This window comes from Reyranella sp. CPCC 100927 (assembly GCF_007859315.1).
Classification (GTDB): domain Bacteria; phylum Pseudomonadota; class Alphaproteobacteria; order Reyranellales; family Reyranellaceae; genus Vineibacter.
The window spans coordinates 113652-171322 of sequence record NZ_VOHA01000015.1 but is presented as its reverse complement, the minus strand read 5'-3'; the positions used below and the strand labels follow the sequence as shown (position 1 = coordinate 171322).

The following is a 57671-nucleotide window of genomic DNA, read 5'->3' as shown; positions in this document are numbered from 1 at the left end:
CGCAGGCTTTCAGAAACGACCATGCCCAGAACGTATATTGCGGTTCCTTCTTCGCTCGAAGCCAATAGCCGAAAGTGTCCTGATGCATTGCTTCCAGTGACACCCGCGCCTCAGAAATCTCTCCGACATGGCCATAGGCGCGAGCGATGGCTGCATACGAGTCAACTGCCTGTTGGGGTGTCCGGTCTGCCCGTGCTGCAGATCGCGTCGCATCGAGCCGAGTTCGTGCGATGCTAGAGTCACGGTCGACGTCAAAGACCGCAGTGGCGAAATTCAGTCGGAATTCGTCAGATCGCGATAAGTTGTTGTCGCTCTTGTTGAGCATCTCATCGACGAAAGCAATCACGTCGGCAAAACATTGTTCGCCCGCGTCCTTTGCTATTCGGATGATGCGGTGGGCGATACTCCCCAAAGAGGCGAAGAACCTGTATGCTGCGAAATCCCCTGAATCAGGCTTCGCTTGAGCAAAGAAGAGCACGATAGTTCTCAATGCTTGTCTAGTTATGCTCGGATCCTGCCTCTTCGCCAGCGATTGCAGCGCGCCGATCTCGCGCATCCTCACGTGTGCGTTAGCGAGCAATGAGCTCTTTTCGGGCAGTTCTGCCTGGGCTTCCTCCACTATTTCTAGATGCAACTCAGCGGCGAGGAAAGCGGTCTCAATGATCGCTCGGGACAGATCCCCCATGTCGTCTTGCGTCGAACCGTAGCGGTCAAGACGGGGAATAGCTAGCGTGGCCGCGATATGCCGCGCCAAGTCGGTCTTGCCGACCTTGAGTGCGATCGAGGTAGCGGCGCGTCTCCAAGACGAATGGGCTTTGACGAGGCCGTTAGCTGCAGTCGCGCTCTCCAAATAGACGATCGCATCGTCTGTTCTGCCACTTGAGTACGCTACTTCAGCAGCCTGAACCGCCAGACAGGCAACCTCTCCAACGTTTAGGGGCAGCACTTGCTCCAGGGCGTTCAAGTCTGTAAAGCGCCCGTCGATGATGGCGCCCAATGCAAGATGAAACTTTAGGCTGCGACGCGTCCCTGAACCATCATCATCATCATCAGCCACGGCTCGAGTCTTCACGACGATTGAATCGACCAATGCCGACAGCTTTTCGAGTGGCCGAAAGCGCTGCGCTCTTTGAATCCAACCTCGAGCACGCTTCATCTGGTAGGGGTCGAATCCCTCTCCGGCAAAAAGAATCTCCAGCGGCTCATTGGCTTCAAAGATTTGCCGAGCGCGCTCGGGTTCGCCGTTTCTCCAGTAGTAGTCGACCAATGCAAGCCAGCCTTCACTGCTCTCACCCACCTCAAGCGCGTGCCGGGTCGCGAGCTCGACGTCGCCTAAACCCATGAGCAGATCAACGACGTCAAGGTTGCTCACCGCTTCGAGTCGATAGTCGACCTCCTTTTCTATCAAAAGTTTGTTCAGCAAGAGAGTTCGATCGCCCGTTGGGCGAACCGCACCGTAGGTTAGGCGCAAGTCTGAATAAATTTCGCCGGGTGGACGAAACGCCTTGAGTGATTGGCGAAAGTAGGTTGGCTGTCCGAGCGCACGAACGCCGTCGAAATCCCCTGCCCGCGACCGATATCGCAATTGGAACCAATATTGCGGATCGTTGATGGGGGCGTCATGCGCTATAGTAGCCAGCCGAGCGTGGAAATCAGTTTCCACCTCCGCACTCGGTTGGCCGAATTTCCGGCCCGTCTCTTGGGCAACGAACAGGCGAAAGCTGTTATGAAAGATTGACAGGCGACCACTGACATTTCGAGAGAGCAAGAAGCCCGCAGTCGCTAACACATCCTCAACAGCTTCGTCGTTGCTTCCCTTACTAAGCTGTTCGCTCGAGAGAGTGCTCTCAGCACGCGCCAACAGCCCCAGGGCGGCACGTGAGGACCGAGCAGTGTCGAGTTTCTGCCAAACTCTCTCGTATATTTGTTGCAGCGACTGACCAAGTCCTTCCGCGTCGGATAGGATTTTTTCTGCCTCGTCAGCGTCCGACACAAGCTTGAGTGCTTCGATGAAGTAGCGGGCGGTAAGCGGATGACCGCTACATCTTTCAAACAGCGTCTCACGATCGACGAAGCTAGGCACAGTGGCTGCATCCGCCAAAGCGAACACGGCCGCTTTCGTCAGCGGGTCAATGACAATTGTGCGGTTGGCTTCCCTCGTCTGTTGAACGATTGTTGCGTGTAGTCCACGCAGTTCAATGCGTTGAGTCCCGAGCACAAACACCACGCCGTCGGGAATCGCCGCCGAGGCCGGGAGTTCCGCCAGAAAACTAACTACAGGATTCTCTTCCCGAGGAACATGGTCCAAGCCGTCAATAACGATCAGAGTTTTGCGTCCCGACTTGCGGAACCGTTCGCTTGCCGCGTCGAGCTGTTTCGCAAACTCTGCCCTCAATCCCGACAGGTTGTCGTGTGCGAACTTGGACGCGTAGAGACCCTGGCTGCGAAATTCGGCTATCAGATCGTTCAGAAATTCTCCCGCTTCTGCACGACCGAGCCCATGTCGCTGACCGGGATGGAATGCCAGGTAACGAGACACGCTATAGTCAGGCGTGGAATACAGTCCCCGCTGGAGAAGAGTCGACTTTCCTGTACCCGGAGGGCCAACAAGTGCGATGTATCCCTGCGTCGTTTGACGAATGAGATCCACAAGCTTGCGCTCCGTAGACTCATTTTCTTGATAGTCTGACGGAACGGGAAATACGTGAACGTTATGCTGGCTGAGCCGCGAGCGCCAGCCCAGCTTCTCGACCAGATCCTGCTCTGACCATCTCTGCCCAGGGCTCGAAGTCGTGATCAGGATCGGTAGTAGGCTACGAATGGCCTCGACCTTCTCACGTTCTGCGGGCTGGAACGTGGCGATACTGCTGGCTTGAAGTTCGCGTTCATCCTTCAAGTCTAGGTCGCAAAGAAATCGGACAAATGAAGCCCTATCCAGACCGGACCGAACCTGAAGATCGGTCAGCGCATCCCGCCAAATCGAAGTCTCAATCATCTCGCTCGTGAGGTCGTCGCGCGAAACGAACCGCGCGAATTCAGCACTATGCCGAGCGCCCGAAGTGCTCGCGTTCGCTAGAGCTGTGTCTGAGGTACTGAAAAAGCCCGGGAATATGTAACGTAGACGCACGGCGTCAGCATCGTAGCGTTGCTGCAGACCGAGCCACGACTCAGCCATGGCTTTGATGAGCAGACCTTTGAACTCGGTCGCCAAAGAAACATATGTTGCGTCCCGCGCGCTCTTGACTTGCGTGGCGAGGACGCGACCTTGAACGTGGATTACAAGGTCGTCGAATATGCCGGCGGACGGCTCAGAAACAGAGATCGCTTCTAGGGTACCATCTTGCATCAGACGAAAGAGCACACTGGAAGAGTATTCGTACTGCTTCCAGTAGCCAGTTATGGCTGATACTTCGCCAAACGATGATGCTTTATTCTGGCGTTCCACTCTTCGCGCTTATCATGGGCGGGCTGAAACTGAAAGACACCTGGACGAGGTCGCACCGGATTCCACAACCCGCCTTGGAAAGGAGTTGGAACCCATCGCAACTGCCCCCGGTCAAACCTCGCAATAGGGATGACGATACTAGGCCCTGACCAAGCTCAGACGGAATGCCGGGTGACCACCTTCCCCCGCTGCGGTGTCCGGCCGATAAGAAAGGCCAAGATAGGCTTGTGTAATGCATTTGACGTCGAAAATGGCGCCTTCGACATAACGCGCCACCGTGTCAGGCAAGAGGAAAAATTCATCGGTGTGGATCACTAAGATATACTGATCATAGGGGCCACCTTTAAGGTCAGCCTTGTCCTTGCCGTTGATCAGCTCTTGTAGGGCCGCAAGCAAGTCCCCGCGCGCCCATTCAAAATAGGCTACAGGCAGCCGAGACTCCCTTCCTGCGTTACGCTGCCTAATCGCCGTGATTGACTGCTCTAACGTCTCACGATGGACCAGCTCGGTTACCTCAATTCCAGACCATAACCCATCAACCATCCCCTCGCAGTCCGGCGGGTCTTGGCCTTCGCCTCGCGACACCAAGCGGTCCACCCGTAGTCCGGCTGCGCGAAGTATCGTGTCTGCAGCTCCCCTCTCCGCAATGGGCTTATCGCGCCATGCCCAATAGCTGTTCCGTGGCCGGGCGTTGGCCTCAATAGCCCTACGCAGACTTTCGATATCTTCACCCGACACGTCTGGTCCTCTTGGCGTCGAGAAGAGCGCGCCTGTCCCTCTCGCCCTTCGTTTCGAGAAAAGTAATCTTTACCGATCCGTGCTTGTGGCCATCATTCCACGATAGGTCGATCGTGTGGAACGTGCGCCGTGCACGAAGGTGAGCCAGTCGGATCGAGAGACGGCGCGCTCAAACATACCGCCCCGGTCAAGGCCAACCCGAGTCCTTGTACCGTTGCGGATTTTCCCTTTAGAGTCATATACTTGAAGTGCTTCTGGACACTTACGGAAAACTGGCGGAGAGGGTGGGATTCGAACCCACGGTACCCTCGCGGGCACAACGGTTTTCGAGACCGCCCCGATCGACCACTCTGGCACCTCTCCGCGGCTCCGGCGGGGTCCGGGCGCGCGGGTTATATCGAGGGCGCTCCGGTGGGGCAAGCATTGTGACCTTCAGCTTGCAGGTTTCCAGTTTGTTCTTGAAATTTGATCATCGCTAGAGTACAAATTACACCAACGGCAGGCCCCGGGCCGTCGCGGAACCGATCTGCGCCAAATCCCGCGGGGCAGCCGCAAGCCTTTGTTCCAACAGGAGAATCGAATTAGCGCAATTTCGGCAGCGCGTTTTACAACACATGGCTTTTGCCGCTCCGCCCGACCCGAACGTCCGGTGACGGCGGACGTCGGCGAGACCGCCCGACGCGGTTAGCGCAATTTCCGCAACCGCTTTTGACGCAGACCGCGGACGGGATGGTTCCCGGCCCGTCGCAACGATTGGTGGTTCCCACCCTGCGGGGTTGCGTTGACTCCGGGGCGATCGTGCGTATATTGCGCCGCCTTGAGCACGGCGGGCGGTTGGCCCGCTGTTTCGATTTTCGGGCCTTTGGCGCGCCGGACCACGATCGCGGGGCGGCGCCGCAGGTTCCCACGGAGTGGCGACGATGTATGCGGTGATTCGCACAGGCGGCAAGCAGTACCGGGTGGCCGCCAACGAGGTGCTGACCGTCGACCGGCTGACCGGCGACAAGGGTGCTTCGGTGGAGTTCGCCGAGGTGCTGGCGGTCGGCGGCGAGGATGGCGTCAAGGTCGGCGCGCCCGTCGTGGCCGGCGCCAAGGTGACCGCCTCGATCGTCGAGCAGGTCAAGGGTGACACCATCCTGGTCTTCAAGAAGCGGCGCCGCCAGAACTCGCGGCGCAAGAACGGCCATCGTCAGCTGATGACGAAGGTCAAGATCGATCAGATCGTCGCCTGAGCCCGCCTCGGCGCCAGCAGGATTCGGAGTAAGAGCAATGGCACACAAGAAAGCAGGCGGCTCGTCGCGCAACGGGCGCGATTCGGAGAGCAAGCGGCTGGGCGTCAAGCGCTTCGGCGACCAGGCCGTGCTGGCCGGCAACGTGCTGGTGCGCCAGCGCGGCACCAAGATGGCCGCCGGCTCCAACGTCGGCGTCGGCCGCGACCACACGCTGTTCGCCCTGGTCGCCGGCCGCGTGAAGTTCGCCACCAAGTCGGGTGGCAAGGTGTTCGTCAGCGTGGAACCGGCGCCGCAGCAGCCGCCGCTCGCGGCCGAATAGCCGTTCCCCGCACCTTCCAATTCGCCGAGGGGGAATGGCTCGCCATTCCCCCTCTTTGTTTGTCCGGATCACGACGATGAAGTTCCTCGACCAGGCCAAGGTGTTCGTGCAGAGCGGCGCGGGCGGGCCGGGCTGCGTCAGTTTCCGGCGCGAAAAGTTCATCGAGTTCGGCGGGCCGGACGGCGGCGATGGCGGCCGCGGCGGCGACATCGTGCTGGAATGCGTCGATGGCCTGAACACCCTGATCGACTACCGCTACGCCCAGCACTTCAAGGCCGAGCGCGGCCATCACGGCATGGGCAGCGACCGCACCGGCGGGCGCGGCAAGGACACCGTGCTGCGCCTGCCGCGCGGCACCCAGGTGCTGGCCGACGACGGCGAAACCCTGCTGGCCGACCTCACGACCATCGGCCAGCGCGTGGTGCTGCTGGAAGGCGGCGACGGCGGCGCCGGCAACGTGCGCTACAAGTCCTCGACCAACCGCGCGCCGCGCCGCTTCGGCCCCGGCGGCCCCAGCCAGGAGATGTGGATCTGGCTGCGGCTGAAGCTGATCGCCGACGCCGGCCTGATCGGCCTGCCCAACGCCGGCAAGTCGACGTTCCTCGCCGCCGTGTCGCGCGCCAAGCCCAAGATCGCCGACTATCCCTTCACCACCTTGCATCCCGGCCTGGGCGTGGTGCGCAGCGACGACGGCGAGTTCGTGCTGGCCGACATCCCGGGCCTGATCGAGGGCGCCAGCGACGGCGCCGGCCTGGGCACGCGCTTCCTGGGCCACGTCGAGCGCTGCGGCGCGCTGCTGCACCTGATCGACGGCACGCAGGACGACGTGGTCGGCGCCTACAAGACGGTGCGCGCCGAGCTCAAGGCCTACGGCCATGGGCTGGCGCAAAAGAAAGAGATCGTGGCGCTGAACAAGATCGATGCGCTGACGGAAGACGAGATCGAGGCCAAGCGCGCGGCACTGGCCAAGGCCAGCCGCAAGACGGTGCACCCGATCTCCGGCGTCGCCGGCATCGGCCTGCCCCCCGTGCTGCGCCTGCTGCGCAAGGCCGCCGACGCCCGCCGCGAACGCGAAGAGGCCGCGTCGTGAGTGCGGTGATCCTTACCTTCCCCCGCTTGCGGGGGAAGGTGCCCGAAGGGCGGATGGGGGGCGCAGATCACACGCCGGGTACCACGACAGCAGCATCGTCTGCGTGGCCGGTATCCCCCATCCGGCGCTACGCGCCACCTTCCCCCGCAGACGGGGGAAGGTATTCGTCTCACCATGGCTTGCGCTCATGACCGCGCGCGGCGACAAACGGCTGGCGGGTGCCCGACGCGTGGTGCTGAAGATCGGCTCGGCGCTGATCGTCGACGAGACCACGGGCGATCCGCGCCAGCAGTGGCTCGATGCGCTGGCCGGCGACATCGCGCGCCTGCGCCAGGGCGGCGCCCAGGTGGTGGTGGTGTCGTCCGGCGCCATCCGCCTGGGCCGGGCACGTTTGGGCATGATGCGCGGCACGCTGCGCCTGGAGCAGAAGCAGGCCGCCGCCGCGGTGGGCCAGATCGGTCTGGCGCATGCCTGGCAGGAGACCCTGGCGCGTCATGACGTCGTGGTGGCGCAGATCCTGATGACGCTGGAGGACAGCGAGCAGCGCGAGCGCTACCTCAACGCGCGGCAGACCATGACCACCCTGCTGGCGCAGGGCTCGGTGCCGGTGATCAACGAGAACGACACCGTGGCCACCGCCGAGATCCGCTTCGGCGACAACGACCGGCTGGCGGCGCGCGTCGCCGAGATGGTGAGCGCCGATACGCTGGTGCTGTTCTCCGACATCGACGGGCTCTACAGCGCCGACCCGCGGCGCAACCCGCAGGCCGCCTTCATCCCCGAGGTGCGCCGCATCACGCCCGAGATCGAGGCCATGGCCGGCGCCGCCACCAGTGCGCTCAGCAACGGCGGCATGGTCACCAAGCTGATCGCGGCCCGCATCGCCATGGCAGCGGGCTGCCGGATGGCGATCGTCGACGGCACCCGGCTCAACCCGCTCGCCGCCCTGCTCGACGGCCAGGCGCGCTGCACCTGGTTCCTGCCGGCGGCGAAACCCGATGCCGCGCGCAAGCGTTGGATCGGCGGCACGTTGAAGCCGGCCGGCACCCTGGTGGTCGACGACGGCGCCGCCCGTGCGCTGGCGGCCGGCAAGAGCCTACTGCCCGCCGGCGTGGTCACCATCGACGGAATCTTCGAAGCCGGCGCCGCCGTGCTGGTGTGCGATCGCAAGGGCCGCACCCTGGCCCGCGGCCTGGTCGCCTACGGCGCCGACGACGCGCGCCGCATCGCCGGCCGCCGCAGCGCCGATATCGAGACCGTGCTGGGCTGGCGCGGCCGCGAGGAGCTGATCCACCGCGACGACCTGGCGATGGAGTGACGGTATTCACAGTCCGGATGCCGCAATTGCGACACCGATTTGGCTTATGATGTGTGTCGGAAGGGGCTGATATGAACGTGCAGACCAAGCCCGTCGAGACCGAGACTGACGCCGCCGCCATCGTGCGCGATCTCGGCCAGCGCGCGAAGGCGGCCGCCGCGGCGCTGCGCACCGCGTCGAGCGACGCCAAGAACACGGCCCTGCGCGAAGCGGCGCGGCTGATCCGCGCCGAACGCCCGGCGATCCTGGCCGCCAATGCCCGCGACATGGATGCCGCGCGCGCCAACGGGCTCAACGACGCGATGCTGGACCGCCTGCTGCTGAACGATGCCCGCGTCGAGGGCATGGCGGCCGGCCTCGACGACATCGTCGCGCTGCCCGATCCGGTCGGCCAGGTGATCGAGGCATGGACGCGGCCCAACGGGCTGCGCATCAGCCGCGTGCGGGTGCCGATCGGCGTCATCGGCGTGATCTACGAATCGCGCCCCAACGTCACCGCCGATGCCGGCGCGCTGTGCCTGAAGTCGGGCAACGTCGTGATCCTGCGCGGCGGCTCGGAGAGCTTCCATTCATCGCGCGCGATTGCCGCCTGCCTGCGCCGCGGCCTGGCGGCGGCCACGCTGCCCGACGATTGCATCCAGCTGGTCCTCACCACCGACCGCGCTGCCGTCGGCGCGCTGCTGCAGGCCACCGGGTTCCTGAACCTGATCGTGCCGCGCGGCGGCCGGGCGCTGATTGACCGCGTCGCCGCCGAAAGCCGCGTGCCGGTGCTGAAACACTTCGAGGGCCTGTGCCACGTCTATGTCGACGGCGCCGCCGACATCGCCATGGCGCGCGACGTGGTGGCCAACGCCAAGATGCGGCGCGTCGGTGTCTGCGGTGCGGCCGAGACCGTGCTGATCGACCGGTCGGCGCTCGCCACGCACGGCAAGCCCGTGATCGACCGCCTGATCGAGCTGGGCTGCGCGGTGCGCGGCGACGCCGCGGTGCGCGCGATCGATCCGCGCATCGCGGCGGCGACCGACGACGACTGGCGCACCGAATACCTGGCGCCCATCGTCAGCATCGCCACCGTCGACGGCGTCGATGGCGCCATGCACCACATCGCGACCTGGGGCTCGGGCCACACCGACGCCATCATCACCAGCGACGCGGCGATCGCGGCGCGCTTCCTCGACGAGGTCGACAGCGCCATCGTGATGCACAATGCCTCGACCCAGTTCGCCGACGGCGGCGAATTCGGTCTCGGCGCCGAGATCGGCATTTCGACCGATCGCCTGCATGCCCGCGGACCGGTCGGGCTGGTCGAGCTCACGACGTACAAGAACGTCGTGCGCGGCCAAGGCACCGTGCGCCCGTGAGACGCCGCCTGGGCCTCGCCGTTGCGATCGCCGTCGCGGGCATGACGTCCGCGGCGCTGGCCGATCGCGCCCGAGGCACCGGCGGCAACTATCCCTTCGTCGAGGTTCGCGACGAGCACCGCGAGCTGGTCCAGGGGCCGGTGGCAACCAATGTCGTGCCGCTGTGGCCGGTGCGCGCGTGCTTCGGCTGGGTGGTCACGGTGCCGTACCGCAACCGGTACGTCGAGCTGGTCGAGATCCAGAAGATGCCGGCACCGACTCGGTTCGAGGGTGGCGGCTTCTCCGTCAACGAGCACAAGGACACCACCACGGCCCGGCGGCGCGAGTATGTCGGCAACGACGGCCACATGGAGAGCGCGTGGTGCGTCAACGACGCCGACCCCGAGGGCGAGGTGAAGTTCGAGGTCCATGTCGAAGGCCGGCTGGTCGCCGAGTTCAAGTTCTGCGCCGTCCGCGTGCCTGACGACAAACCGTTCCGGCTGGAAGAGCTGGCCTGTCCACAGAAATTCCTGGGATCGTGATCGTGGTACGTACCCTCTTTCCCCAGACGATCGCCTTGCTGGCCGCCGCCATGACCTTCGTGCTGGACCGTGGTCCGGCACAGGCCCAATCGGCATCCGACGTGGTCGACACCTTCACTTACGTCGCCGTCCACGATGCGCACGGCGCCGTCACGCACGGACCGACCCGCGGCGATGCCTTCCCCTTGTGGCCGGTGCGGTCCTGCTACACCTGGGCCGTGATGCTGTCCGGACCGGTGCGCACCGTGGAGCTGACCGAAATCCAGAAGACGCCGGGCCCCACCCGCTTCGACGTCACGTCAGACGTGAAGGTCAACGAAACATCCGACGGTACCGTCTGGCGCCGCACCGTCAGCACGCAGGGCGGCGGCGTCAGCGGCACGTGGTGCGTCAACGATGCCGATCCGCCGGGCGAGTATCTCTACCGCGTGCTGATCGACGGCAAACCGGTGGCGAACTTCCGCTTCTGCGGCATCCGCCTGGCCGAGGGCGAAGCCGTGAAGCTCGACGCACTCTCGTGCAAGGGCCGGTTCCTGGGATCCTGAGCGTGCGTCGCGACCGCATCCGTCCGTACCTGCCGGCGCCTTTCCGCGCCGGTCTGGGTGCCGTGCCACGCCGGGTCGGCCTGCTCGGCGGCTCGTTCAACCCGGCGCATGCCGGCCATCGCCACATCAGCGAGGCGGCGCTGCAGCGGCTGGGCCTGGACGAAGTCTGGTGGCTGGTCTCGCCGCAGAACCCGCTGAAGGCGTCCGACGGCATGGCACCGCTGGCGGCGCGCATGGCGCAGGCCCGGGACCAGGCCGCGCACGCGCCGATCCGGGTCACCGACATCGAGCGGGTGCTGGGCACGCGCTACACCGTCGACACGTTGGCGGCGCTGCGCCTGCTGTTTCCCGCCACCCGCTTCGTGTGGCTGATGGGGGCCGACAACCTGGCCCAGATGGCGCGCTGGAAGCGCTGGCCGGACCTCTGCCGGCTGATGCCGTTCGCGGTGCTCGACCGGCCCGGCAACGCCACGCGCGCGCTGGCCGGCGCCGTGGCCCGGCGGTATCCTGTGCACCGCCTGAACGAACATGCCGTGCGGCAGCTGGTCGATGCGGCGCCGCCGGCCTGGAGCTTCATTCATTCCCGGTTGAGTCCGTTGTCGGCAACGGCACTGCGTGCCCGACATCAACCGGCCTGACGTCCAAGGAGATTCCCCATTCCCGCCCGCCCGAAACGCAGCGCCCAACGGTCCGACGCCCTGCAGAAACTGGTCCTCGCCTCGCTCGCCGACGACAAGGCGGAGGACATCGTCGTCCTCGACCTCGCCGGCAAGAGCACGGTGGCCGACGCCATGGTTGTGTGCAGCGGCCGCTCCTCACGCCAGGTTGCGGCGATCGCCGACCACCTGGCGGAGCGCCTGAAGACGGACGGCCACAAGGGCGTGCGGGTCGAAGGCAAGGCGCAGGGCGACTGGGTGCTGGTCGACGCCGGCGACATCATCGTGCACGTCTTCCGCCCCGAGGTGCGCGAGCTCTACCAGCTCGAGCGGCTGTGGCGCTTCCCCGAAGATCCCGCCGAAGCCAAGCCGGCGCGGGCTGCCACGCGCCGGCGCAAGACGCCATCGCCGTCACCCGAAGACGGCGGCGAGCCTGACGCCGAAAGCTGAACCGGAGCGGCGCCCGTGCGCCTGACCATCGCTGCCGTGGGCCGTCTGAAGGCCGGCCCGGAGAAGACACTCTACGATTCCTACGCCAAGCGCATCGGCTGGCCGCTGACCCTGCGCGAGGTCGAGGAACGCCGCCCGCTGTCGGCGGCCGAGCGGATGGCGCGCGAGGCCGATCTGCTGCTGGCCGCCTGCCCGGCCGGCGCCACGCTGGTGGCGCTCGACCGGCGCGGCAAGACCTTGGACAGCGACAGCTTGGCCGTCTGGATCGGCGGCCGCCGCGATGCCGGCATCGGCGACCTCGCCTTCCTGATCGGCGGCGCCGATGGCCATCCCGACCCGCTGCTTAAACGTTGTGCATTGCAGTTGTCTTTCGGTCCGATGACGTTCCCCCACATGCTGGCGCGCATCCTGCTGATCGAACAACTCTACCGGGCACAGCAGATTCTGGCCGGTCACCCCTACCATCGCGCCTGAATCCGGCGGACTTGCCGCTTTTTTGCCGCGAAAAGAGGGTTACATTGGAGACATGTCCATGAGCCGATCCTTCCGCCTCATCCTCGCCGGTGTCGCCGCCGCGGCGCTGGTCGCCGCCTCCCTGTCCGCCGCCCTGGCGCAGGATCGCAAGGCGCCCAAGGTTCGCAGCATCCCGTTCGTGTCGATCACCAAGAGTGACGGCTCGACGCAATATTACGAGACCAACGCCATCCCGCTGCTGATCAACAAGGCCTGCTTCGGCTGGCGCACCTGGCTGGGTGGCCCCGACCGCACGGTCAGCCTGGTCGAGGTCCTGCAGACCTCGCAGCCGGCCAAGGACGTGATCGCCGGGCCCGAGACCGAGGTGTCGCCGGACAAGACGCGCGCCACCACCCGCATGCGCGAACGCGTGGTCGACGGCTATATGATGCGCTCGTGGTGCATCATCGATGGTGACCCGCCGGGCACCTATTCCTATCACATCACCATCGACGGCGAGCCGCGCGGCGAGTTCGTGTTCTGCGCCATCGAGATGAAGGACCAGGACGAGGAGGTCGATCCGACCGAGCTCTCCTGCCCCAACAAGTTCCAGTCGGTCGAACTGCGCCCGGCCGCGCCGACGGCACCGCCGGGCTGATCCTACGCGTTCCAGTCGCTGCGGTGCAGGCGGTAGAGAACGTGCCGCCGCAGCGCATGGCCCGACGGCAGGTTGGGATGCTCGAAGTCGTCCGCGGGTTTGCGCGTCATCCCCAGGCGCTCCATCACGGCACGTGACGGCAGGTTGGCCGGCGCGGTGAAGGACACGATCTCTTCCAGCCCAACATCGTTGAACCCGAAGGCGAGCGCCGCGCGCGCCGCCTCGGTGGCGTAGCCCCGCCCCCAGTGTTCCGCGGCCAATCGCCAGCCGATCTCCACGCACGGCGTGAAGGGAGCCTGGAAGGACGGCACCGACAGGCCGACGAAACCGATGAAGCGCGCCACTGCGGGAACCTCGACCGCCCACCAGCCGAAGCCGTGACGCGCGAGATGAGCGTGAATGCGCGCGACCATGGCATCGCTCTCCGCCCGATCGAGGCACTTGGGAAAGTGCGCCATGACGCGCGGATCGGCGTTCAGCGCCGCGAACGGCGCGAGGTCATCCTCCGTCCACGCCCGCAGGCGCAGGCGCTCGGTGGCCAGGGTTGCAACGGATGTCATGTCCCGATCATGGCACGGCGTAGACCTGCGCCGTAGCGATCTGGTCCTTGATCTTGATCACGGCCAGCTGCGTGCCGTCCGGCGACCAGCCAAGGCGGTAGCCGACGTCACCGTCGAGCACAATGCGGGACAGCCGCGCCGCCGATCCGGAGCGGCCTTCGGTATCGTAGATCTCGACCAGGGTCCGCCAGTCGCTCCTGGATCGACCGGCGATGTTGTAAGCCACGGCCAGTCGGCGATCACCCGGCGCGAAGGACAGAAATCCCATCTCCGGCCCGTCGAGGATGAGAACGGTCTTCGCCTCGCAGAAGTCGGTTCCCCGCGAAAAGCGGCCCGACGTGGTCATCTTGACCACGAGACTCCGGTCGCGGCTCAGCACCGCATCGATATTGCTCTGGCCGACGACGATGTTGCAGCGCCCGTCCGCCCGAAAGCCTGGCTCCGACGACGGTGACGCGGCAGGATCACTGAGCTTGTAGCGCCGATGATGCGCCACGATCGCATCGCCTTCCGGCGAGAACGACACATCGAAAGCCGAAAAGGTTTCGGTGGTAACGTCGGACAGGACCTTGCCGTCGGGTACGGACATCACCCGCACCGACCGCCCCTTGTCCCACACGGCCACCTGTTTGCTGGACGGTGCGAACACGACACCCTGGGCTTCGGTCGACATCGGTATGGGCAGGCGCCAGAGCTCGCGGCCATCCTGTGTCGAGATCCCCCTCAGCGCGACCGGCTTATTGCGATCGGCATCCAACTGGACGAAGGCGATTGTTCCGTCCGCCGACAGACCGATCGTCGCTGTCACAGGAAGCTTTGCTCCTGGCAGCGTGACAGCCGTCAGGCAGTGCGCGGTGCCGCGATCGGCCTGTGGTGTCGGGCACGGCAGTTCCGCGGGGCCACCCTGGGTGCGCCAGCCGTACCAAGCCGCGGCGCCACCGGCCAGGACAACAACAAGAGCCAGTCCGAGGATACGCCCGCGATAGCGCGGTCTGGTCGAACGCTGTTCCATCTACGCCGTTCCGCCCCGCTCAAGCTCTCAGAGCCAGTCATCCAGCACGTGTTCGGTGAGATCACCGGCCTCCAGCTCGGAGATCACCTTGCCGCGCGCCGAGACGCCGGCGTCGTGCACGGTCTCGGGGTCGCCTGAGACCAGCGGATGCCACCAGAAGAGATCGCGCCCCTGCAGGACCAGGCGATAGGCGCAGGAGTGCGGCAGCCAGTCCATCTCGGCCACCACATCCGGCGACAGCTGGATGCAGTCGGGCACGATCGCCTTGCGGTTCTTGTAGTCGCTGCACTGGCAGGTCTGGGTATCGAGCAGCCGGCAGCAGGTGTTGGTCTGCACGACCTCGCCGGTCTCCTCGTACTCCAGCTTGTTGACGCAACACTTGCCGCAGCCGTCGCACAGCGACTCCCACTCGCGCTTGGTCATCTGCGCCAAGGTCTTGCGCTTCCAGAACGGCAACGCCTCGTCGGCGACCCGGGCTGCAACGACCGCCTTGCCGCGGCCGCCCTTGGGCTTCACGCCGAGCTTGCGCGCCAGCGCCTTGCGCACGGACGCCCCCTTGGCCGTGTTGGTCTTCTTGGCCCGGCCGGACCGGGTGGTGGCGCGCCGGCTCATCGGCTCAGGAACGTCGCCAGAATACGGCGCGCCGCGGCCGAGGGCGCCAACGTGCCCCGCTCGACGTCGCGCTCCAGCGCCGCCAGCTGCTGGCGGACATCGGGATGGCGGCGCAGGGCGGCCATCAGGGTCTCGCCGATCTCGTTCCACAGCCAGGCCCGCGCCTGCTCACCGCGACGCCTGGCGATGCCGGCCTCGCCCTGCGCGACACGGTAGCGCCCGACGGCCGCCCACACCTCGGCGATGCCATGGCCTTCCATGGCCGAGCACGTGCGCACCTCGGGCATCCATTTCGCATTGCTGGGATAGAGCAGGCGCAGTGCATTCAGATAATCGTTGGCCGAGCGCTGCGCCGTCCGGGCCAGATCGCCGTCGGCCTTGTTCACCACCAGCATGTCGGCCAGTTCGACGACACCCTTCTTGATGCCCTGCAGGTCGTCGCCGCCAGAGGGCGGCAGCAGCAGGACGAACATGTCGACCATGTCGGCCACCGCCGTCTCCGACTGCCCGACGCCCACGGTCTCGACGATCACCACGTCATGACCAGCCGCCTCGACCAGCAGCATCGCCTCGCGCGTGCGGCGCGCCACGCCGCCGAGCGTGGTCCCGGCCGGCGACGGACGAATGAACGCGTTGGTGTCGCGCGACAGCAGCTCCATCCGGGTCTTATCGCCCAGGATCGAGCCGCCCGTGCGCTTGGACGACGGATCGATCGCCAGTACCGCGACCTTGTGGCCGGCCTCGATCAGGTGCAGGCCGAAACGCTCGATGAAGGTCGACTTGCCGACGCCCGGCACGCCCGTGATCCCCAGCCGCACGGATCTGCCGGTATCGGGCAGCAGCGACGTCAGCAGCGCGTCGGCGCGTGCGCGATGATCCTCGCGCGTCGACTCGACCAGGGTGATGGCGCGTGCCAGCGCCCGCCGGTCGCCCGCCAGCAGCGGGCCGTAGAGGGGGTCTTCACTGGCTTTGGCCTTTGCAGCAACGGCAGTCATTGCTGTCGGTCTAGCGGATCGCGGCGGCGTTGTCAGCCACAGCGACAGCGCCCGAATCGGCGCTCACTGGGCTGCCGCCAGACGCCCTTCGGCGCGCAGCGACGGCGCTTCCTCGACCTTGCGCTGGGCCTCGTCGGATGCCTCCTGCTGGCGGCGCCACATGTCGGCGTAGACACCGTCGCGCGCCATCAAGGCCGCATGGCTGCCGCGTTCAGCGACCTTGCCCGCCATGAGCACGACGATCTCGTCCGAATCGATGACCGTCGACAGGCGGTGTGCGATCACCACCGTGGTGCGGCCGCGCGACACCTCGCGCAGCGAGGCCAGGATCTCCTGTTCGGTGCGGGTATCGAGCGCCGAGGTTGCCTCGTCGAACAGCAGGATGCGAGGATTCTTGAGAATGGTGCGGGCAATGGCGACACGCTGCTTTTCGCCGCCCGACAGCTTCAACCCACGTTCGCCCACCATGGTCTCGTAGCCCTTGGGCAGCGAGACGATGAAATCGTGGATCCGCGCCAGCCTGGCTGCTTCCTCGACTTCCTCTCGCGTGGCGCTGGGGCGGCCATAGGCGATGTTGTAGTAGACGGTGTCGTTGAACAGCACGGTGTCCTGCGGAACGATGCCGATTGCCGCCCGCAGGCTCTTCTGGGTGACGTCTCGGATATCCTGGCCATCGATACGCACGCGCCCGCCGGCAACGTCGTAGAAGCGATAGAGGATGCGTGAGATCGTCGACTTGCCGGCGCCGGACGGCCCGACGATCGCCACGGTGTGGCCCGACGGCACGGTGAGCGAGACGTCGTGCAGGATCTGGCGGTCTGCCTCGTAGCGGAAATCGACGTTCTCGAAGGTGACGGTGCCCGGACCGGCGGCCAGCGGCGGCGCCCCCGGCTTGTCGGCGATCTCCTGCTCGACGTGCAGCAGATCGAACATCTTCTCCATGTTGACCAGCCCGTCGCGGATTTCGCGGAAGGCAAAACCCAGCATGTTGAGGGGCTGGTAGAGCTGGATCAGGAAAGCATTGACCGCCACGAAATCGCCCAGGGTCATTGTCTTGTCGATCACCCCCTGGGCGGCCATGGCCATGACCACGACAAGCCCCAGCGAAATGATGGCGCCCTGGCCGACATTGAGGACCGACAGCGAGATGCGGCTGCGCACCGCGGCGCGTTCGTAGCGCTGGCGGGCGACGTCGAAACGGGCCGCCTCGTGCGCCTCGTTGCCGAAATACTTCACCGTCTCGTAGTTCAGCAGGCTGTCGATCGCCTTGGCATTGGCGTCGGTATCGCTGTCGTTCATGCGGCGCACCAGCATGCTGCGCCAGGCCGACAGCTTCACGGTGAAGACCACGTAGCCCACGATGGCGGCCAGCGTGGCCACCGAGAACCGCCAGTCGAACAGGAACCACAGCACGCCCGCCACCATCGCGATCTCGAGGATGGTCGGGATGATGTTGAAGGTCATGAAGCTGATGACGAAGCTCATGCCCTGCGTGCCGCGCTCGATCACGCGCGAGAGGCCGCCGGTCTGGCGCTCCAGGTGGTAGCGCAGCGACAGGCGATGCAGATGGTCGAACGTCTGCAATGCCAACTGACGGACGGCGCGCTGCGCCACCTTGGCGAAGATGGCATCGCGCAGCTCGCCGAAGGCCTGGGCCATGACCCGCGAGACGCCATAGGCCGCCAGCAGCAGGATGGGCACGGCCACCGCCTGGGCCAGCGGGTTGGAAAGCGAATCGACGGTGTGCTTGTAGAAAACCGGTACGGCGACGTTGGTCAGCTTGGCGGCCACCAGCAGGACGGCACCGGCAGCGACCCGCAGTCGCAATTCCGGCGCATTCCGCGGCCAGAGATACGGCAGGACAATACGAATCACCTTCCAGGCGTCGGTCGGCTTGATCGGGACTTTCGGGACGTTTCCAGGCGGGTTCATTGAAACGAACATGGCGATCCCGGCACGCGTTGCCAAGGACTTAGGCACTGCTACAGTGAGGGCAGGCCATGCAGGGAGGCCACCGGGATGAAGACCGTGACAACGCTGTCTGCGGCAGGATTTCGGGGTCGCATGACAACGTGCGCCGTTGTCCTGCTGGGCCTGAGTACGGGGACAGCGGCAGCGCCGACGCCACCCGCCCCGACCGGCCGCGTGGTTACCCTGGAATACGAATTCACGGTGAGCGGCTTGCGCGCCTTTCGCGCTGAATCACACTTGCGGATCGACGGCGACCGCTACGTGGTCGATGCCAAATTCAGCAAGGAGGGCATCGTCGCCGCCCTCTCGGCCACCTTCAACGGCAGCAACCGGGCATGGGGCACGGCGGGACCGCAGGGCCTGCAACCCCAGGGCGGCTGGTCGTGGATCCAGTTCCGCAACAATACCCGCACCTGGCAGGTCACCTATCGCGGCGACGGCACCTACAGCGAGGACCACAAGCCGGTGTTCGTCCCCACCGACGATAAAGTAGTGACGCCCGACCAGAAGCGCGGCGCGTTCGATCCCATGACGGCCGCGCTTTCGGGTGCCCTGGGCGGACATGCGCCCTGTGATCGCGTCTACCCGATCTTCGACGGCAAGCGGCGCTTCGATGTGACTCTGCGCCGGGTCGGCATCGACCGGCTGAAGAACGGCGAGGTGAACGGCATCGTCGGCGAAGCCCTGGTCTGCGAGGCGGTGATGAAACGCATTGCCGGCTATGAAGAACAGCGCATGAAGCCGGATGCTTACGAGAAGAGCCCGCCGAAGCTCTGGTTCAGCGCCCTGGAAGGCTTCGAGCGGCCCTTGCCGGTGAAGATGGAAATGCCCACCAGCTTCGGCACGGTGCAGGGCAAGCTGAAGAGCTTTTCGGTGCGGCCGATGACGGCACAAGACCGCCTCGCCATGGAGCCGTAATCAGGCAAGCGAAGGCACGCGCCGGAAACGCGCGCCCCGGCGTCACGCCGCTTGCTGGGCGCCCGCGCGCAGCAGCGTGAGAATCTCGCTCGCGGCCTTGGGAATGTTGGTGCCCGGGCCATAGATGGCGCTGACGCCGGCCGCTTTCAGGAAGTCGTAGTCCTGAGCCGGGATCACCCCGCCGCAGACCACCAGGATGTCGCTGCCGCCCTGGGCGCGCAGCGCCCGGATCAGCTCCGGCACCAGCGTCTTGTGGCCGGCCGCCTGCGAAGAGACACCGACCACGTGGACGTCGTTCTCGATCGCCTGGCGGGCCGCTTCCTCGGGCGTCTGGAACAGCGGGCCGATATCGACGTCGAAGCCGAGATCGGCGAACGCGGTGGCGATCACCTTGGCACCGCGGTCATGGCCGTCCTGGCCCATCTTGCAGACCATCATGCGCGGGCGACGGCCTTCGGTTTCGGCGAAGTCAGCGATTTCGCCCTGGATGCGGCGATAGCCCTCGTCGCCTTCCCAGCCCTGATTGTAGACACCGGCGATGGAGCGAATGACCGCGTTGTGGCGCGTGTAGACCTTTTCCAGCGCCTCGGAAATCTCGCCCACCGTCGCGCGCGCGCGCGTCGCGGCGACCGACAGCTCCAGCAGGTTGCCCGTGCCGTCGGTGGCAGCCTTGGTCAGCGCCGCCAGGGCCGCCGTGACCTTGGCCTCGTCGCGGTTCGCCTTGATCCGCTTCAGCCGCGCCAACTGCGATTCGCGCACCGCGGTGTTGTCGACCTCCAGGATGTCGACCGGATCCTCTTGCTTGAGCTTGTACTTGTTGACGCCGACGATCACTTCCTCGCCGCGGTCGATGCGCGCCTGGCGGCGCGCCGCCGCTTCCTCGATGCGCAGCTTCGGCATGCCCGCTTCGACAGCTTTGGTCATGCCGCCGAGCTCTTCCACTTCCTGGATGAGCTTGCGCGCCTCGGCGACCATGCTGGCGGTCAGGCTTTCGACGTAGTAGCTGCCGGCCAGCGGATCGACGACGTTGGTGACGCCGGTTTCGTGCTGGATGATGAGCTGCGTGTTGCGCGCAATGCGGGCCGACGTCACCGACGGCAACGCAATCGCTTCGTCGAAGGCGTTGGTGTGCAGCGACTGGGTGCCGCCCAGCACGGCGGCCAGCGCCTCGATCGCCGTGCGCACGACGTTGTTGTAGGGATCCTGTTCCGTCAGCGACACGCCCGAGGTCTGGCAGTGCGTGCGCAGCGCCAGGCTGTCGGCCTTCTTGGGATTGAACTGCGCGATCAGCTCGGCCCACAGGAATCGGCCGGCGCGCATCTTGGCGATTTCCATGAAGAAATTCATGCCGATCGCCCAGAAGAAGCTGAGCCGGGGCGCAAACGCGTCGATGTCGAGTCCTTTGCCCAGCGCGGCACGCACGTATTCCAGGCCGTCGGCCAGGGTGAAGGCGAGTTCCTGCACCTGCGTCGCGCCGGCTTCCTGCATGTGGTAGCCGGAGATCGAGATCGAGTTGAACTTCGGCATGTGCTTGGCCGTGAACTCGATGATGTCGGCCACGATGCGCATGCTGGGTCCGGGCGGATAGATGTAGGTGTTCCGGACCATGAACTCCTTGAGGATGTCGTTCTGGATCGTGCCCGCCAGCTGTGCCAGCGGCACGCCCTGTTCCTCGCCGGCGACGATGTATCCGGCCAGCACCGGTAGCACCGCGCCGTTCATCGTCATCGACACGCTCATCTTCTCGAGCGGGATGCCGTCGAACAGGATCTTCATGTCCTCGATGGAGTCGATCGCCACACCGGCCTTGCCGACATCGCCGATGACGCGCGGATGATCGCTGTCATAGCCGCGGTGCGTCGCCAGATCGAAGGCCACGGACACGCCCTGCTGCCCCGCCGCCAGGTTGGCGCGGTAGAACTTGTTGCTCTCCTCGGCCGTCGAAAAGCCGGCGTACTGGCGCACCGTCCACGGCCGGCCGGCATACATGGTCGCCTTGGGACCGCGCAGGAACGGCGCGAAGCCCGGCAGCGTGCCCAGCGTTTCGAGATTCTCGAGGTCGGCGGCCGTGTAGAGCGGCTTGACCTTGATGCCCTCGGGCGTCAGCCAGTCCAGGCTCTCCAGCGGCCGGTCCTTGAGCTCTTTCTGGGCCAGCTTGGCCCAATCGTCGACAGTCTTTTTCGAAAACTCGGCCATGGTCTTGCCCCGGCTCGCGCAATCTGCGCACGATCATCTGCTCATAGCGCATCACCGGGCGGGCGGAAAGGCTGCCCGGCCATGCGCTCCGCTCGCCGAAACAGGAGATCCTGCATGCTCGATGCCGAAGCCGCCTTCGTGCTTGACCTCATGGAGAAGGCGGTGGCCGCCGGCCGCCCGCAATTGCACACCCTGGGCGCAGCCGAGGCGCGGGCACTGGCCGACAAGATGTCGGCTGATGGCGAGGCCGAGCCGCCCGAGGTTGCCAAGGTGATCGACGGCGTCCTGCCCGGGCCACGCGGCACGATCCCCTTCCGGCGCTACTGGCCGGCCGGCGTCAACGAGAACCCGTTGCCCACCCTGGTCTACTACCACGGCGGCGGTTTCGTGATCGGCAACCTGGAAACGCACGACTCGACCTGCCGGCGCATCGCCAACAAGAGCCGGTGCCAGGTGATCGCCATCGACTATCGCATGGCGCCCGAGCATCCGTTCCCGGCGCCGGTCGAGGATTCACTGGCTGCCTTCCAGCATATTCGCGACAACGCTTTGGTTTTCGACACCTTGCCCGACAGGATCGCCGTGGGTGGCGACTCTGCCGGCGGCAACCTCTCGGCGGTCGTCTGTCAGCAGACCAAGCTCGCCGGCGAGAAGATGCCTGCGTTCCAGATGCTGATTTACCCCGCCACCGACAGCACGACGGTCACCGAGTCGCGCCGCACCCTAGGCGAAGGGTATTTCCTGACCCAGGCGCTGATGGACTGGTTCTGGCAGCATTACGTGCCGGCCGGCACGGATCTGAGCGATCTGCGCCTGTCGCCTTTGTTGGCCAAGGACTTCGCCAACCTGCCGCCAGCGTACGTGCTGACTGCCGGTTACGATCCGCTCAAGGACGAAGGCCACGCCTATGCCGAGAAACTGCGTCAGGCCGGCGTCAAGGTCACCTATGCAAATTTCCCTGGCACCCTGCACGGTTTCTTCTCGATGACGCGATTTCTCAAGCAGGGGCTGGTGGCCAACGATGAGGCCGCCGGCGTGCTCGGCGCCTTTTTCGGTCGATAGCAGGGATACCGCGGCATGCCGGTCCGTATGTACCGGCATGCCCCCAGTCGGAAAACTGCACGTACCACCCGAGTATCGTACCGCCCTGGCCGCGATCGCGCTGGGTCTGGTGCTGTTCTGTATTTCGGTTGGCGCTGCCCTACAGGGCTGACCCAAATGCGGCCTACGCGACGATGCGCACAAACGGCACCGGCGCACCAAAGCCCTTGAGCGTAACGGTCTCATCGTGAACCACGGCATCGGCCAGAACCGGCCGCACGGCCGGATCATCCGCGACTGCGCGTGAGAGCACGATATCGCCACCCAGGCTCTGGCCTTGCAGGCGGGCGGCCATGTTCACCGTGGTGCCGAAATAGTCGAGACGGTCGTTGAGGTTGACGGCGATGCTGGGGCCCATGTGCAGGCCGATCTTCACCACCAGCGCACCATCAGCCAAGCCGCGCTCGGCCGACAGGCGCCGGTCGAGTGCCGCCACGTCGCTGCGGATCGCCAGCGCGGCGCGCACGGCATCGGCGGGATCGGCAAAAGCCGCCATCACCGCATCGCCGATGGTCTTGACGACGGCGCCGTTGGCGTCGCGCACGGCCTTGCCCAGCACCGCGAAATGCGCGCGCACCAGGTTGAAGGCAGCAGCGTCACCGATCTGCTCGTAGAGCGCCGTCGAACTGCGCAGGTCGGTGAACAGGATCGTGACCTGGCCGATACCGGCCTCGTCGCCCGGCCGCAACGTGGCGTCGGCAAACAGCTCGCGAAACGCCTGCAGTGTCGTGACCTCGTGCGCGGTCAGCGCCTCGCGCACCCAATCGCGCGTCTCGACCAGCGCCGCCAGCTCGAAGCCCGCTTCGTTGACGAAGACGATCTCACCCGACTTTTCGGCTGCCAGCACGTCGACCCCGTTGGCCGTGATCCGGAGGCCGGGGAATGGCCCGCCAGCGTGGTCGATGTCCACCGCGCGCCCGGGATGCAACGTGCGCAGTCGATAGGGACCTGGCGGCAGGTCCATCGCCACGATGCGCCGCTCGCCCGCCGCCAGCAGCTGTTGCGTCACGACATGCGGCGTCGTGGCCGGCCCGCTCAGGCAGAACATGCCGGTGCCCAGCGCGCGGATCAGCGGCGACGGCGCGAACGTCAGCTCGACGTTGCGCGCGAAGTCACGGTCGTAGTCGATGTTGCACGAAGCACAGTGGGCGCCGCGCGGCAGCTGGTCCAGCGACGACACCGTCATCTTGGCACCGCGGCAGTTGGAGCACAGCAGGTCCCACCTCATATCGAGCATGCGTGCTTTCACGCCGGCGAGACAGAGCTCGATCGCATCACGTGGTGCGATATCGAAGGCGGCAGCCAGCGCCTTGGGACGCACGCGCTGCAGGTCGACCTCCATGGCACTCAGCAGTCGATCGGCGAGGCGACGCGCCTGGCCGTGGGCGTAGCCGGTTGCCTCCGCATCGCGCACCATCGCGTCCAGCCGCTCGCGCACACCGGCCGCGGGCGCCGGCGGCGTGTAGTCGAACATCATCGGCGGCCCGCCGCGCAGGAAGGCGACGCCCTCCTTGACGCGCCGCTCGATCAGCCGGCCCGAACTGCGCGCCAGCCGCAGGCCGGTGAGCCTGCCCAGCCAGTTCATCGGCTCCCAGCGCAGTGCGTAGATGACCGTGCTGCCGCCACCCGTCGGGGTAACATCGAGGGTCGGGCCAAAGACCCGGAAGGGCCCCTTGGAAAAGACGCGGGTCTGGCGGAAGCGCCGGTGCAACACCCACTCGCAGGGCTTCTCGTCCCAGGCTAGGTCGATGCCGGCGACCCGGCCTGTGCCGCGCCGCAACACCGTGCCGTCAGGCTGCGCGACCTCCTCCAGCTGGTAGGACGGCAGGCCCAGGATCTCGTTGAAACGGTTCGTGTCGGCCAGCACCGGCCAGACGGCAGCCGGTGGCAGATCCTCGAAATGCCACGTCCATTCGACCTTGGGCATCGGCCGCTCTTCCTCCGAACAGCCTCACTCTAATCGCATGACGGCAAACGACAAACCACGAAGCCTCACGTGGCGGCGAGCATCCTCACCACTGCAGGCCGGGCCCGATCCAGGTCGGGCGCGCGTGGGCCGTGGCGCAGGCAGCCTCGATACGGGCATGATCGATCCTGCCGTCGGGACCGGTGAATTCCTCGCGATGGATGCCGCCGACCACCAGCAGCGAGTCGAGTCCGGCAGCGTTGGCGCCGGCAATGTCCGTGCGCAGCGAATCGCCGATGCAGAGCACGCGCGCCGGCGCCGCACCGCCCAGCAGGGCGCGCGCCCGGGCGTAGATCGGCGCATGCGGCTTGCCGTGATAGACGACGCGGCCGCCGAGCTCCTCGTACAGCGCCGCGACGGCCCCGGCGCAATATTCCAGCGCCGCGCCATGGACGACCACCAGATCGGGGTTGGCGCAGATCATCGGCTGGCCACGGGCCACGGCCGCACGCAAGGTCGCCGCGTGATCGGCGGGCTTCTCGCCGTAGTCGTAGAGGTTGGTACAGAGGATGAAATCGGCGGTCGCGATATCGTCCACCCGCTCGACATCGATCTGCTCGAACAGGCTGAGATCGCGCGCGGCACCGAACAGGAAGCAGCGCCGGCCCAGGTCGCGATAGAAGGGTGCCGCGTCGGCCCGGCCACGCGTCCGCAGGGCTTCCCACGCGTCCTCGCCTGAGGTCAGCAATTCGTCGAACCGGTCGCGCGTGAGTCCCAGCTCGGCGAGGCGGCCCAGCGCGGCATGAGCGCGCCGCGGTGCGTTGGACAGCAACAGCGTGTGTTTGCCAGCGCGCTTGAGGGCGGCGAAACAGTCGAGCACCCCAGGATAGGGTTGCTTGCCGTCATGTACGACGCCCCACAGGTCGATGATGAAGGCATCGTAGCGGTCGGCGATCGCGGCGAGCCCGTTGATCGCCGTGAAGGAGGTATCAGGCATGACGCGCTTGTCGCATGCAGGCGCGCAAAAGCAAAGCCGCCGCCATTGTCACTCGGCCTTGATGCCAGCGGTCTTCACGATGTCCGCCCACTTGGCGATCTCGGTTCGCAGAAAGGCAGCGAAGGTCTCGGGTGTGCTGCCCACCGGCTCGGCACCGAGCGTCGCCAGGCGGGCTACGACGTCGGGCAGGCGCAGCGCCTTGGCTGCCTCCTGCTGCAGGCGCTCGATCACCGCGGCGGGCGTGCCAGCCGGCGCCAACAGCGCATTCCATTCGTAGACGTCGTAACCCGGCACACCCGACTCGGCGACAGTGGGCACATCGGGCGCCGCCGGCGAACGCTTCGGGCTGGTCACCGCCACGGCACGCACGCGACCGGCCTGGGCCTGCGGCAGCGCCGAGCTCATATTGCCGAACAGCATCTGGACGTGGCCCGCTGCGACGTCGACCAGCGCCGGGCCGCCGCCTTTATAGGGCACGTGCTGGATGTCGCAGCCGGTGCGGGCCTTGAACAGTTCGGCAGCCAGATGCTGGGCCGTGCCGTTGCCGGCAGAGCCATAGGCCAGTTTACCCGGCTGCGCCTTGGCCAGAGCGATCAGTTCCGCAACCGATGTTGCCGGCAACGACGGCGTCACCACCAGCAGGTCGGGAACGACGACCAGCAACGATATCGGCGCAAAGTCGTCGGGCGTGCGAAATGGCATGCGCGGCAGCAGCGACGGATTGACCGCATGAGCGAAGGCGCCGAGCAGCAGCGTGTGTCCATCCGGTGGCGCCTTGGCGACCACATCGTCACCGATCACACCGCCAGCCCCCGGCTTGTTGTCGATCATGACGCTCTGGCCCAGTGCGTCCTGCAACTTGGGCGCCAGCAGCCGCGCGACGGTGTCGGCACCACCGCCCGGCGCATACGGCACGACGATCCGAATGGGCCGGCTCGGAAACGCCCGGGCGCCGACCGGAGCGGGCGCCACCACCGATGCAGCGCTCGCCAGCACCATGCTTCGCCGCGTCAATCGCACGGCAGCCCTCCCTGAGGCAGGCCTTTTACGGCACCATGAACGCAAACGGCGCCGGACAATGCCGGCGCCATGCGTTTGGCGATCCAGATGAGGATCGGTCGCAGCGTCACTGCGCCTGCAGGTTCACGGCCGAGGAACGGCCACGCTCATTGGCGATCTCGTAGGTGACCTTCTGGCCCTCCTGCAGCGAACGCAGGCCGGCGCGCTCGACGGCACTGACATGCACGAACACGTCCTTGCCGCCGCCGTCCGGCTGAATGAACCCATAACCCTTCGTGGTGTTGAACCACTTGACCGTCCCAGTAGCCATCTTTGGTCTCTGTTCTGTTGCGCGGGAACACATGCGCCGCGCGAACATCGCACGGCGGCACAACCTAGTTTGGGGGTAGTCTTGAAACGGCGCCGCTGCCCGCGGCGGAGTGGTCAAGGCGGACCAAAGTCGATTGTGCTGCAACGGAACACCGTCAAACGGGCCGCTGTCAAACGCTATTTGGTGGTGACCGGAGGCCCGGTCGATGCATCCGCTGCGCATGAAAAGCGGCGCCGGACAGGGTCCGGCGCCGCTTCATCGACCGATCGCCGGGCGATCAGCCGCCGAGGTCACACCAGTTCGAGATTGACCGCCGACGTCTTGCCGCGGTCGCTCTGGAGCTCGAAGCTCACCTTCTGGCCTTCGTTCAGCCCGCGGATACCAGCGCGTTCCACCGCGCTGATATGCACGAACACGTCCTTGCTGCCATCCTCCGGCTGGATGAAGCCGTAGCCCTTCTGGGCGTTGAACCACTTGACGGTTCCGATATTGCTCATCGTCTGTCCTTCTTGCGCCGGTGCGCATCGCCACCACGCAACGATTGCGCGGTTTTGACAACCTGATTTTCGGGTAGCGTGTGGAAACGGCGCCGCGGCGCGGCGGGGTTTGGCCAAGCAGACCAAAAGTCGATTGTGCGCGGCACAAGACACATTCGGGTTGCCGTTGTCAAACCCTAAAGCATGGTCGCACCGGTCGATTTGCCCCGCCGCGACGTGATGGCTATCATTTCCGCAACCGGCCCCGTCCCACACCAGGACGCACGCAAAGATCGGCATTCGACCGATGGGCTCGTTGGGAGATACGCCATGAAACGCAGACGAGTGTTGACGACCATTGCCGGGTCCGCCATCGCGACGCTGGGTCCCACCGCAACCAGTCACGCCCAGACGATCACGCTCAACGGTGCGGTGCAGTTCAACGACGACCACGCCTTCACCAAGGCGCTGGTGCGCTTCGAGGAGCTGGTGAAGAAGTACTACGCCAAGCCGATCAACTTCACCCTGCACAAGAACAGCGCGCTGGGCCTGGAGAAGCAGTATTTCGAGTACATGGCACAGGGCAAGGCGGTGGACTACGGCATCGTCTCGCCGGCCCATATGTCGACCTTCTCCAAGGCCGCGCCGTTCATCGACGCGCCGTTCCTGTTCCGCGATCTGGCGCACTGGAACAAGGTGCTCGATGCCGACCTGCTGAAACCGGTCGCCGACGAGATCGCGGCCAAGGCCGACGTCATGCTGATCGGCTACGCCGGCGGTGGCGTGCGCAACATCTTCGCCAACAAGGCGGTGCATAACCTCGCCGAAATGAAGGGCCTCAAGGTCCGCGTCCAGGGGGCGCCGATCTGGAGCCGCACGTTCGCCGCCACCGGCATGTCGCCGACGGTGATCGCCTACAACGAGGTCTACAATGCCATCCAGAACGGCGTCATCCACGCCGGCGAGAACGAGGCAGCCGGCGTCGAGCAGATGAAGTTCTACGAGGTCGGCCCCAACCTCGCGATGACCGAGCACGCCATCACCATCCGGCCGATCTGCTTCTCGGGCAAGACGTTCAAGACCCTGCCCAAGGACCTGCAGGAAGCGGTGACCAAGGCCGGCAAGGAGGCCGGTGCCTACGGCCGCCAGGTCGAGTCGTCGGAAGATGCCGCCAAGCTCGAGGCGCTGGAGAAAGCCGGCAAGCTGAAACGCCTAGCGTTTGCCGACCGCGACGCCATGAAGAAGCTGGTCGACCCGGTGATGGCCGCCTATGCCAAGGACATCGGCGTCGACAAGATCCTCGAACAGATCAACGCCATCAAGTGAGCATCCTGGGAGCGCGGGCGTCCCGCCCGCTTTCGCCCACAGCGCTCAGGGAGCAGACCAATCATGATCGGCGATTCGCACCGTGCGGGCCAGAGGCCCGCGCTCCCGGGCGCATTCGCTTCCAACAATCATGCGAGGACGCATGAGTGAAACGCCGCCCGATGCGCCAGGGCCGTGGCGCCGCACAACCGCGTGGTACCACCGCATCCTGTCGTACTTGCTGATGGTGTCGGTCGCCATCCTGGTCGTACCGGTCACGCTGCAGATCTTCTCGCGCTTCACCGATCTGATCCCGCACTACATCTGGACCGAGGAGATGGCGCGCTTTCTCTTCATCTGGACGATCATGATCGGCGCCATGATCGGCGTGCGCGAGAGCCTGCACTTCGAGGTCGATGTCTGGCCCAGGTTGCGGCCGCGCGCCGAGGCCGCGGTCAAGCTGATGGCCAAGCTCGGCGTGCTTGCTTTGGCGCTGGTCTTCGTCTGGTCGGGAATCGAGTTCACGCAGTTTGCCTGGAACCGAATCTCCGAACTGGCCGAACTGCCGCTGTGGCTGATCCATATCGCCTGGCCGATCACCGGCGTCACGTGGCTGCTGTTCCTGGGTGAGCAGTTCGTCGACGACCTGCGGGTGCTGTTGGGGAGGTCGGCCTGATGGGCACCGCCGTACTGTCGCCCGGCATGGCAGCGCTGATCCTGTTCGGGCTGTTCTTCCTGTTCCTCTTCCTGCGCGTGCCGGTGGCCTTCGCGCTGGGCCTGGCCTGCCTGCCGATCCTGGTGATCGAGCCGCGGCTGTCGGCGATGACGTTGGTGCAGGAGACATTCAACGCCTACAACTCCTTCATCCTGCTGGCGGTGCCGTTCTTCCTGCTGACCGCCAACCTGATGAATGTCGGCGGCATCACCGATCGCCTGATGCGCCTGTCGCGATCGATGGTGGGCCATTTCCCCGGCGGCCTGGCACAGATTAATGTCGTGCTGTCGATCTTCTTCGCCGGCATCTCCGGATCATCGACCGCCGATGCCGCCAGCCAGTCCAAGATCTTCATCGAGGCCCAGCGCAAGGAAGGCTACGACGACAGCTTCTCGGTGGCGATCACGGCGGTCTCCGCCGTGCTGGCCGTGATCATCCCGCCCTCGATCCTGATGATCGTGTGGGGTGGCGTGCTCACGGTGTCGATCGGCGCGCTGTTCCTGGCCGGCATCATTCCCGGCCTGCTGATCGGCCTGGCGCAGATGGCGACCGTGCACGCGTATGCCAAGGCGCGTGGATATCCCACCTACCCGCGCTCGACCTGGCGCGAGTTCCTGTGCGCCAGCTGGGTCTCGATCCCGGCCCTGATGACGCCCGCCATCATCATCGGCGGCAAGATCTTCGGCTGGTTCACCGCCACCGAGTCGGCCTGCATCGCCGTGCTCTACGCCGGCGCGCTGTCGCTGGTCGTCTACCGCGAGATGGATTTCAAGGGCCTGCAGTATGCCCTGCTCGACACCGGCAAGCTGGCCGGTGCCGCCCTGTTCTGCGTCGGCACCGCCAGCGCCTTCGGCTGGCTGCTCGCCTACTACCAGATCCCCAAGGCGATTCTGGAAGGCGTGTCGGCCTGGGGCATGGGTCTGACCGTCACCGGCTTCTTCATCGCCTTCGTGTTCCTGGTGGTCGGCTGCTTCCTCGACGCGATCCCGGCGATCATTATCGTCGGCAGCATCCTGCAGCCGCTGGCCAAGGCGGTCAGCATGGATCCGGTGCACTTCGCCATGATCGGCATCGTGTCGCTCGCGTTCGGCCTGGTGACGCCACCTTACGGCCTGTGCCTGATGATCGCCTGCTCGGTGGCGGGCATCCGCATCGGCGATGCACTCAAGGACACCATGATCATGCTGGTGCCGATGCTGATGGTGCTGGCGCTGGTGATCATATGGCCCGATGTGTCGCTGATCCTGCCGTCGCTGATCTCGCCGGAGTTCCTGCGCTGATCGAGGAGTACCGACGATGGCCTCCATCCGCCCCCTCTCAGATGCCCTGGGCTGCGAGATCACCGGTATCGACCTGGCCCGTGATCTCGATGATCCCACGTTCGGGACCATCGAAGCGGCGCTGCACGAGCATCTCGTGGCGGTGCTGCCCGGCCAGAGACTACAACCCAACGATTTCATGGCCTTCGCGCGCCGCTTCGGCCAGCCCGAACCGCACGTGATCGACCAGTTCCATCATCCGGCCGACGCCAACATCCTGATCCTGTCCAACGTGCTGAAGGACGGCGAGCCGATCGGCCTCGCCGACGCCGGCACTTACTTCCACACCGACTATTCCTATCTTGCCGTACCGGCGCGTTGCACGATGCTCTATGCCATCGACGTGCCGGCCAGGGGCGCCGGCACCACGTTCGCCAACCAGCGCCGGGCCTGGGAGGATCTGCCGGCCGATACCAGGGCACGCATCGATGGCCTTGTGTGCCGGCACCACTACGGCAACCGCGACGATCTCGACGAAGCATCCCGCACGGCCGCCTCGCGACTGAGCGCAGCGCAGCAAGCGCGGATGGACTGGGTGCGCCATCCGCTGGTGCGGCGGCATACCCACACGGAACGGCCGGCGCTCTACGCTGTTTCCGGCAGTTCGTTCGGCATCGAGGGCATGGACGACGTCGAGGCGATCGCCCTGCTCGACGACCTGAAAGCGCACGCCACGCACCCGCGCTATCGCTACACCTACGACTACCGGCCGGGCGATGTCATCATCTGGGACAACGCCGCCCTGCTGCACGCCGCACCGCTGGTCGACATGAGTCGTCCGCGCACCCTGTGGCGCATCACCATCAAGGATCCCGGCCCGACCCTCTGACGACAGGCCGACGGCGCTGGAGACTGGCCTCTGATACAGCTGTCATCCCGAGCGATAGCACCTCACATCAGGAAGACGCCCTTGCCGGTGTTCTGTTTGTCAAACAGGCGATAAGCCTCGTCCGCCTGCCCCAGACGCCAACGGTGCGTGAAGAGGTGATCGACGTCGACCTTGCGTTCGGCCACGAAGCGCGCGCATTCGGCCTGGCCGACGGTCGAGAACGTCCATGAGGCCACGATGGTGACCTGGCGGCGCAGCATGTCCGGACTGACGTCGAGCGTCACCGATCCGCCCTCGCCGACAAAGCACGCCGTGCCCCAGGTCCGGGTGGCGCGCACGGCCTGTGCCCGCGCATCGGCCGCACCGGTCGTGTCCATGGTCAGACCGACGCCTTCGCCGTGCGTCAGATCCTTGATGGCCGCCACGGCATCCGTCTTCGACGGATTGATCACGCTGTCGGCCCCGAATTCAGTCGCGCGCGCCAAGCGCTCAGGGCTGATGTCGAGTGCGATCACGCGGGCGCCCATGGCGGCGGCGAGCTGCGTCGCCGACAGGCCGACCGGCCCCTGACCGAAGATCGCGATGGTATCCCGGCCGGTCAGGTTAATGCGCTGCAGGGCACCGAACGCAGTGCCGGTGCCGCAGGAGATCGCGGCACCGGTTTCATAGGAGAGTGAATCGGGCAGCGGCACCAGGGTGCTGGCCGGCACCTTCATATAGGGCGCATGGCCACCGTGACCTGTGGCGCCGTACACGATCATGCCGCTCTTGCTGCAGAGCTGCGTCCAGCCCACCAGGCAGTGCTTGCAGACGCCGCAGCCCTTGTAGTGGTGCACCATCACCCGCATGCCGGGCCGCGCCATCGCCTCCGGAACGCCGGCGCCGACGGCCGCCACCACGCCGCACGGCTCGTGACCGGCGATCACCGGGCCGGACAGGGCGCCCAGTCCCAGTGCCGCGGCACCGCCGCCGTCCTTCGGCGCGCGATAGTACTTGAGGTCGCTGCCGCACATGCCCGAGGCCTTCATCTCGAGCACGACCTCGCCGACGTCCGGGGCCGGGTCGTCGAAGTCCATGAACGCGAGCTCGCGCTCTCCGAGAAAGACGACGGCTTTCATGGGGTTTCCTCCTTTTTTTACCTCTCCCGCGAGCGGGAGAGGTCGACGAGCGCGTAGCGGTCGGCGGGTGAGGGGTTACACACCTCGTCCTTGGGCCCTCACCCTCCCATTGCGATTCGCGCAATGGGCCCCTCCCTCTCCCGCTTGCGGGAGAGGGCTAACTACGCACCAGCTGGCCCGGCAGTTCACCCGTGTGCTGGTCGGCCTGCAGCGTCTCGACACCGGATACGAAGATGTGGCGATAGCCCTCGGCCTTCTGCACCAGGCGCTTGCCGCCAGCGGGCAGGTCGTAGACCACTTCCGGCGCCAGCAGGCGCAGGCGATCGAAGTCGATGACGTTGATATCGGCCTTGCAGCCCGGCGCCAGCAGACCGCGGTCGGCCATGCCATAGGCCAAGGCGGCTTCGCGCGTCTGCTTGTGCACCAGGAACTCCAGCGCCAGGCGTGGGCCACGGGTGCGATCGCGCGCCCAGTGGGTCAGCAGGTAGGTCGGCGCACCGGCATCGCAGATGACGCCGACATGGGCGCCACCATCAGCAACACCCAGCACGCAGGCATCGTCGGTCAGCATCGTGTGCACGACGTCGAGATTGCCGCCGCAATAATTCTCGAACGGATGCAGCAACAGACCCGTGCCGCCGTCCGCCATCATCAGGTCCAGCGCCAAGGCACGCGGGTCCACGCCACGCGCGGCGGCCTGCGCCGTCACGCTGCTCGAGGGTTCGGGTTCATAGTCGAGCCCACCGGCCGTCAGCGGATAAGCCTTCGACAGCTCGGCGGCGAAGATCGAGGCGGCCCCCTCGGGGGCCGGCGCGATCAGCCGCTGCCGCAGCTCGGCGTCGTGGGCCAGGCGCTGATAGCGCTCCGCCGCCGACAGGTTGCGCAGCGACGCCCACACCGGATGGGCGGAGAACGGATTGACCGTGGTGTCCAGCCCCAGCAGCACGCCGATCGGCCGGCAGCCGACCTGGGCGTTGGCCTCCACGCCGGCGGCGCGCGCGGCGCGGATCTGATCCAGTGTCTGGCGCCACAGGTCGGGCGTCTTGTTGACCTGCACCAGCAGGCACGACAGCGGACGGCGCGCGATCTCGGCCGCCGCACGCAGCGCCTCGAACTCGCCGGGTCCGAAGTCGGAGTTCACCTCCAGCACGCCGCGACCGGCGCGGTTCATGGCGCGGGCCAGCGCGAACAGCTCCGGCTCGCGCGCACTGAGGCTGGGTGTCAGACGGCCATCGCGCGCGCGATGCTTGGTGGTGCGCGACGTGGTGAACCCCAGGGCCCCCGACAGCAGCGACTCCTCCAGAAGCGCCGCCATGCGGGCGAGCTCGTCGTCGGTCGGCATCTGGGCGTGGTCGGCGCCACGCTCGCCCATGACATAGAAGCGCAGCGCCGCGTGCGGGACCTGGGCGCCGATGTCGATGGCGCGCGGCATCGCCGCCAGCGCGTCCATGTATTGCGGAAAGCTCTCCCAGGTGAACGGCACGCCCTCGGACAGCACCGTACCGGGAATATCCTCGACGCCTTCCATCAGGTTGATCAGGTAGTCGGTAGCGCCCGGCCGCACCGGCGCGAAGCCGACCCCGCAGTTGCCGAACACCGCGGTGGTCACGCCGTGCCATGACGACGGCGTGAGATAGGGATCCCACGTCGCCTGGCCGTCATAGTGCGTATGGATGTCGACGAAGCCCGGCGTCACCAGCAGGCCGTCGGCATCGATCTCGCGCCGCGCCGGTCCCAGTTTGCCGCCGACTGCCGCGATACGCCCGTCCGTCACAGCCACGTCAGCGGTCTGTGCCGGTGCCCCACTGCCGTCGATCACCCTGCCGCCGCGGATCACCAGATCGTACATGCCCTGCTCCGTTGGCTGTGCTGCGTTTCCGTGATCACCAGCGTAGCAAAGACCACCGGTGATCGCTGTCCGCTAAACGCATGCCTGAAATTCAGAAGTCCCGCCCTTTGGACCTTTCTCCAGGAAAATTCGATATGCGGTCCACGACCCCTCGACGGTACCGGCCGTATGGTCAACGGTACGTCATGGACCTTGGTACCCTCACCGAACGGCTTCGCCTGCTGATCAGCCGTCATGTCGGCGACGATGTCGAACTCCTCGCGCTCGCGCTGCTGGAAGAAGGCCATGCAGGTTTGACGTTCGGCTTCTCCATCCGTCTGTCCGACGGAACCGTGACGCCCTTCGTACTCAAGCTCGCGCCGTTCGGCGTCAAACGGCAGGGCAACACCGACGTCTATCGACAAGCGCCGCTGCTGCGGGCGCTCCATGCCGCCGGACTGCCGGCGCCGAACGTACCCTGGGCATCCGCGGACGAAAGCGATCTGGGCACGCCCTTCATCGTGATGGAGCGGCTTCCTGGACGGACGTTCATCATCTGGGAGCCGCACGCGTCGTTCGATCTGGCGGAAGATCGCGTCGCGGCGCTGTGGACACAGGCTGCGGCGGCCCTGGCGCGCCTGCACGCCTTCGATTGGCGCGGCTCACTGCGCGACTGGGAGCAGCCCCGGCCGCTGGCGGCGGAGCTGGCGTACTGGGCCCCGATCCTGGCCAAGGCACCGGAGGATCATTGGCTACAGCAGGGACGTGCGCTCGCCGACGCGCTGGCCGCGCGCATCCCGAATGGAGGACCGATCGGGATCGTCCATGGTGACTACCAGCCCGGCAACCTTCTGTTCGACGATGGCCGGCTCACCGGAATCATCGATTGGGAACTGGCGAGCATCGGCGCCCAGGCACTCGATCTCGGCTGGCTCGCCATGATGGCGGACCCGCACTGTTGGGACACCGGCTGGCAGCCCCATGTCGGCATCGAACGCGACGCCCTGATTACCCTCTATGAAGAGGCGCGCGGTGCGCGTGTTGCGGCGATCGACTGGTTCCAGGCTCTGGCCTGCTATCGCATGGGCGCGATCGCCTGTCTGAACGTGCGGCTGCACCGCACCGGCCGCCGGATCGATCCGCTATGGGATCGTTTCGCGCCCAGCATCACGACCTTGTTTAGCCGAGGACGCGACCTCGCCGGGCGGTAAGGTCAGTCGGCCCGGCCGCGGGCTTCAACGGACCACAACGCGACAAGCTGATCGCCCGCCACGACGTGCAGGACGTCGTGCAGGTTGATCGTCGGATCGCAGTGCGGGACCGTGCATTCAACAACGGTCCCGATCGGCAGGGCTGCGTCGCCAGCGTTCGGCAGGATGCGACCGAACTCGTCGCCACACCACTCCACCCTGCCAACAACCTCCTGACCCAGAAGGACGCGCGGCGCGGGGCCATCGAGGGCGAAGCTCTTGCTGCCGCCATCGACGATGGCGAAGCCTGTCGAACTGTGCCCCACCACCGTCACCGCGACCCGCAAGGCTGGCCCGAACCCCGGTCCACCGCGCCCATCGATGTCGACCGGATTGTACGCCTCATCCATGAAGACATAGGAGCCCGGCTGAACCTCGGTGAGCAGGCCGGCCTGTGCATCCAGCTGGTGACTGCCGGTGCCGCCGCCCGACACGATATCCGGCGCCAGCGACGCCTGACGCAATGCCGCGATCATGCCTGCCAGTACGTGGTTTGCCTCGGCGTTGGCAGCCCGGCGTGCCTCGAAATCAGCGATATGCTGCACCCGGCCCTGGTAGGCTTGCACACCGGCATAACGCAGGCTGGCGTGCTGCGTCACCCGGCGCGCGAGGTCGACCGCCGCCTGCGCATCGGCAACGCCGCTGCGATTGAGGCCCGTATCGAGATCGACCAGAACGTCGAAACAGGTGCCATGGCGCGACGCCGCCTGGGCATAGGCGGTGATCAGGTCGGGGCGGTCGACGACGACGCAGATCCGCCCGCCCTCGGCGGCGGCACGTGCCAGCCGATCGATCTTCACGGCGCTGGCGACCGGTGCACTCAGCATCAGATCGCGGATGCCGGCGCCGAACAACGCCATCAACTCGCCCGGCTTGGCGCAGCAGATGCCAAGCGCACCCGCGGCCATCTGGCGGCGCGCGATCTCGGCGCATTTGTGCGACTTCGCATGCGGCCGGAAGCCGATACCGGCCTGCCGGCAGGTCTGCGACATCATCGAGAGGTTATGCTCGAAGATGTCGAGATCGAGCACGGCAGCGGGTGTTTCGAGGCGGGCCCGACTGCCTGGCCGGCCGACCAGCGGCACATTGAGTGCGGCAGCCCCGATCGGCGCCGCCATCATGCCCCGCTTCCCACGCGGTCCCCGCGCGCCCGGGCGGTGGCGGCCGCATCAACCGTGGCGCCATCATCCTGGAAGACCACGCCGTAGTCGCGCAGGGCACCGTCGATCGACACCTTGCCTTCCCGGACATCCTCCGCGACGCGCCAGCATTCGCGTGCCAGCGGCGCGCCATAGCCGCCGCCGCCGGCACCGGTCAGCCGGAAGACGTCACCGCGCCGGGCGTCAAAACTTTCCATCGGCATCGTCGGCAGCGGCTGGCTGCCGCCGTCGACGCGGATGAGGAGATGCGCGGACGGTGCGCCACCGCGGCCGCCGGCAAAACCATAGGGCGGATGATCGCGCCGGTCTCCCCGCAGGGTGAACCGGGCATCGGCCAGAAACCGGAACTCGCGGATGAACGCGAGGCCGCCGCGGAACTCGCCGGGACCACCCGAATCCGGCACGAACCCGTAACGCAACACCTCCACCGGCATGTCGGCCTCGACCATCTCGACCGGCTGGTTGGAAAGATTGGCCGCCGGATTCGAAATGCCCTCGATGCCGTCCTTGCCGGCGCGCGCGCCCCACGTACCGACCACCATCTCGTTGAGGACGAAGGGCCGGCCTTCGCAGGTACCGCCGCCGGCCAGCAAATAGGGACCGCCTTCCGAACCGCCGATGGCGCGCTCCGGAATGACTTGCGCCATCGCCTGCATGATCGCGTCGAAGACGCGGTAGCCGACGACACCGCGCGCACCGCAAGCAGCCGGGTAGCGTGGATTGACCAGGCACCCCTCGGGGGCCCGAACTGTGATGGGCCGCAAATAGCCCTCGCAGTTGGGAATATCCTGCTGGGACAGGCACCGGATGGCACAGAAGGCGGCGGATTCGGGTAGCGAGATCGGGCAGTTGATCGAAGCCTCGACCTGTCCAGCGGTTCCCGTGAAATCGATGTCGATCGTGTCGTCCGCAACGGTCAACGTCACGGCGATCGCGAGCGGTTCGGGATTCTCCCCCAGGCCATCGATGTAATCCGTCGCGTGGTAGACGCCGTTGGGCAAAGCGCGAATGACATCGCGCATGATCGCCTCGGCATGGTCGTGCAAAGCATCGATGTAACGGTCGAGCGTTTCGGCGCCATAGCGCCGCACGAGAGCGGAAAGTCCTTCTTCAGCGACATTGCAGGCGGCGATTTGCGCCCGGATATCGCCGAGCACCTCCACCGGCGACCGCGTATTGGCCTCGATGATGCGGAAGATGGGATCGACCGGTTTACCCTCTTCGTAGAGCTTGAGCAGCGGCAGACGCAGGCCTTCCTGCTGGATCTCCGTGGCGTAGATCGCGACGCTGCCCGGCACGATGCCGCCGAGGTCGGTGTGATGCGCCACCGTGGCGGCAAAACCCGCGAGCCTGTCGTCCACGAAGATCGGCTTCAGGATGTAGACGTCGGGAAGGTGCTGGCCGCCGGAACCGTAGGGATCGTTGGCGATCAGCACATCGCCCTTGTTGAGCGACGTGCCGAAGCGCTCCCGCACAAACCCCATGATGCGCGGAAAAGAACAGAGCTGGATGGGCAGTGTCAGACCCTGCGCAATGACGCGTCCCTGTGCGTCGCACAGCGCCGTCGAATAATCCATGATATCGCGCACGACCGGAGAATAGGCGCTGCGCATCACGATCAGCGCCATTTCGTCGGCGGTCGAGGCCAGGGCGTTGCGAATGACCTCGAGGGTGATCAGGTCGATCTTTGCGGGACTCATGCCGCCTCCAGCGTGATGTCGATGTTGCCGATCTCGTCGAGGCGCGCGGCCTGCCCCGGGCCGACGACGCAGGTGCAGTCATATTCTTCGACGATGAAGGGGCCTTGCCGCGGTGTGGCATCGAGGTCACCGCGGCTGATGACGGCGACCGGACGAGCATGGTCCGTACCGGCGAAGCAGACGCGACGATCGACCCTCTTGTGCGGCGCGGCCGCCGCAAACCGCTGCTGCGGCATGACAACGGGCAGCCGCACCGTGAGCCGGGCATTGACCAGGTGGACCTGGTCCTTGTGCGAGCGGTGCCCGTAGGTGCGCTCGTGCTCCTGGTGGAACAGTTCGACCAGCTCCGCCAGGACAAGCTGCCGCGCCGGCACGGTGAGCTCGTAGGCCTGCCCGACATAGCGCAGGTCGGCGGCATAGCGGAACTCGGCCGGTGCGAGGTCGTAGCCTTCGGCGGCCAGGATGGTGCGGGCATCGTGGGCAAGGTCGGCGTAGAGCCGGGCAAAACCCGCATCGTCCAACGCATCGGGACGACAGCGCGAGGGCCGCACGAATTCCTGCTCGACATCGGAGCGCAGCAGACCGAGCGCGCTGAAGACGCCGGCGGCGCGCGGCACCACGACCCGCCGGATTCCCAGCGCCCTGGCGACCTCCGTGGCGACGACCGGCCCGTTGCCGCCGAACGCAACGAGCGTGGCCTGCCGCGGATCGCGGCCGCGATAGGTCGAGACCGCCTTGACGGCCCGCGTCATGGTGGTGACCGCCAAGGTCAGCACGCCGCGGGCGCATTCGGTGATGTCGAGGCCCAGCGGACGGGCCACCTGGTCATGGAGCGCCGCGCGGCCGGCGTCGGCTTGCAGCGGAAAGGTGCCGCCGGCCAGCGCCACGTCGTTGATGTAGCCCAGGGTCAGGAAGGCGTCGGTCAGCGTCGCCTGCCGGCCGCCGAGCCCATAGCAGACGGGGCCGGGATAGGCGCCCGCGCTCTGCGGGCCGACCGATACCTGGTTCATGCGGTCGATCGCGACGATGCTGCCGCCGCCGGCGCCGATCTCGGACACATCGATGAACGGCATCTTGATCGGATAGCCACCGCCCTTGACCAGCTTGCTGGAGAGGTTGATGCCGGCGCCGACTTCATACTCGGTGGTGCGTGCCGGCTCGCCATTCTCGATCAGCGCCGCCTTGGCCGTCGTCCCGCCCATGTCGAACGAGATGACGCTGGGCACATTGCCGCCGGACACCAGGCGGGCACACGCGATGACGCCGGCGGCCGGGCCCGATTCGACGAGGGATGCTGCGCGCTTCACGGCCGAACCGAGCCGCATGATGCCGCCGCCCGAATGCATCATCTCGACCGGGCAGTCGACGCCGATCGACGCAAGGCGCGCCGTCAGCGCCGCGGCGTAGTTGCGCACGACGGGCCCGATGTAGGCATTCACCACCACGGTACTGGTACGCTCGTACTCGCGGATCTCCGGCAGGATCGCCGAGCCCCGGCAGATGTAGACGTCGTCACCCAGCTCGGCGCGCAGAATGCGCTCGGCCATGAGCTCGTGCTCGGGGTTCGCGTAGGCGTGCAGGAAGCTGATCGCGACGGCTTCCACCCTCGCCTTCCGGAACTGACTGGCCGCCGCCACCACGTCTGCTTCCCGCAGCGGGATGCGCACCGATCCGTCCGGCCCCAACCGCTCGCTGACCTCCAAACGCAGATGGCGCGCCGCCAGCGGCTTGGGTTTGTCGTATTGAAGGTCGTAGAGCACCGGGATGCGCAGACGGCGCATCTCGAGAACATCGCGGAAGCCTTCCGTGGTCAGCAGGCCGGTCCGAGCGCCTTTGTGTTCGAGGATGGCATTGGTCGCGACGGTGGTGGCGTGCACGATGCCCGTGATGCGATCGGGCGTGGTGCCGAATTCTGCCACCAACGCTTTCAGCGCCAGCGCGATGCCGCGGCTGTAGTCATCCGGCGTCGAGGGAACCTTGCGAGTCTCGACAAGACCATCGTCGCGCGCGACGACGACATCGGTGAAGGTGCCGCCAATGTCGATGCCGATCCTGTAGCTGGGCTGCGCCATGGCGCCGGTCTCCGTGTCTGCCTGGAATGTTGGTGCGTTAGCCGGCCGCGCCGGTTGCGGCGGCAGCAACCGCCGTACGGCGGCCGGCGATGCCCCGGGGTACGGACGAGATCAGAAGCTGCGTATACGGATGGGTTGGCCGCTCGAGCACATCCCGGCACGGACCGTCTTCGACGATGCGGCCCTGGCGCATGACGATGATGCGCGAGCACAGCGTGCGTACGACGGCAAGATCGTGGCTGATGAAGAGCAAGGTGAGGCCGAGGTCGACCGCGAGACGGCTCAACAGATTGATCACCTGGGCCTGCAGCGACACATCGAGCGAAGAGACCGGCTCGTCGGCGATCAGGATGTCGGGCTTCATCGCCAGCGCGCGCGCCAGGCCGACCCGCTGTCGCTGGCCGCCCGACAACTCATGCGGCAGCCGCGGCGCGGTTTCGGCACCCAGCCCGACCAGCCCGAGCAGCGCGACGGTCTCGGCTTCCCAAGCCTGATGCGGCACGCCGCGCAGCGCCAGCGTTTCCGCCAGGCAGCGCGCAATCGTCTTGCGTGGATTGAGCGCGCTGCTCGAATCCTGAAACACCATCTGGATGCGACGTCGCCATGGCGCAGCGTGATCGCGCATCAACGCCGCGAGGGGTTCGCCATCGAGCAGGACCTCGCCCGCCGTCGGCCGCGTCAACCCGACGGCAAGGCTGGCCAGGGTCGACTTGCCCGATCCGCTCTCGCCGACGATACCGACGACATCGCCGCGCGCGACCTCCAGCGTGACGTCGTCGAGCGCGACGAAACGGCTGGCAGCCCCGACCAGGCGATCGAGAAAGCCGCCTTGCGGATAGGATTTGGTGACACCGCGAAGCGCCAGGATGGGGCCGTTCATTGCGGCCTCCAGCAGGCGACCCGCCGTCCCGCATCGGCCACCAGTGCCGGCATCTCGCGTTCGCATCGATCGACGGCCTGCGGGCACCGTGGCGCGAAGGGACAGCCCGCCGGCATCCGGCCAAGCCGCGGCGGGGCACCCTCGATCGTGGTGAGCGGACCCAGCGGACCCTGCAGGCTGGGCACGCAGGCCTTCAGCAGCCGCGTATAGGGATGACGCGCCGCTGTCTCGATGTCGGCCACGGGTCCGTCTTCGACAACCCGGCCGCCATACATCACCATCACGCGGTCGACGATCTCGGCAACGAGCTGGAGGTTGTGGGAGATGAAGACCACGGCCAGGTCCAGGTCGCGGCGCAACTCGGCGATCAGGTTGACGATCTGGGCCTGCACCGTGACGTCGAGGGCCGTGGTCGGTTCGTCGGCGATCAGCAGCCGCGGACGGCAGGCGATTGCCATGGCGATCAGTGCCCGCTGACGCATGCCGCCGGAGAATTGATGCGGATAGGCGTCAAGCCGGCGGGCCGCATCACTGATGCCGACGCGCTCCAGCGCCTCGGCCGCGATCCGGCGCGCACCGCCGGCCGACACCCGCCGGTGTGCCCGCACAACGTCCGTCATCTGCCGACCGATGGTCAGCGCCGGGTTGAGCGCACTCTGCGGATCCTGGAAGACCATGGCGATGTCGCGGCCGCGGATGTCGCGCATCCGCGCCTCGCCGGCAGCCAGGAGATCCTCGCCGGCAAAGCGCACCCGCCCGCCGGTGATACGGGCCGTCGTGCCGAGCAGGCGCATCACGGCCAGCATGCTGAGGCTCTTGCCGGAACCCGACTCGCCGACGACGCCAACGATCTCGCCAGGCGCGACGCTGAAATCGACGCCGCGGACGGCCTCGACGATCCCATCGGCGCCGCGAAAGCCGACATGCAGGTCCTCGACCTCGAGCAGCGGGGCGCTCATGCGACCAATGTCCGGGCTTCATGGCGGGGATCGAACAGATCGCGCACCGCGTCGCCGAGCAGGTTGAAGCCGATGACGGTCACCGAGATGGCCAGACCGGGGAATACCGGCAGCCACCATTCGCCGGAGTAGATGGCGTTGCGGGCATCCGACAGCATCGTCCCCCAGCTTGGCTGCGGCGGCTGCACGCCCAATCCCACGAAGCTGATCGAGGCTTCGATGACGATGCCGATCGCCACCAGCAGAGTCGCCTGGACGATGATGGGCGACAGGCAGTTCGGCAGCACGTCACCGGTGACGATCTGCCAGTGACTCGCACCCTGCAGGTAGCGCGCCTTGACGTAGTCCGCGCTGACGATCCGCTGGGCGACGGCGTAGGTTACGCGGGCGAATACCGGCGAGAACAGGCAGCCGATCAGAGTCACGATCTTGACCTCGTTCGGCAGCTGCAGCGATCCGATGGCAACCGGCCCGACGCCGAGGACACCGACAATGGCGATGGCCCAGACCAGCAGTGGAATCGAGGCGATGGCGTCCACGATCCGCATCGTGATCTGATCGCCCAGCCCACCCTTGTAGGCGGCAAAGAGGCCGGCCGAGACGCCGATCAGCGCCCCGATGATCACGGCGCCGATGCCGACCGCGAGCGACGCCCGGGCGCCGTAGATGACCCGGCTCAGCACATCACGGCCAGCCTGGTCGGTGCCCAGCCAGTACGTCGCATCCGGTGCAGTCAGGCGATGCTCGATGTTGATCGCGACCGGATCGTAGGGTGCGATCAACGGTGCGGCGATGGCAGCGCCCAGCATGACGAGGACGATCGCCGCGCCCAGCCACCCGGTCCAGTCGGCGGTACGCACGAGCTGTATCAACCGGTTCACGCCGCAGCCCTCTGCCGCGGATCGAGCACGCGGTTGACAAGATCGGCGCCGAGATTGGCGAGCACGAAGATCGCCGTGAACAGGAAGACGATCCCCTGCAGCAGCAGGAAGTCGCGCTGCGAGATGGCATTGAGCAACGCGCGCGACAGGCCCGGGATGTTGAACACCTGCTCGATGATCAGCGCCCAGCCGAACATGTAGCCGAAGGACAAGGCAGCCAGGTTGATCACCGGCGGCAGCGCATTGAGCAGCGCGTAGACGACGATCCGAGGCGACGACAGGCCCATGGCGCGTGCCGTGCGGACATAGTCGCCGCGCAGCGCCTCCTGCAGGCTGGCCTGCGTCATGCGCGCCAGGACAGCGATGTAATAGACGGCAAGCGAGATCGCCGGCATCGCAATGGTCTGCAGATGCGTCATGAGCCCGGACGACAGCGGCGCGTAGCCACCCGGCGGCAGCCACCGCAGATCGACGGCGATGAACCGGATCAGCACGATGCCGAGCCAGAAGGCGGGGATCGACAAGCCGAGCACGACTCCCAACCGCGTCACCGACGCCATCGGTCCGCCCAGACGCAAAGCCGCCCAGATGCCGATGCCAACACCGAAGACCAGGGCAATGGCAAAAGCGAACAGCACGATCGAGAGCGTGACCGGCAATGCGTCCACGATCTCGCCGGCCACGTCGCGGCCGGTCACGAACGACTTGCCGAAATCACCGCGCAGGACATCGGCGAGCCACGTGACGTACTGTTCGAGGAAGGGCCGATCGAGTCCGTTGGCCTGCTCGAACTGCGTGATCTGCGCCGATGTGGCGTCCGCCCCCAGCACAATCCTGGCAGGCGAGCCGGGGCCGGCGCGAGTCAGGGCGAACAGCACCAACCCGACGAAGAACAACGTGCCGAGCGAGGAAAAGAACCGACCTGCCAGAAGGCGAAACATCAGCGGCTGCACTCTTGGTCGTGACGTCTCACACCTTGACCTCGCCGACACTCATGGTCAGCCCCTGGTTGACCTTGAAATCCTGCACGCCCTGCCTCCAGAGGTTGGAGGCATGGACATAGCCCAGCACACCCAGCGGCGCGTCGCGCGCGACGACGGCCTGGATCTTGCCGTAGAGATCCTTCAGCCTGGCCTGCTCCGTTTCGGCGAATGCCTGTGCCAGCAGGCCGTTCAGTTCGGCGTTGTCATAACCGGTGCTCTTCGACAGCACCTGCCCCGGCGTCAGGCAGACCTGGATGATGTAGCTCGCCTCGCCGGGTGACATGAAGACCTGCAGCGCCATCTGGTGTTCGCCGCGGATCGCCTGCTGGATCAGCACCGAAAATTCGTAGACCTTCAGGTTGACCTTGATCCCGATCTTGGCGAGCTGGGCCTGGACAAAAATCGCGGCATCCTTGGTGTCGAGCAGATAGGGCTCGGCCTGGATGCTGAGATCGAGCTCCGCCCCGCTGGGGTATTTCGACTTGGCCAGGAAGGCCTTGGCGCGGTCGAGATCGAAGGCGAGTTCCTTGTCGGCGTCAGCGTTGAACCACCAGCCGCGTGGCGGTGCCGGCACGGCGCTGGGATCCAGCAGGCCGTAGTACACCTTCTCGCCGATCGTCTTGCGATCGATGGCGCAGGCGATGGCCTTGCGGAAGTTCACATCATCCAGCGGCGGCTTCAGCGTGTTGGTGTACATCAGCAGCGCACCGCCGAGCGTCGGACGCGAGGCTCCCGCGACGCCCGGCATCGTCTTCAGGCGATTGAACTCGCGCGGCGGCGGCGCGCTGATGACATCGACCTGGCCCGTCAGCAGATAGGCGACCCGCGTCGCGTCCTCGGGGATCATCTTCACGACGAGCCTGTCCCAATGCGGCAGGCCCTTGCGCCAGTAGGTCTTGTTCTTGGTGAAGCTGATGTAGTCGTTGGGCTTCCACGTTTCGAAGACGCCGAAACCGGTGCCGACGCCGGCCGGCTTCGACTTGAAATAGTCGTCACCATGCTCCTGGCGCGAGCCGGCGGGGAAGATGCCCATGTACTTCGTCAGGAAATACAACCACGGGCCGTAAGGCTCCGACAGTTCGAACGCGACCTTGTAGGGATCCAGCACGGTGACCTTGGTGATGCGCGTAAACAACGAGCGCCGCGCCGCCTTGTTGTTGGCATCAAGCAGGTAGTCGAAGGAGTACTTGACGTCCTCGGCGGTCATCTTCTTGCCGTTCTGGAACGTCACGTCCTCCCGCAGATCGAAGGTGTAGGTCTTCTTGTCGGCCGAGATGGTCGGCAGCGCCTTGGCGAGCTGGGGCTTCAGCGTGCCGTCGAGATCGTACTCGACCAGGTTCTCGAACACGGTTTGCCCGAGAACCATCGCGTCGTGATTGAGCTGATTGATTGGGTCAATCGTGATGGGATTACTCGGTAGGACGATCGAGAGCGTCTTTCCCTGGTTCGGCTGGGCGTGCAGGAGGCTGGCGGGGAGCAACGGCGCCAGCACACCGCCAGCGCCGGCAGCCAGGATTCGGCGGCGATTTGCCATGAAATTGGGCATCGAACTTCCCCCCTTGTGTGACGTTGCCGGCGGAGCAAAGACCGGCGCCACGATGAGTTTCGCCACGGTAACATCGCCCAAGCTGCAAATTAAAATAAGAACTCTTGGCATCTTGATAGTCTATGACTATCGTCATGGGCCATGCGCTACACCTTCGGCCAGGCTGAAGCGTTCTACTGGGTGGCCCGCCTGGGCGGCTTCCGCGCCGCGGCGTCTCATCTGAACTTGTCGCAGCCCACCGTCAGCCTTCGGGTCAAGGAGCTCGAACGCGTCCTGGGTGCCGCGCTCTTCAACCGCACGCTCTATCGCCCGTCGCTCACGACGTTCGGGGAGGCGATCTACGGCGATGTGGAGCGCATCCTGGTCCATGCCGAGCAGGTCCAGCGCCGATCGGCCGGCGGCGGCACCGGCCGCAGCCTGATGCGGATCGGCGCGGCTGATTCGTTCGCCGCCCGTATCCTGCCTGACCTGCTGGCATCGCTGGCCACGCAGCGACCGGAACTACAGGTCGATGTGACCGTCGATTTCAGCACCCGTCTCGAGCAACAACTGCTGGACCGTTCGATCGACATCGCCTTTCTGTCCCAGCCGCGTGCTCATGACGGCATCACCATCGTGCCGCTGTGGCTGATCGATCTCGTGTGGGTCATCGGCACCAACCTCCCCTTCGAGGGCGATGTCGCGACGCCGGAAAAGCTGGTCGATCTGCCGGTCTTCACCAACGGTCCACCGTCCGGGCTGTTCACGACGATCCAGATGTGGTTCGGCAGCCGCGGGCTGAAGCCGCATCGATTGAATACGTGCAATCCGCTGACCGTGATCGCCCGCCTTGCCGGTGCCGGCACCGGCGCCGCCCTGCTGCCGCGCGAGATGCTCAGGCTCTCCGGCGACGATCTGAAACTGCGCGTGCTGGAGGCCGAGCCCCCTATTCCATCCCACAATCTCTGCGTCATGTGGTGGGGCAACGAGGCCAGCGGGGAATACGCCTATCTTGCCGACATGGCGCGACGGATATTTTCCCAGACATCGATGCCGGCCACGGATCGGGCCGCTTAGCGCGGGCGGAACGCCCGCGCTCCCGGGATCGCACTAGCGCCGGATGGCGGTGACCATCTGGTCCAGCAGCTTGTCCAGGATCGGCATCGAGGTCGCGAAGTTGAAGCGCACGAACTGGCTGCCTGCCGGATCGAACGTCTCGCCGGCACTGAAGGCGATGCGGGCACGATCGTGGAAGAAATCGAAGGCCGATGTATTGAAGCCGAGTTTGGTGCAGTCGAGCCAGGCGAGGAACGTGCCCTCCGGTACACGGCAGACGATTTCCGGCACCTCGGCCTGCAGCCGGCCGACCAGGCGGTCGCGGGCCCGCAGCAGATGCGCCATGACGGAGTCCAACCATGGCTGCCCGTGCGCCCAGGCCGCGACCGTGGCATCGACGCCGATGGCGTTGGGATCGCCCATCAGGCGGGCCGGAATGCGCGCCAGGAAACGATCGCGCAGCCGTGCCGACCCGAAATGCAACACCGCGCAGCGCAGGCCGGGGATGTTGAAGCTCTTGGTCGGCGACGTGATCGTGATCGTGCGATCGGCGATCTCGGCGCCGAGCGACGCCAGCGGAATGTGCCGGTGGCCCGGATAGACGAGATCGGAATGGATCTCGTCGGAGATGATGATCATGTCGTGATCGATCGCGAAGCGGGCCATCGCCAGCAGTTCATCGCGGGTGAACACGCGGCCCGTCGGATTCTGCGGATTGCACAGCACGAAGATACGCGTGCGCCCATTGACGGCAGCGGCGATCTCAACGGTGTCGCAGACAAAGCGCGTGCCATCGTCGCGCATGGACAGCGGAATCAGCTTGCGGCCGGTAGTCTGGATGACATCCCGGAACGGCGGATAGTTCGGCACCTGCAGCACGACGCCGTCGCCGGGTTCGGAAAACGCCAGGACCGGCGCATAGGTTCCCTGAACCAGATCGGCCAGCGGCAGCACCAGGTCCGGATCGACCTCCCAGTCGAAGCGATCCTTCATGCGCGCCGCGAAGGCCGTCGCCACGGCGAGTCCCGCCTTCTCGCCGTTGCGCAACGGATAGCCGTAGTCACGACCATCGACGACGCGGCGCACGGCCTGCTGAATGGGCTCGGCGACAGCGAAGTCCATTTCGGCGACGAAGGCCGGCAACACCTCGGGACTGTATTTGCCCCACTTGGAATTGCGCTGCCGCCGCAGGGCTTCTTCGGAAAGATCGAAAGCGTTGGCTTGGTGGATGTTCTTATCAGCGACTGCTGGCGCGACTACCACGGTGCGTCTCTCTCCTGGTTCTGCCCGAACTCGGGTGTGCTTTTCTTCCAGGATGATGACGGCCACGACAACACCGATCCAGCGCCACGATTCAGGCATGCACGGCGCGCGTGACGCTCAAGAACCAAATCCGTTACGCGCGCCTGGCGTGGACTGGACACGGCGAACGACGCGGTGTGTCGCGTTGTATGAAATTGTGATGAGGTGGGAAAATGTTCTTGTTGCGTTCTCTTCAAATTTAAGGCATAGTGCGAAGCCTTAGCTTCGACTTGAACGTTCCGCTGATGTTCGAGAACGCCTCAGGTTACGCCTATATGCAGTATATCAACAGAATTCTAATAACTGCATATTGTGTAGAAATTGTTTCGAGCGTACACTGACTTTGGCGTCTTAGTCTGCCGCCTATGCGGGGATTGATCGGTCTTCGATGGACACCGTCGCCAGTTGGGATGCGTTGCCCGCCAGAGGGGCACGCCTAGTGTGCGGACATCAGCGGTTGATGCCAGCGCTCCGCGAACCACATCAACGGAATAGTGCTGGGCATGTGAGCGTTGACGTCAGCACGGAGACAATGACGACCTTCAGAGCGCTGCCGAGAAAAGCTGCAAGTGCAAACGCGATGCCCTCGCCGCTGCACGGACAAGGTCGGAATACTCGTTTTTGCCATAATGTTGAAAATACTCTGGACAGTCTCCACGTGAATGAGAAACGGGAACGGGGCTGATCTGGAAGCGTAGTTGAGGTGTCCATCCGAAAGCAGCGATATCCGGCCGGACCGACGGTTTGGCCTGATCTTGGCATAGCTCGCAGCGTAGTGATGAGGATACCATGCCGGACGACTCAGTATTCAACACCCTCGTGCGGTCGTTTGAATCGCGCCGCGAGACGGCCATGTCGCTGTCGGAATATCTCGAGGCGTGTCGCACCGACCCGATGCTCTACGCCAGCGCGACGGACCGCCTGCTGGCCGCGATCGGCGAGCCGGAGATCATCGACACGGCCAAGGATCCGCGCCTGGGCCGCATCTTCCTGAACAGGACCATCCGTACTTACCCGGCGTTCACGGGTTTCTACGGCATGGAAGAAACGATCGAACGGATCGTCTCGTTCCTGCGCCACGCCGCGCAAGGCCTCGAGGAACGCAAGCAGATGCTCTATCTGCTGGGCCCGGTCGGCGGCGGTAAGTCGTCGCTGGCCGAGCGCCTGAAGTCTCTGATGGAAGTCCACCCCATCTACGTGCTGAAGGCCGGCAACGAACTGAGCCCTGTGTTTGAAAGCCCGCTTGGGCTGTTCGATCCAGACGCGATGGGCGCCCTGCTGGAGGAGCGCTACGGCATTCCGCGCCGGCGGCTCACCGGGCTGATGAGCCCGTGGTGCCTCAAGCGACTGGAGGAATTCGGCGGCGACATCTCGCGTTTCCGGGTCGCCCGCATCCAGCCGTCGCGGCTGCGGCAGATCGCGGTCGCCAAGACCGAACCGGGTGATGAGAACAATCAGGATATCTCGTCGCTGGTCGGCAAGGTCGACATCCGCAAGCTGGAAGCCTTCGCTCAGAACGACCCCGATGCCTACAGCTACTCGGGCGGCCTGAATCGCGCCAACCAGGGCATTCTCGAGTTCGTCGAGATGTTCAAGGCGCCGATCAAGATGTTGCACCCGCTGCTGACGGCAACGCAGGAAGGCAACTACATCGGCTCCGAGAATATCGGCGCCATCCCGTTCTCCGGGATCATCCTGGCGCACTCCAACGAAGCCGAGTGGCAGAGCTTCAAGAGCAACAAGAACAACGAAGCCTTCATCGACCGCATTTCCGTGGTCAAGGTTCCGTACTGCCTGCGGGTGACCGAGGAAGCGAAGATCTACGAGAAGCTGATCCAGGGTTCGGCGCTCACGGCGGCACCATGCGCACCGTCCACCATTGAGACCTTGGCCCGGTTCTCGGTCTTGTCGCGCCTGCGCCAGCATGAGAACTCGACGCTCCACGCCAAGATGCGGGTCTATGACGGCGAGACGCTGAAGGAGTCCGATCCCAAGGCCCGCAGTGTCCAGGAATACAAGGATGCTGCCGGGGTCGACGAGGGCATGGACGGCGTCTCGACCCGTTTTGCCTTCAAGGTGTTGGCCGCAACCTTCAACCACGACACCACCGAGATCGCCGCCGATCCGGTGCATCTGATGTATGTGCTGGAGCAGGTCATTCGCCGCGAGCAGCTGTCGGATGAACTGGAGAAGCGCTACCTTGAATTCATCAAGGGCGAGCTGGCGCCGCGCTATGCCGAATTCATCGGCAATGAGGTCCAGAAGACATACCTCGAATCGTATTCCGACTACGGTCAGAACCTGTTCGACCGCTATGTCGACTATGCCGACGCCTGGATCGAGGACCAGGACTTCAAGGACCCCGACACCGGCCAGTTGCTCAATCGCGAGCTTCTCAACCAGGAACTGACGAAGATCGAAAAGCCGGCCGGGATCGCCAACCCGAAGGACTTCCGCAACGAGATCGTCAAGTTTGCCCTGCGTACGCGGGCGAACAACAGCGGCAAGAATCCCTCGTGGACGAGCTATGAGAAGATCCGCGAGGTCATCGAAAAGCGCATGTTCTCGCAGGTCGAGGATCTGCTGCCGGTCATCTCGTTCGGCACCAAGAAAGATGGCGAAACCGAAAAGAAGCACGGCGAGTTCGTGACGCGCATGGTCGCCCGGGGCTACACAGAGCGCCAAGTGCGGCGTCTGGTCGAATGGTACATGCGGGTCAAGCAGGCCGGTTGATCTGTTTGATCCGGCTGCAGCCGGGAGCGGCTTGCCATGCAGATTCTTGATCGGCGATTGAACCCGAGCGGCAAGAGCCTGGAAAACCGCCAGCGGTTCCTGCGACGGGCCAAGGCGCATATCCAACGCGCGGTGCGCGAGGCATCGCAGGACCGCAACATCTCGGACATCCTCGAGGGTGGCGAGATCAGCATCCCCACAGGGGGGCTGAACGAACCGCGCTTCCACCACGGGCCCGGCGGCATTCACGACAACGTGCTGCCGGGCAACAAGACCTTCGCCGAAGGCGATATCCTGCCGCGCCCCGAGGGCGGCGGTGGGCGCGGCGCCGGCGGCGCCAGCGATGGCGGCGCCGACGCGGAGGATGCCTTCCGTTTCATGCTGACCCGGGAGGAATTCCTCGACCTCTTCCTCGACGACCTCGAACTACCCGATCTCGCCAAGCGCCGGCTGACCGATGTCGAACAGGAAGGCCTTCGCCGCGCCGGGTACTCGGTGTCCGGCTCGCCGGTGAACCTCGCGGTCACGCGCACCAGCCGTCTGGCCATGGCGCGCCGCATCGCGCTGCGCCGCCCCAGCCCACGGACCATCGAGCAGCTCGAAGCCGAACTGGCCGCCTGCGAGGACGCCGAACGGCGCGTGGCGCTGCAAGCCGAGATCGCGGCACTCAAGACTCGGATGCAGCGCATCCCCTACATCGACCCCATCGACATCCGCTATCGGCGTTTCGAGAGCGTGCCCAAACCGGTGGCGCAGGCGGTGATGTTCTGCCTGATGGACGTATCAGGGTCCATGTCGGAGCACATGAAGGATCTCGCCAAGCGCTTCTACATGCTGCTCTACATCTTTCTCACGCGGCGCTATCGCCACGTCGAGATCGTGTTCATCCGCCACACCGACAGGGCCGAGGAGGTCGACGAGGAGACCTTCTTCCGCAGTCCGGCGACCGGCGGAACGGTGGTCTCGAGCGCGCTCGAAGCGATGCGGCGCATTGTCGAGGATCGCTACCGCCCACAGGACTGGAACATCTATGCCGCTCAGGCATCGGATGGCGACAATTCCTACGGCGATGGCGAACTGACGGCGAGCCTGCTGAAGGACGCCATCCTGCCGGCAAGCCAGTACTTCGCCTATCTCGAGGTCGGGGAGGCTGGTCAACACGACAATCCGGTGATGCCGAACTCGGCCCTGTGGGGCATTTATGATCGCCTCATCGGCGACGGCCACCCGCTTTCCATGCGCAAGGTCAGCAGCCGCAGCGAGATCTATCCGGTGTTTCGCGATCTCTTCCAGCGTCGTGAAGGGAAGGCAGTGTGATGGAGCGGCTGTTCGACGGCGCCGAGTGGGATTTTGCCACCCTGCAGCGGATCCATGACGCCTGCGAGGAAATCGCCTTGGGCGAACTGGGGCTGGACGTCTATCCGACCCAGGTCGAGGTGATCACGACCGAGCAGATGATCGATGCCTATTCCTCGATCGGCATGCCTCTGTTCTACAAGCATTGGTCATTCGGCAAGCACTTCACGCAGCATGAGGCGCTCTACCGCACCGGACTGCGCGGACTTGCCTATGAGATCGTGATCAACAGTTCGCCGTGCGTCTGCTACCTGATGGGCGACAACACGGCAACCATGCAGGCGCTGGTCATCGCGCACGCCGCCTTCGGCCACAACCACTTCTTCAAGAACAACTACCTGTTCCGGCAGTGGACCGATGCCGAGGGCATTCTCGACTATCTGGAGTTCGCCAAGCGCTATGTGACGCGCTGCGAGGAGCGCTACGGCCATGCCCTGGTCGAGCGCACCCTGGATGCCGCGCATGCCTTGATGGCTCAGAGTGTCGATCGCTATCGCGGCAAGAAGAAGCTCAACCTGCGCCAGGAAGAGGAGCGCGAACGGCGCCGCCGCGACCATGGCGAGCGCAACTTCAACGACCTGTGGCGGACGGTCCCGACGGGACCGGGCAAGAACACCGCGGAGCTCAGCGTTGACCGGCGGCGGGCGCTGCTGGGCCTGCCGCAGGAGAACATCCTCTACTTCATTGAGAAGACGTCACCGCGGCTGGCGCCCTGGCAGCGCGAACTGTTGCGCATCGTGCGCCACATCGCCCAGTATTTCTATCCGCAGGGTCAGACCAAGGTCATGAACGAGGGCACGGCAACCTACGTGCACTATCGCATCATGAACCGCCTGCACGAACGCGGCGCCATCTCCGACGGCCACCTGCTGGAATTCCTGCAGTCGCACACCAACGTCGTCTTTCAGCCGACCTGGGATGACCCGCGCTTCTCGGGTTTCAATCCTTATGCGCTGGGTTTCGCGATGATGCGCGACATCGAGCGCATCGTCACCGACCCCAGCGACGAGGATCGCGAATGGTTCCCCGACATCGCCGGCACCGGCGATGCCATGGCGGTACTGCGCAACATCTGGGCCAACTATCGCGACGAGAGCTTCATCGGGCAGTACCTCAGCCCGCGCCTGATCCGCGAGATGCGGATGTTTCAGCTGCACGACGATCCAGCCGAGACCGAAGGCATCCTGGTCGAAGCGATCCAGAACGAACGCGGCTACCAGCAGATCCGGCGGCAGTTGGCTCGCCGTCACGATATCGGATGGATCGACCCCAATATCGAGGTCGTCGATGTCGACCTCATGGGCGACCGCCGGTTGATCCTGCACCACAACGCCGTGAACGGCTGTGTGCTCGAGGAAAACGACACCCGGCACGTCCTGCAGCACCTGGCCGATCTATGGGGCTACGATGTCCTGCTGCGCGAGATCGACTCGTCGGACACCGTCCTGAAGGAACACGTCTGCCATCCGCGCGGCGCGATACTGGCGGCGGCGTAATTTCCTCCTCCCGCCCATGCGGGAGAGGCTTCACATTGCGGTCCAGCCGCCGTCGACGACCAGTTCGGCGCCGGTAACGTACGACGCCTCGTCCGAGGCCAGGAAGAGGATCGCATAGGCGACCTCGTCCACTTCGCCGGCGCGCCCCAGGGGCACACCCTTCAAGGTCTTCGCGCGCTGTGCCGGATCGGCAGTGCGGCCCGACGTGATCATGGGCGGCATCAGGCCGGGGTGGACTGAATTGACGCGGATGCCGTCACGGCCGTGCTGGACGGCGATACCCTTGGTCAGCAGCCGCACGGCACCCTTGGACGCATTGTAGCCGACATGGATTCCAGGCTGGCCGACAATACCGGAGACAGAGGACAGGTTGATGATCGAACCGCCACCGCTCTTCTGCATTGCGGCGATGGCGTGCTTGGTGCCGAGAAACACGCCCGTCGCGTTGATCGCCATCAGCTTGTTCCAGGCATCGGTGGCGAAGAGATCCTCGACCGCCGAGCCGCTGATGCCGGCATTGTTCACCAGGACATCGAGCCGGCCGTACGCCGTCAGCGTCTTGTCGATCACCGATTTCCAGGCCGCCTCGTCGGTGACGTCGAGGTGCATGTAGGCCGCGCGGCCACCGGCTTTCTCGATATCCGCGACCACGGCGGCGCCTGCGGCATCGATTACGTCTGCCACCACCACAGCCTTGGCGCCTTCACGCGCGAACAGCCGGGCGGTGGCAGCGCCCATGCCGTTGGCTGCACCGGTGATCACAGCCACTTTGTCTTTCAGGCGCATGATGTCGTCCTCCGTGATGGCATCGCGCGCCGACTCTCCACCTGCCGTGGTCACACGCAAAGCGTTCACGGGAATAGCAGCCATGCCATGTGGAGCATGCGCGGGATTGTCGCCCGAGCAACGCGAGGGATGACGCGGCCGTTCTTCAATCAGCCCGGCAGCGCACGCGCGGCGGCTAGAACTTCCTCCGCCGAGGGAAACTTGCCGATCCCGGCCATGCCTTCGCGGGCACATTCGATGTTGGCCCAGCGCACGATGCTGTTCTGGTCGATCAAGAACTGGCCCTTGAGCTGCGGCCATTGTCGTTCCACATCGGCCTGATCGACCTGGTTCTCCGTATAGCCGTCGAGCTTTGCCACCACGGCAGCCGCTTCCGGGATCGGCAACGGTTCCGGCAGGATGCCGTCGGGATTGATACGGGTCGTTTCGAACGCCGACACGAATTCTGGTGTCGGCGCGGGTTTGGGAACGCCGTACGCCCGGTGCGTGGTGAGTTCGGGATCGGCGGCCAGGCGCAGGCGGGTGGGACGAAACTTGAAATAGAGCCTGGCGTTCTCCGGCGATGTAGCCACAACGGCGAGCGTCTCGACGCCTGAGGCTTTCAACGCCTGCTCCGTCGTCGCGATCTGGGCGATCGCGCGGCGGCAGAACGGACACCACAGCCCGATGAAGAGTGCCAGGAACAGCGACGCCCGCCCGTGATAATCGGCCAGCGATACGATCCCGCCGCTGTCGATGGCAGGCAGCGCGAAGTCAGGCGCTCGCTCACCGGGCGAAGCCGTCGGCCGCAGTTCGTCGCTGGTCATGTGATCCCCCCGTATGCCCAGGCGCTAACAGAGAAACGGCAGGACCAGCAGAGCCTCAGGCTCCAGGCCGGCCCGCTCACATACCTCTTGAGATTTGGCCAGGTAGACTTCCGCCATCGCGACGTCCCCGGCGTCGAGATTGAGGGTGGCAAGCCCATCATAGCAGGGAAACAGCAGCTGCGGCTCGCCTATTCGTTCCGCCAGCCGTAAGGCTTCCTCGTATGCCGCGCGGGCCAGGGCATGATCACCGTGGCATTGATGGATCTGACCCAAAACGATCAGTGGCACGGCCAGGTGATCGAGCAACCCCAGACTGCGATCGAGATCGATCGCCATCTGCGCCGCGGCCATGCCCTCTGCCTCGCAGCGATCGGTCAGGGCACAGTAGGCGACAGCGAGGTTGGCGTAGAGTCGCGACTGAAAACCAAGGTCGCCGACCTTCTTGGCACTCTCAAGGCCACGCAGACACGTCTCGATGCTGCGCTGTGGGTCGAGCGAGCTGTAGAGCACACCGAGGTTGGTGTAACCCCGACACGTCGCCTGCAGCAGGTCATGCTGTTCAGCCAGCGCGACGCTCTGCTCGATGTGACCCACCGCTTCCGGCAGACGGCCCGTGCGGGCAAGCGCCACGCCCAGCGTATTGTAGGCCTGTGCCCGCGTTATCGCCGTGTCGCGGACATCTTCCGGGTCGAGAACGATACCGTCCTGACGTGCCGCTTCGGCGAGCGATCGTTCCGCCCATGCGATGGCTTGCGCGTTGTCGCCGGCGCGAAACGCGAGCCGGCCGAACTCCTGGAACAGTTGCGCGCGTTCGACGGGGCTGCCGTCGTCACCCAGCTGCTCGAGGCCCGACGTGAAGCAGGCCTTGGCCTGGTCGCGGTCGCCCGTTTCCCAATGCAGCGCCCCGAGCTTGCGGAACAGGCGCGCGACGCCCTCCCGATCCGCAACCTTTTCGAGCGCCAGTCGTCCCGTTTGATAGTGCGCCAGTGCCTCTGCCCATTTTCCTGTCAGCGCCAGGACATCGGCCAGCCGTTCACGGATCTCCAGGGCCTGGCCGCCGTCTGTCGAGCCCTCGCCGAGCGTGCGCAGGGCGCGCGCGTAGTGGCGGATGGCATCATCGTTGGCATAGACGGCGCGCGCCCGATCACCGGCGGCCGTCAGATAGCGCGCGCCCTTGGCCCTGTCTGCCGTCAGGCTCCAGTGATGACCCAGCGCCTCGAGATCGGTCAGCCGCGACGGCGTCGGCCCGATCGCGCGCTCCAACGCGCGGCCGGCCCGCTCGTGCAGCGCGCTGCGCCGCGCCTGCAACAGGTTCTCGTACACCACTTCATGGACCAGCGCGTGCGTGAAGCCGTAACGGCCGTGCCCGACCACGCTGATCAGATCTGCCTCGACCAGGCGACCAAGAACGGTGTCGACACCGCGCGCACCTGCCGCGATGGCACGCAGCAGCGTCTCGTCGAAGACCGTGCCCAGCACTGCGGCCTCCTGGAGCAGGCGCCGCGCATCGTCGGGAAGCCTGTCGATGCGCGAGAGGAGCAGTCCGTGCAGCGTGGCCGGAATGTCCACGCCGCCGACCGCGGCATACGTCCATCGATCATGGTTACGGACGAGTGTTCCTTCGGTCACCAGGCTGCGGATGATCTCTTCGACGAACAGCGGATTGCCGCCGGCCCGCGTCGCGATGACCTGCCGGATTTGGGCGAAGGCGACATCGTCCACCGGGCCGAACAGGCCGCCCACCAGCGCCTGCGTCTCGTCTGCCGACAGCGGGCCAAGCCGAAGGACGATTTGCGCCGCCCGGTCCACCGGGAGTGGATGCGCGTCGGGCCGCAGCGAGATCAGCATCATCAGCGGCCGCAACACCAAGCCGTCGAGGATCTCGCGCAGCAGATCCACCGAGGCGGCATCGGCCCAGTGGAGGTCCTCGATGACGAAGAGGAGCGGGCTTTGCAGCAGGCGCTGCTCGATCAGCATCCGCGCCGCCAGGGCGATCTGACGCCGGAGTTGCTCGGGGTCCAGTTCGCCGGAACGCTCCTCCTCGATGCCCAACACATAGCTCAGCACCGGCATGATCGCTGCTGCCGTGTCGGGCTGGGCGCCCAGCGCGTGCAGGCCCGCGGCGAGCTTCTGCCGTGCAACGTCGACCGAGTCGTCGAGGGTGACTCCATACCCTTCCCGAAAGAGCGTCGCGAAAACGCCGTAAGCCGGCTCGCCCATGGATGCGCATGCAACCCGCCGGACGGCGGTGCGGAGAAACCGGTCGTCATCCGCCAGGTGCCGCAGGAACTCCGCCATCAGCCGCGACTTGCCGGTACCAGCCTCGCCGACCAGGCTCACCACCTGGGCGCTGCCATCCTGCATCCGATCGAAGGCCGCCAACAGCTGACCAAGCTCGGCGCTGCGTCCGATCAGCGGTGAGGCCAGCCCGTATGCCGAAAGCCCGCGCGCCGATTGCGGCTCGGCAAGCGCGCCCAGCAGCCGATAGACCACCGTTGGTTCGGCTTTGCCGCGCAGCGCGACGTCACCCGCGGGCTCGAAGGAGAAGCGATACCGGGTCAGGGCATGGGTTGCCGCCGAGACCAGGATCGTTCCCGGCGCTGCTGCGCCCAGCAGTCGGGCGGTGGTGTTCACGGCGTCGCCTGTCACATCGTATGCTGCGCCGGCGACCGCGCTGAAAGTGCCGGCCACCACCGGCCCGGTATGCACGGCGATGTGCAGGGCCACCGGCTGGCCGAGCCGCGCCGTCCAT

The 57671-nt window shown here is 65.7% G+C and carries 49 protein-coding genes and 1 tRNA gene (2 of these 50 cut by a window edge); 22 read left to right on the top strand and 28 right to left on the bottom strand.

All coding sequences use genetic code 11. The annotated features are described in order from the left end of the window. From FQU96_RS30000 to FQU96_RS29990, 3 genes are all read right to left on the bottom strand, one after another. A protein-coding gene (locus FQU96_RS30000; protein WP_146545055.1) for an ATP-binding protein crosses the window boundary here: on the bottom strand, positions 1–3445 show its 5' portion. It extends 2555 nt beyond the left edge of the window; the window shows 3445 of its 6000 coding nt (coding positions 1–3445); its start codon is at positions 3443–3445; its stop codon lies off the left edge, out of view. A gap of 138 nt (positions 3446–3583) precedes the next feature. Next, a complete protein-coding gene (locus FQU96_RS29995; protein ID WP_146545054.1) occupies positions 3584–4183 on the bottom strand; it encodes a hypothetical protein in 600 nt (199 codons plus the stop codon). 273 nt (positions 4184–4456) lie between these two features. After that, positions 4457–4546, bottom strand: a tRNA-Ser gene (locus FQU96_RS29990). A 557-nt stretch (positions 4547–5103) separates the two neighbouring features. On the opposite strand from FQU96_RS29990, the gene rplU reads away from it, so the two are divergent. The 11 genes from rplU (at position 5104) to FQU96_RS29940 (ending at position 12786) form a co-directional block, all read left to right on the top strand. Further along, positions 5104–5415, top strand: a complete 312-nt coding sequence (gene rplU / locus FQU96_RS29985) for a 50S ribosomal protein L21 (RefSeq protein ID WP_146545053.1) — start codon at positions 5104–5106, stop codon at positions 5413–5415. A gap of 37 nt (positions 5416–5452) precedes the next feature. Then, positions 5453–5734, top strand: coding sequence for a 50S ribosomal protein L27 (rpmA, locus tag FQU96_RS29980; protein ID WP_146545052.1), 282 nt, complete (start codon positions 5453–5455; stop codon positions 5732–5734). Positions 5735–5810: 76 nt separating this feature from the next. Next, the gene (gene obgE, locus FQU96_RS29975) at positions 5811–6824 is read left to right on the top strand and encodes a GTPase ObgE (RefSeq protein WP_146545051.1); all 1014 of its coding nucleotides are present in this window, start codon (positions 5811–5813) and stop codon (positions 6822–6824) included. 187 nt (positions 6825–7011) lie between these two features. Beyond that, positions 7012–8142, top strand: coding sequence for a glutamate 5-kinase (gene proB, locus FQU96_RS29970; protein WP_146545050.1), 1131 nt, complete (start codon positions 7012–7014; stop codon positions 8140–8142). Between the two features lie 71 nt (positions 8143–8213). Then, positions 8214–9503 carry a glutamate-5-semialdehyde dehydrogenase gene (locus FQU96_RS29965; protein WP_146545049.1) on the top strand — a complete coding sequence of 430 codons (1290 nt, stop codon included), beginning with the start codon at positions 8214–8216 and terminating at the stop codon, positions 9501–9503. Continuing rightward, positions 9500–10024, top strand: a complete 525-nt coding sequence (locus tag FQU96_RS29960; protein ID WP_146545048.1) for a hypothetical protein — start codon at positions 9500–9502, stop codon at positions 10022–10024. The genes FQU96_RS29965 and FQU96_RS29960 overlap by 4 nt, the downstream gene beginning before the upstream one ends. Positions 10025–10026: 2 nt before the next feature. Further along, a complete protein-coding gene (locus FQU96_RS42845; RefSeq protein ID WP_255468626.1) occupies positions 10027–10569 on the top strand; it encodes a hypothetical protein in 543 nt (180 codons plus the stop codon). 2 nt (positions 10570–10571) lie between these two features. Continuing rightward, complete coding sequence (locus FQU96_RS42840; protein WP_255468625.1) at positions 10572–11207, top strand: nicotinate-nucleotide adenylyltransferase; 636 nt, start codon at positions 10572–10574, stop codon at positions 11205–11207. Positions 11208–11225: 18 nt separating this feature from the next. Further along, positions 11226–11675: a ribosome silencing factor gene (rsfS, locus tag FQU96_RS29950; protein WP_218574934.1), complete on the top strand. Its 450-nt coding sequence runs from the start codon at positions 11226–11228 to the stop codon at positions 11673–11675. Between the two features lie 15 nt (positions 11676–11690). Beyond that, positions 11691–12149, top strand: coding sequence for a 23S rRNA (pseudouridine(1915)-N(3))-methyltransferase RlmH (gene rlmH / locus FQU96_RS29945; RefSeq protein WP_146545045.1), 459 nt, complete (start codon positions 11691–11693; stop codon positions 12147–12149). Positions 12150–12207: 58 nt separating this feature from the next. Next, complete coding sequence (locus FQU96_RS29940) at positions 12208–12786, top strand: hypothetical protein (protein WP_146545044.1); 579 nt, start codon at positions 12208–12210, stop codon at positions 12784–12786. Positions 12787–12788: 2 nt separating this feature from the next. On the opposite strand, the gene FQU96_RS29935 is transcribed toward FQU96_RS29940, so the two are convergent. The 5 genes from FQU96_RS29935 to FQU96_RS29915 all read right to left on the bottom strand — a co-directional run bounded on the left by FQU96_RS29935 (position 12789) and on the right by FQU96_RS29915 (position 17909). Continuing rightward, a complete protein-coding gene (locus tag FQU96_RS29935; protein WP_146545043.1) occupies positions 12789–13346 on the bottom strand; it encodes a GNAT family N-acetyltransferase in 558 nt (185 codons plus the stop codon). A gap of 7 nt (positions 13347–13353) precedes the next feature. Further along, positions 13354–14358: a hypothetical protein gene (locus tag FQU96_RS29930; RefSeq protein ID WP_146545042.1), complete on the bottom strand. Its 1005-nt coding sequence runs from the start codon at positions 14356–14358 to the stop codon at positions 13354–13356. Positions 14359–14385: 27 nt separating this feature from the next. Further along, entirely contained in the window at positions 14386–14814 is a 429-nt protein-coding gene (locus tag FQU96_RS29925; protein ID WP_255468629.1) for a YcgN family cysteine cluster protein, read from the bottom strand. Between the two features lie 152 nt (positions 14815–14966). Then, positions 14967–15965, bottom strand: a complete 999-nt coding sequence (gene meaB / locus FQU96_RS29920) for a methylmalonyl Co-A mutase-associated GTPase MeaB (protein ID WP_146545040.1) — start codon at positions 15963–15965, stop codon at positions 14967–14969. A 63-nt stretch (positions 15966–16028) separates the two neighbouring features. Beyond that, on the bottom strand, positions 16029–17909 hold the full coding sequence (locus FQU96_RS29915) for an ABC transporter ATP-binding protein/permease (protein ID WP_255468624.1): 1881 nt from the start codon (positions 17907–17909) through the stop codon (positions 16029–16031). A 120-nt stretch (positions 17910–18029) separates the two neighbouring features. Here FQU96_RS29915 and FQU96_RS29910 point away from each other — a divergent pair, with 120 nt between their 5' ends. Then, positions 18030–18854, top strand: a complete 825-nt coding sequence (locus FQU96_RS29910; RefSeq protein ID WP_178130786.1) for a DUF3108 domain-containing protein — start codon at positions 18030–18032, stop codon at positions 18852–18854. A 42-nt stretch (positions 18855–18896) separates the two neighbouring features. On the opposite strand, the gene scpA is transcribed toward FQU96_RS29910, so the two are convergent. Then, positions 18897–21050, bottom strand: a complete 2154-nt coding sequence (gene scpA / locus FQU96_RS29905) for a methylmalonyl-CoA mutase (RefSeq protein ID WP_146545038.1) — start codon at positions 21048–21050, stop codon at positions 18897–18899. Between the two features lie 114 nt (positions 21051–21164). On the opposite strand from scpA, the gene FQU96_RS29900 reads away from it, so the two are divergent. Then, positions 21165–22112, top strand: a complete 948-nt coding sequence (locus FQU96_RS29900) for an alpha/beta hydrolase (protein WP_178130785.1) — start codon at positions 21165–21167, stop codon at positions 22110–22112. Between the two features lie 163 nt (positions 22113–22275). Here the strand turns inward: FQU96_RS29900 and FQU96_RS29895 are convergent, their stop codons facing one another. From FQU96_RS29895 to FQU96_RS29875, 5 genes are all read right to left on the bottom strand, one after another. Continuing rightward, entirely contained in the window at positions 22276–24078 is a 1803-nt protein-coding gene (locus FQU96_RS29895) for an adenylate/guanylate cyclase domain-containing protein (protein ID WP_146545036.1), read from the bottom strand. 85 nt (positions 24079–24163) lie between these two features. Further along, entirely contained in the window at positions 24164–25054 is an 891-nt protein-coding gene (locus tag FQU96_RS29890; RefSeq protein ID WP_146545035.1) for a TIGR01459 family HAD-type hydrolase, read from the bottom strand. 48 nt (positions 25055–25102) lie between these two features. After that, positions 25103–26053: a tripartite tricarboxylate transporter substrate binding protein gene (locus FQU96_RS29885; RefSeq protein ID WP_146545076.1), complete on the bottom strand. Its 951-nt coding sequence runs from the start codon at positions 26051–26053 to the stop codon at positions 25103–25105. A 127-nt stretch (positions 26054–26180) separates the two neighbouring features. Beyond that, positions 26181–26384, bottom strand: a complete 204-nt coding sequence (locus tag FQU96_RS29880) for a cold-shock protein (protein ID WP_146545034.1) — start codon at positions 26382–26384, stop codon at positions 26181–26183. 290 nt (positions 26385–26674) lie between these two features. Continuing rightward, on the bottom strand, positions 26675–26881 hold the full coding sequence (locus FQU96_RS29875; RefSeq protein ID WP_146545033.1) for a cold-shock protein: 207 nt from the start codon (positions 26879–26881) through the stop codon (positions 26675–26677). 309 nt (positions 26882–27190) lie between these two features. Here FQU96_RS29875 and FQU96_RS29870 point away from each other — a divergent pair, with 309 nt between their 5' ends. From FQU96_RS29870 to FQU96_RS29855, 4 genes are all read left to right on the top strand, one after another. After that, positions 27191–28186: a TRAP transporter substrate-binding protein gene (locus tag FQU96_RS29870; RefSeq protein ID WP_146545032.1), complete on the top strand. Its 996-nt coding sequence runs from the start codon at positions 27191–27193 to the stop codon at positions 28184–28186. 142 nt (positions 28187–28328) lie between these two features. Beyond that, positions 28329–28841, top strand: coding sequence for a TRAP transporter small permease (locus FQU96_RS29865; protein ID WP_146545031.1), 513 nt, complete (start codon positions 28329–28331; stop codon positions 28839–28841). After that, a complete protein-coding gene (locus FQU96_RS29860) occupies positions 28841–30160 on the top strand; it encodes a TRAP transporter large permease (protein ID WP_146545030.1) in 1320 nt (439 codons plus the stop codon). Before FQU96_RS29865 ends, FQU96_RS29860 begins: the two co-directional genes overlap by 1 nt. Positions 30161–30176: 16 nt before the next feature. Next, positions 30177–31028 (top strand): TauD/TfdA family dioxygenase, encoded by an 852-nt coding sequence (locus FQU96_RS29855; protein WP_146545029.1) that lies wholly within the window; start codon positions 30177–30179, stop codon positions 31026–31028. Between the two features lie 62 nt (positions 31029–31090). Here the strand turns inward: FQU96_RS29855 and FQU96_RS29850 are convergent, their stop codons facing one another. Together FQU96_RS29850 and FQU96_RS29845 are read right to left on the bottom strand one after the other, a co-directional pair. Beyond that, positions 31091–32146: a zinc-binding dehydrogenase gene (locus FQU96_RS29850; RefSeq protein WP_146545028.1), complete on the bottom strand. Its 1056-nt coding sequence runs from the start codon at positions 32144–32146 to the stop codon at positions 31091–31093. A gap of 157 nt (positions 32147–32303) precedes the next feature. Beyond that, entirely contained in the window at positions 32304–33995 is a 1692-nt protein-coding gene (locus FQU96_RS29845; RefSeq protein ID WP_146545027.1) for an amidohydrolase family protein, read from the bottom strand. A 185-nt stretch (positions 33996–34180) separates the two neighbouring features. On the opposite strand from FQU96_RS29845, the gene FQU96_RS29840 reads away from it, so the two are divergent. Next, positions 34181–35185: a phosphotransferase family protein gene (locus tag FQU96_RS29840; RefSeq protein ID WP_178130784.1), complete on the top strand. Its 1005-nt coding sequence runs from the start codon at positions 34181–34183 to the stop codon at positions 35183–35185. A 2-nt stretch (positions 35186–35187) separates the two neighbouring features. Here FQU96_RS29840 and FQU96_RS29835 read toward each other — a convergent pair whose 3' ends face one another. The 8 genes from FQU96_RS29835 to FQU96_RS29800 are packed head-to-tail and all read right to left on the bottom strand — an operon-like array spanning position 35188 to position 45393. Then, the gene (locus FQU96_RS29835; RefSeq protein WP_146545025.1) at positions 35188–36345 is read right to left on the bottom strand and encodes a DSD1 family PLP-dependent enzyme; all 1158 of its coding nucleotides are present in this window, start codon (positions 36343–36345) and stop codon (positions 35188–35190) included. Beyond that, positions 36342–38084 (bottom strand): hydantoinase B/oxoprolinase family protein, encoded by a 1743-nt coding sequence (locus FQU96_RS29830; protein WP_146545024.1) that lies wholly within the window; start codon positions 38082–38084, stop codon positions 36342–36344. The genes FQU96_RS29835 and FQU96_RS29830 overlap by 4 nt, the downstream gene beginning before the upstream one ends. After that, a complete protein-coding gene (locus FQU96_RS29825) occupies positions 38081–40156 on the bottom strand; it encodes a hydantoinase/oxoprolinase family protein (RefSeq protein ID WP_146545023.1) in 2076 nt (691 codons plus the stop codon). The genes FQU96_RS29830 and FQU96_RS29825 overlap by 4 nt, the downstream gene beginning before the upstream one ends. Positions 40157–40193: 37 nt before the next feature. Beyond that, on the bottom strand, positions 40194–41036 hold the full coding sequence (locus FQU96_RS29820) for an ATP-binding cassette domain-containing protein (RefSeq protein ID WP_178130783.1): 843 nt from the start codon (positions 41034–41036) through the stop codon (positions 40194–40196). Beyond that, positions 41033–41995 (bottom strand): ABC transporter ATP-binding protein, encoded by a 963-nt coding sequence (locus FQU96_RS29815; protein ID WP_146545021.1) that lies wholly within the window; start codon positions 41993–41995, stop codon positions 41033–41035. Before FQU96_RS29815 ends, FQU96_RS29820 begins: the two co-directional genes overlap by 4 nt. Then, positions 41992–42876 carry an ABC transporter permease gene (locus FQU96_RS29810; protein WP_218574928.1) on the bottom strand — a complete coding sequence of 295 codons (885 nt, stop codon included), beginning with the start codon at positions 42874–42876 and terminating at the stop codon, positions 41992–41994. Before FQU96_RS29810 ends, FQU96_RS29815 begins: the two co-directional genes overlap by 4 nt. Then, positions 42873–43817 carry an ABC transporter permease gene (locus FQU96_RS29805; protein WP_146545020.1) on the bottom strand — a complete coding sequence of 315 codons (945 nt, stop codon included), beginning with the start codon at positions 43815–43817 and terminating at the stop codon, positions 42873–42875. Before FQU96_RS29805 ends, FQU96_RS29810 begins: the two co-directional genes overlap by 4 nt. A 28-nt stretch (positions 43818–43845) precedes the next feature. Further along, on the bottom strand, positions 43846–45393 hold the full coding sequence (locus FQU96_RS29800) for an ABC transporter substrate-binding protein (protein WP_178130782.1): 1548 nt from the start codon (positions 45391–45393) through the stop codon (positions 43846–43848). Positions 45394–45546: 153 nt separating this feature from the next. Between FQU96_RS29800 and FQU96_RS29795 the strand changes: the two genes are divergently transcribed. Next, positions 45547–46461 carry a LysR family transcriptional regulator gene (locus FQU96_RS29795; RefSeq protein ID WP_146545018.1) on the top strand — a complete coding sequence of 305 codons (915 nt, stop codon included), beginning with the start codon at positions 45547–45549 and terminating at the stop codon, positions 46459–46461. 33 nt (positions 46462–46494) lie between these two features. On the opposite strand, the gene FQU96_RS29790 is transcribed toward FQU96_RS29795, so the two are convergent. Next, positions 46495–47703, bottom strand: a complete 1209-nt coding sequence (locus FQU96_RS29790) for a MalY/PatB family protein (protein ID WP_255468623.1) — start codon at positions 47701–47703, stop codon at positions 46495–46497. A gap of 828 nt (positions 47704–48531) precedes the next feature. Between FQU96_RS29790 and FQU96_RS29785 the strand changes: the two genes are divergently transcribed. The 3 genes from FQU96_RS29785 to FQU96_RS29775 are packed head-to-tail and all read left to right on the top strand — an operon-like array spanning position 48532 to position 53327. Next, on the top strand, positions 48532–50475 hold the full coding sequence (locus FQU96_RS29785; RefSeq protein ID WP_146545017.1) for a PrkA family serine protein kinase: 1944 nt from the start codon (positions 48532–48534) through the stop codon (positions 50473–50475). Between the two features lie 36 nt (positions 50476–50511). Beyond that, positions 50512–51792: a YeaH/YhbH family protein gene (locus FQU96_RS29780; protein ID WP_146545016.1), complete on the top strand. Its 1281-nt coding sequence runs from the start codon at positions 50512–50514 to the stop codon at positions 51790–51792. Beyond that, the gene (locus tag FQU96_RS29775) at positions 51792–53327 is read left to right on the top strand and encodes a SpoVR family protein (RefSeq protein ID WP_178130790.1); all 1536 of its coding nucleotides are present in this window, start codon (positions 51792–51794) and stop codon (positions 53325–53327) included. Before FQU96_RS29780 ends, FQU96_RS29775 begins: the two co-directional genes overlap by 1 nt. 30 nt (positions 53328–53357) lie before the next feature. Here the strand turns inward: FQU96_RS29775 and FQU96_RS29770 are convergent, their stop codons facing one another. From FQU96_RS29770 to FQU96_RS29760, 3 genes are all read right to left on the bottom strand, one after another. Further along, a complete protein-coding gene (locus FQU96_RS29770) occupies positions 53358–54113 on the bottom strand; it encodes an SDR family NAD(P)-dependent oxidoreductase (RefSeq protein ID WP_178130781.1) in 756 nt (251 codons plus the stop codon). A gap of 149 nt (positions 54114–54262) precedes the next feature. Beyond that, entirely contained in the window at positions 54263–54919 is a 657-nt protein-coding gene (locus FQU96_RS29765) for a peroxiredoxin (RefSeq protein ID WP_146545014.1), read from the bottom strand. Between the two features lie 24 nt (positions 54920–54943). Continuing rightward, positions 54944–57671: the 3' portion of an adenylate/guanylate cyclase domain-containing protein gene (locus FQU96_RS29760; protein ID WP_255468622.1), read on the bottom strand. 443 nt of this gene lie beyond the right edge of the window; only the last 2728 of its 3171 coding nucleotides appear in the window; its start codon lies beyond the right edge, outside the window — the gene reads right to left on this strand; its stop codon occupies positions 54944–54946.

What these genes read in the sequence shown, in the direction of transcription:
- FQU96_RS29770 (WP_178130781.1), bottom strand. Translation starts at nt 54,113, where the DNA reads ATGCGCCTGAAAGACAAAGTGGCTGTGATCACCGGTGCAGCCAACGGC.
- FQU96_RS29815 (WP_146545021.1), bottom strand. Translation starts at nt 41,995, where the DNA reads ATGAGCGCCCCGCTGCTCGAGGTCGAGGACCTGCATGTCGGCTTTCGC.
- FQU96_RS29895 (WP_146545036.1), bottom strand. Translation starts at nt 24,078, where the DNA reads ATGCCCAAGGTCGAATGGACGTGGCATTTCGAGGATCTGCCACCGGCT.
- FQU96_RS29900 (WP_178130785.1), top strand. Translation starts at nt 21,165, where the DNA reads ATGCTCGATGCCGAAGCCGCCTTCGTGCTTGACCTCATGGAGAAGGCG.
- FQU96_RS29865 (WP_146545031.1), top strand. Translation starts at nt 28,329, where the DNA reads ATGAGTGAAACGCCGCCCGATGCGCCAGGGCCGTGGCGCCGCACAACC.
- FQU96_RS29830 (WP_146545024.1), bottom strand. Translation starts at nt 38,084, where the DNA reads ATGAGTCCCGCAAAGATCGACCTGATCACCCTCGAGGTCATTCGCAAC.
- FQU96_RS29885 (WP_146545076.1), bottom strand. Translation starts at nt 26,053, where the DNA reads ATGGTGCTGGCGAGCGCTGCATCGGTGGTGGCGCCCGCTCCGGTCGGC.
- FQU96_RS29940 (WP_146545044.1), top strand. Translation starts at nt 12,208, where the DNA reads ATGAGCCGATCCTTCCGCCTCATCCTCGCCGGTGTCGCCGCCGCGGCG.
- FQU96_RS29935 (WP_146545043.1), bottom strand. Translation starts at nt 13,346, where the DNA reads ATGACATCCGTTGCAACCCTGGCCACCGAGCGCCTGCGCCTGCGGGCG.
- obgE (WP_146545051.1), top strand. Translation starts at nt 5,811, where the DNA reads ATGAAGTTCCTCGACCAGGCCAAGGTGTTCGTGCAGAGCGGCGCGGGC.
- FQU96_RS29870 (WP_146545032.1), top strand. Translation starts at nt 27,191, where the DNA reads ATGAAACGCAGACGAGTGTTGACGACCATTGCCGGGTCCGCCATCGCG.
- proB (WP_146545050.1), top strand. Translation starts at nt 7,012, where the DNA reads ATGACCGCGCGCGGCGACAAACGGCTGGCGGGTGCCCGACGCGTGGTG.
- FQU96_RS29965 (WP_146545049.1), top strand. Translation starts at nt 8,214, where the DNA reads ATGAACGTGCAGACCAAGCCCGTCGAGACCGAGACTGACGCCGCCGCC.
- meaB (WP_146545040.1), bottom strand. Translation starts at nt 15,965, where the DNA reads ATGACTGCCGTTGCTGCAAAGGCCAAAGCCAGTGAAGACCCCCTCTAC.
- FQU96_RS29795 (WP_146545018.1), top strand. Translation starts at nt 45,547, where the DNA reads ATGCGCTACACCTTCGGCCAGGCTGAAGCGTTCTACTGGGTGGCCCGC.
- FQU96_RS29820 (WP_178130783.1), bottom strand. Translation starts at nt 41,036, where the DNA reads ATGAACGGCCCCATCCTGGCGCTTCGCGGTGTCACCAAATCCTATCCG.
- FQU96_RS29785 (WP_146545017.1), top strand. Translation starts at nt 48,532, where the DNA reads ATGCCGGACGACTCAGTATTCAACACCCTCGTGCGGTCGTTTGAATCG.
- FQU96_RS29860 (WP_146545030.1), top strand. Translation starts at nt 28,841, where the DNA reads ATGGGCACCGCCGTACTGTCGCCCGGCATGGCAGCGCTGATCCTGTTC.
- FQU96_RS29825 (WP_146545023.1), bottom strand. Translation starts at nt 40,156, where the DNA reads ATGGCGCAGCCCAGCTACAGGATCGGCATCGACATTGGCGGCACCTTC.
- scpA (WP_146545038.1), bottom strand. Translation starts at nt 21,050, where the DNA reads ATGGCCGAGTTTTCGAAAAAGACTGTCGACGATTGGGCCAAGCTGGCC.
- FQU96_RS29775 (WP_178130790.1), top strand. Translation starts at nt 51,792, where the DNA reads ATGGAGCGGCTGTTCGACGGCGCCGAGTGGGATTTTGCCACCCTGCAG.
- FQU96_RS29840 (WP_178130784.1), top strand. Translation starts at nt 34,181, where the DNA reads ATGGACCTTGGTACCCTCACCGAACGGCTTCGCCTGCTGATCAGCCGT.
- FQU96_RS29835 (WP_146545025.1), bottom strand. Translation starts at nt 36,345, where the DNA reads ATGATGGCGGCGCCGATCGGGGCTGCCGCACTCAATGTGCCGCTGGTC.
- FQU96_RS29800 (WP_178130782.1), bottom strand. Translation starts at nt 45,393, where the DNA reads ATGGCAAATCGCCGCCGAATCCTGGCTGCCGGCGCTGGCGGTGTGCTG.
- FQU96_RS29910 (WP_178130786.1), top strand. Translation starts at nt 18,030, where the DNA reads ATGACAACGTGCGCCGTTGTCCTGCTGGGCCTGAGTACGGGGACAGCG.
- rplU (WP_146545053.1), top strand. Translation starts at nt 5,104, where the DNA reads ATGTATGCGGTGATTCGCACAGGCGGCAAGCAGTACCGGGTGGCCGCC.
- FQU96_RS29930 (WP_146545042.1), bottom strand. Translation starts at nt 14,358, where the DNA reads ATGGAACAGCGTTCGACCAGACCGCGCTATCGCGGGCGTATCCTCGGA.
- rpmA (WP_146545052.1), top strand. Translation starts at nt 5,453, where the DNA reads ATGGCACACAAGAAAGCAGGCGGCTCGTCGCGCAACGGGCGCGATTCG.
- FQU96_RS29880 (WP_146545034.1), bottom strand. Translation starts at nt 26,384, where the DNA reads ATGGCTACTGGGACGGTCAAGTGGTTCAACACCACGAAGGGTTATGGG.
- FQU96_RS29855 (WP_146545029.1), top strand. Translation starts at nt 30,177, where the DNA reads ATGGCCTCCATCCGCCCCCTCTCAGATGCCCTGGGCTGCGAGATCACC.
- FQU96_RS29915 (WP_255468624.1), bottom strand. Translation starts at nt 17,909, where the DNA reads ATGTTCGTTTCAATGAACCCGCCTGGAAACGTCCCGAAAGTCCCGATC.
- FQU96_RS29765 (WP_146545014.1), bottom strand. Translation starts at nt 54,919, where the DNA reads ATGACCAGCGACGAACTGCGGCCGACGGCTTCGCCCGGTGAGCGAGCG.
- FQU96_RS29890 (WP_146545035.1), bottom strand. Translation starts at nt 25,054, where the DNA reads ATGCCTGATACCTCCTTCACGGCGATCAACGGGCTCGCCGCGATCGCC.
- FQU96_RS29780 (WP_146545016.1), top strand. Translation starts at nt 50,512, where the DNA reads ATGCAGATTCTTGATCGGCGATTGAACCCGAGCGGCAAGAGCCTGGAA.
- FQU96_RS29875 (WP_146545033.1), bottom strand. Translation starts at nt 26,881, where the DNA reads ATGAGCAATATCGGAACCGTCAAGTGGTTCAACGCCCAGAAGGGCTAC.
- FQU96_RS29805 (WP_146545020.1), bottom strand. Translation starts at nt 43,817, where the DNA reads ATGTTTCGCCTTCTGGCAGGTCGGTTCTTTTCCTCGCTCGGCACGTTG.
- FQU96_RS29850 (WP_146545028.1), bottom strand. Translation starts at nt 32,146, where the DNA reads ATGAAAGCCGTCGTCTTTCTCGGAGAGCGCGAGCTCGCGTTCATGGAC.
- FQU96_RS29845 (WP_146545027.1), bottom strand. Translation starts at nt 33,995, where the DNA reads ATGTACGATCTGGTGATCCGCGGCGGCAGGGTGATCGACGGCAGTGGG.